General features: G+C 66.4%; 58 protein-coding genes (1 of these 58 running past the window's edge). 34 read left to right on the plus strand and 24 right to left on the minus strand.

From position 1 onward, the window contains the following. Positions 1–75: 75 nt before the first annotated feature. The 4 genes from ABIC94_RS16920 to ABIC94_RS16935 are packed head-to-tail and all read left to right on the plus strand — an operon-like array spanning position 76 to position 3778. Positions 76–381 carry a FeoA family protein gene (locus ABIC94_RS16920; RefSeq protein ID WP_354374156.1) on the plus strand — a complete coding sequence of 102 codons (306 nt, stop codon included), beginning with the start codon at positions 76–78 and terminating at the stop codon, positions 379–381. Continuing rightward, complete coding sequence (feoB, locus tag ABIC94_RS16925; RefSeq protein WP_354374157.1) at positions 374–2269, plus strand: ferrous iron transporter B; 1896 nt, start codon at positions 374–376, stop codon at positions 2267–2269. Before ABIC94_RS16920 ends, feoB begins: the two co-directional genes overlap by 8 nt. A 28-nt stretch (positions 2270–2297) precedes the next feature. Continuing rightward, positions 2298–2588 (plus strand): DUF6587 family protein, encoded by a 291-nt coding sequence (locus ABIC94_RS16930; RefSeq protein WP_354374158.1) that lies wholly within the window; start codon positions 2298–2300, stop codon positions 2586–2588. Between the two features lie 5 nt (positions 2589–2593). Further along, positions 2594–3778, plus strand: a complete 1185-nt coding sequence (locus ABIC94_RS16935) for an FAD-dependent monooxygenase (RefSeq protein ID WP_354374159.1) — start codon at positions 2594–2596, stop codon at positions 3776–3778. 28 nt (positions 3779–3806) lie between these two features. Here the strand turns inward: ABIC94_RS16935 and ABIC94_RS16940 are convergent, their stop codons facing one another. From ABIC94_RS16940 to ABIC94_RS16975, 8 genes are all read right to left on the minus strand, one after another. After that, positions 3807–5057 (minus strand): SMI1/KNR4 family protein, encoded by a 1251-nt coding sequence (locus tag ABIC94_RS16940; RefSeq protein ID WP_354374160.1) that lies wholly within the window; start codon positions 5055–5057, stop codon positions 3807–3809. A gap of 83 nt (positions 5058–5140) precedes the next feature. Continuing rightward, a complete protein-coding gene (gene kynA / locus ABIC94_RS16945; RefSeq protein WP_354374161.1) occupies positions 5141–5977 on the minus strand; it encodes a tryptophan 2,3-dioxygenase in 837 nt (278 codons plus the stop codon). Between the two features lie 16 nt (positions 5978–5993). Beyond that, positions 5994–6479: a hypothetical protein gene (locus tag ABIC94_RS16950; RefSeq protein WP_354374162.1), complete on the minus strand. Its 486-nt coding sequence runs from the start codon at positions 6477–6479 to the stop codon at positions 5994–5996. Positions 6480–6492: 13 nt separating this feature from the next. Next, positions 6493–7779, minus strand: a complete 1287-nt coding sequence (gene kynU / locus ABIC94_RS16955; RefSeq protein ID WP_354374163.1) for a kynureninase — start codon at positions 7777–7779, stop codon at positions 6493–6495. A 10-nt stretch (positions 7780–7789) separates the two neighbouring features. Further along, positions 7790–8446: an arylformamidase gene (gene kynB / locus ABIC94_RS16960; protein WP_354374164.1), complete on the minus strand. Its 657-nt coding sequence runs from the start codon at positions 8444–8446 to the stop codon at positions 7790–7792. Between the two features lie 74 nt (positions 8447–8520). Further along, positions 8521–8829 (minus strand): YkgJ family cysteine cluster protein, encoded by a 309-nt coding sequence (locus tag ABIC94_RS16965; protein WP_354374165.1) that lies wholly within the window; start codon positions 8827–8829, stop codon positions 8521–8523. 21 nt (positions 8830–8850) lie between these two features. Then, positions 8851–9786 carry an ornithine carbamoyltransferase gene (gene argF / locus ABIC94_RS16970; RefSeq protein WP_126749237.1) on the minus strand — a complete coding sequence of 312 codons (936 nt, stop codon included), beginning with the start codon at positions 9784–9786 and terminating at the stop codon, positions 8851–8853. Further along, on the minus strand, positions 9783–10991 hold the full coding sequence (locus ABIC94_RS16975) for an aspartate aminotransferase family protein (RefSeq protein WP_354374166.1): 1209 nt from the start codon (positions 10989–10991) through the stop codon (positions 9783–9785). Before ABIC94_RS16975 ends, argF begins: the two co-directional genes overlap by 4 nt. Before the next feature lie 161 nt (positions 10992–11152). Between ABIC94_RS16975 and ABIC94_RS16980 the strand changes: the two genes are divergently transcribed. Beyond that, a complete protein-coding gene (locus ABIC94_RS16980; RefSeq protein WP_258504825.1) occupies positions 11153–11482 on the plus strand; it encodes a DUF3579 domain-containing protein in 330 nt (109 codons plus the stop codon). A 136-nt stretch (positions 11483–11618) separates the two neighbouring features. Here the strand turns inward: ABIC94_RS16980 and rpsT are convergent, their stop codons facing one another. Continuing rightward, on the minus strand, positions 11619–11933 hold the full coding sequence (gene rpsT / locus ABIC94_RS16985) for a 30S ribosomal protein S20 (RefSeq protein WP_007831346.1): 315 nt from the start codon (positions 11931–11933) through the stop codon (positions 11619–11621). 106 nt (positions 11934–12039) lie between these two features. Here rpsT and murJ point away from each other — a divergent pair, with 106 nt between their 5' ends. The 5 genes from murJ to ABIC94_RS17010 all read left to right on the plus strand — a co-directional run bounded on the left by murJ (position 12040) and on the right by ABIC94_RS17010 (position 15982). Continuing rightward, positions 12040–13593: a murein biosynthesis integral membrane protein MurJ gene (gene murJ, locus ABIC94_RS16990; RefSeq protein ID WP_354374167.1), complete on the plus strand. Its 1554-nt coding sequence runs from the start codon at positions 12040–12042 to the stop codon at positions 13591–13593. Positions 13594–13701: 108 nt separating this feature from the next. Beyond that, the gene (locus tag ABIC94_RS16995; RefSeq protein ID WP_354374168.1) at positions 13702–14553 is read left to right on the plus strand and encodes a SirB1 family protein; all 852 of its coding nucleotides are present in this window, start codon (positions 13702–13704) and stop codon (positions 14551–14553) included. Beyond that, a complete protein-coding gene (locus ABIC94_RS17000) occupies positions 14553–14981 on the plus strand; it encodes a bleomycin resistance protein (RefSeq protein ID WP_354374169.1) in 429 nt (142 codons plus the stop codon). The genes ABIC94_RS16995 and ABIC94_RS17000 overlap by 1 nt, the downstream gene beginning before the upstream one ends. Before the next feature lie 130 nt (positions 14982–15111). After that, positions 15112–15534 (plus strand): YciI family protein, encoded by a 423-nt coding sequence (locus tag ABIC94_RS17005; protein ID WP_354374170.1) that lies wholly within the window; start codon positions 15112–15114, stop codon positions 15532–15534. Positions 15535–15565: 31 nt separating this feature from the next. Next, a complete protein-coding gene (locus ABIC94_RS17010; RefSeq protein ID WP_354374171.1) occupies positions 15566–15982 on the plus strand; it encodes a YciI family protein in 417 nt (138 codons plus the stop codon). An 11-nt stretch (positions 15983–15993) separates the two neighbouring features. On the opposite strand, the gene ABIC94_RS17015 is transcribed toward ABIC94_RS17010, so the two are convergent. Further along, positions 15994–16965, minus strand: coding sequence for a formylglycine-generating enzyme family protein (locus ABIC94_RS17015; RefSeq protein ID WP_436318036.1), 972 nt, complete (start codon positions 16963–16965; stop codon positions 15994–15996). A gap of 44 nt (positions 16966–17009) precedes the next feature. Here ABIC94_RS17015 and ABIC94_RS17020 point away from each other — a divergent pair, with 44 nt between their 5' ends. Continuing rightward, the gene (locus ABIC94_RS17020; RefSeq protein WP_354374172.1) at positions 17010–18305 is read left to right on the plus strand and encodes an RNA polymerase sigma factor; all 1296 of its coding nucleotides are present in this window, start codon (positions 17010–17012) and stop codon (positions 18303–18305) included. Between the two features lie 26 nt (positions 18306–18331). On the opposite strand, the gene ABIC94_RS17025 is transcribed toward ABIC94_RS17020, so the two are convergent. The 5 genes from ABIC94_RS17025 to purM form a co-directional block, all read right to left on the minus strand. Next, positions 18332–19330 (minus strand): GlxA family transcriptional regulator, encoded by a 999-nt coding sequence (locus ABIC94_RS17025; RefSeq protein WP_354374173.1) that lies wholly within the window; start codon positions 19328–19330, stop codon positions 18332–18334. Then, the gene (locus tag ABIC94_RS17030) at positions 19297–19923 is read right to left on the minus strand and encodes a DJ-1/PfpI family protein (protein ID WP_354374174.1); all 627 of its coding nucleotides are present in this window, start codon (positions 19921–19923) and stop codon (positions 19297–19299) included. Before ABIC94_RS17030 ends, ABIC94_RS17025 begins: the two co-directional genes overlap by 34 nt. Beyond that, positions 19920–20510, minus strand: coding sequence for a cysteine hydrolase family protein (locus ABIC94_RS17035; protein ID WP_354374175.1), 591 nt, complete (start codon positions 20508–20510; stop codon positions 19920–19922). The genes ABIC94_RS17030 and ABIC94_RS17035 overlap by 4 nt, the downstream gene beginning before the upstream one ends. 103 nt (positions 20511–20613) lie before the next feature. After that, entirely contained in the window at positions 20614–21678 is a 1065-nt protein-coding gene (locus ABIC94_RS17040; protein WP_354374176.1) for an AI-2E family transporter, read from the minus strand. 40 nt (positions 21679–21718) lie between these two features. Next, on the minus strand, positions 21719–22759 hold the full coding sequence (gene purM, locus ABIC94_RS17045; protein WP_354374177.1) for a phosphoribosylformylglycinamidine cyclo-ligase: 1041 nt from the start codon (positions 22757–22759) through the stop codon (positions 21719–21721). A 132-nt stretch (positions 22760–22891) separates the two neighbouring features. On the opposite strand from purM, the gene hda reads away from it, so the two are divergent. The 5 genes from hda to ABIC94_RS17070 all read left to right on the plus strand — a co-directional run bounded on the left by hda (position 22892) and on the right by ABIC94_RS17070 (position 27674). Then, the gene (gene hda, locus ABIC94_RS17050; RefSeq protein WP_354374178.1) at positions 22892–23578 is read left to right on the plus strand and encodes a DnaA regulatory inactivator Hda; all 687 of its coding nucleotides are present in this window, start codon (positions 22892–22894) and stop codon (positions 23576–23578) included. Positions 23579–23596: 18 nt separating this feature from the next. Beyond that, the gene (gene pcnB / locus ABIC94_RS17055) at positions 23597–25222 is read left to right on the plus strand and encodes a polynucleotide adenylyltransferase PcnB (RefSeq protein WP_354374179.1); all 1626 of its coding nucleotides are present in this window, start codon (positions 23597–23599) and stop codon (positions 25220–25222) included. Beyond that, positions 25219–25878 carry a 2-amino-4-hydroxy-6-hydroxymethyldihydropteridine diphosphokinase gene (gene folK / locus ABIC94_RS17060; RefSeq protein WP_354374180.1) on the plus strand — a complete coding sequence of 220 codons (660 nt, stop codon included), beginning with the start codon at positions 25219–25221 and terminating at the stop codon, positions 25876–25878. Before pcnB ends, folK begins: the two co-directional genes overlap by 4 nt. Before the next feature lie 126 nt (positions 25879–26004). After that, a complete protein-coding gene (locus tag ABIC94_RS17065) occupies positions 26005–26649 on the plus strand; it encodes a DUF47 domain-containing protein (RefSeq protein ID WP_093434743.1) in 645 nt (214 codons plus the stop codon). 14 nt (positions 26650–26663) lie between these two features. Then, positions 26664–27674 (plus strand): inorganic phosphate transporter, encoded by a 1011-nt coding sequence (locus ABIC94_RS17070; protein ID WP_354374181.1) that lies wholly within the window; start codon positions 26664–26666, stop codon positions 27672–27674. A 51-nt stretch (positions 27675–27725) separates the two neighbouring features. Here the strand turns inward: ABIC94_RS17070 and ABIC94_RS17075 are convergent, their stop codons facing one another. The 5 genes from ABIC94_RS17075 to ABIC94_RS17095 form a co-directional block, all read right to left on the minus strand. Further along, positions 27726–29033 (minus strand): glycosyltransferase family 2 protein, encoded by a 1308-nt coding sequence (locus ABIC94_RS17075; protein WP_354374182.1) that lies wholly within the window; start codon positions 29031–29033, stop codon positions 27726–27728. Further along, on the minus strand, positions 29034–29960 hold the full coding sequence (locus tag ABIC94_RS17080) for a Gfo/Idh/MocA family protein (RefSeq protein WP_354374183.1): 927 nt from the start codon (positions 29958–29960) through the stop codon (positions 29034–29036). It abuts the gene before it with no gap. After that, positions 29957–30490 (minus strand): dTDP-4-dehydrorhamnose 3,5-epimerase, encoded by a 534-nt coding sequence (locus tag ABIC94_RS17085; protein WP_354374184.1) that lies wholly within the window; start codon positions 30488–30490, stop codon positions 29957–29959. Before ABIC94_RS17085 ends, ABIC94_RS17080 begins: the two co-directional genes overlap by 4 nt. A gap of 109 nt (positions 30491–30599) precedes the next feature. Next, positions 30600–31046, minus strand: a complete 447-nt coding sequence (locus ABIC94_RS17090) for an NINE protein (protein ID WP_354374185.1) — start codon at positions 31044–31046, stop codon at positions 30600–30602. Next, positions 31043–31567: a GNAT family N-acetyltransferase gene (locus tag ABIC94_RS17095; RefSeq protein WP_354374186.1), complete on the minus strand. Its 525-nt coding sequence runs from the start codon at positions 31565–31567 to the stop codon at positions 31043–31045. Before ABIC94_RS17095 ends, ABIC94_RS17090 begins: the two co-directional genes overlap by 4 nt. 183 nt (positions 31568–31750) lie before the next feature. Here ABIC94_RS17095 and rpsP point away from each other — a divergent pair, with 183 nt between their 5' ends. The 8 genes from rpsP to ABIC94_RS17135 all read left to right on the plus strand — a co-directional run bounded on the left by rpsP (position 31751) and on the right by ABIC94_RS17135 (position 37774). Continuing rightward, on the plus strand, positions 31751–32014 hold the full coding sequence (rpsP, locus tag ABIC94_RS17100; RefSeq protein ID WP_013540078.1) for a 30S ribosomal protein S16: 264 nt from the start codon (positions 31751–31753) through the stop codon (positions 32012–32014). Positions 32015–32030: 16 nt separating this feature from the next. Continuing rightward, positions 32031–32585 (plus strand): ribosome maturation factor RimM, encoded by a 555-nt coding sequence (rimM, locus tag ABIC94_RS17105; protein ID WP_354374187.1) that lies wholly within the window; start codon positions 32031–32033, stop codon positions 32583–32585. 25 nt (positions 32586–32610) lie between these two features. Continuing rightward, a complete protein-coding gene (gene trmD, locus ABIC94_RS17110; RefSeq protein ID WP_354374188.1) occupies positions 32611–33357 on the plus strand; it encodes a tRNA (guanosine(37)-N1)-methyltransferase TrmD in 747 nt (248 codons plus the stop codon). A gap of 109 nt (positions 33358–33466) precedes the next feature. Continuing rightward, positions 33467–33841 (plus strand): 50S ribosomal protein L19, encoded by a 375-nt coding sequence (rplS, locus tag ABIC94_RS17115; RefSeq protein ID WP_093018611.1) that lies wholly within the window; start codon positions 33467–33469, stop codon positions 33839–33841. Between the two features lie 160 nt (positions 33842–34001). Beyond that, positions 34002–34721: a CoA pyrophosphatase gene (locus tag ABIC94_RS17120; protein WP_354374189.1), complete on the plus strand. Its 720-nt coding sequence runs from the start codon at positions 34002–34004 to the stop codon at positions 34719–34721. 59 nt (positions 34722–34780) lie between these two features. Beyond that, positions 34781–35782, plus strand: a complete 1002-nt coding sequence (locus tag ABIC94_RS17125; protein WP_354374190.1) for a CobD/CbiB family protein — start codon at positions 34781–34783, stop codon at positions 35780–35782. 15 nt (positions 35783–35797) lie between these two features. Beyond that, a complete protein-coding gene (hisC, locus tag ABIC94_RS17130; RefSeq protein ID WP_354374191.1) occupies positions 35798–36889 on the plus strand; it encodes a histidinol-phosphate transaminase in 1092 nt (363 codons plus the stop codon). Positions 36890–36928: 39 nt separating this feature from the next. Next, positions 36929–37774 (plus strand): hypothetical protein, encoded by an 846-nt coding sequence (locus ABIC94_RS17135; RefSeq protein ID WP_354374192.1) that lies wholly within the window; start codon positions 36929–36931, stop codon positions 37772–37774. Here the strand turns inward: ABIC94_RS17135 and rsgA are convergent. From rsgA to ABIC94_RS17150, 3 genes are read right to left on the minus strand one after another with little or no spacing between them, the layout of a single operon-like run. Then, entirely contained in the window at positions 37768–38727 is a 960-nt protein-coding gene (rsgA, locus tag ABIC94_RS17140) for a ribosome small subunit-dependent GTPase A (RefSeq protein ID WP_354374193.1), read from the minus strand. The two genes, ABIC94_RS17135 and rsgA, sit on opposite strands and share 7 nt — an antisense overlap. Positions 38728–38742: 15 nt before the next feature. Beyond that, positions 38743–39090 (minus strand): 4a-hydroxytetrahydrobiopterin dehydratase, encoded by a 348-nt coding sequence (locus ABIC94_RS17145; protein ID WP_354374194.1) that lies wholly within the window; start codon positions 39088–39090, stop codon positions 38743–38745. Positions 39091–39127: 37 nt separating this feature from the next. Further along, complete coding sequence (locus ABIC94_RS17150; RefSeq protein WP_354374195.1) at positions 39128–40393, minus strand: M48 family metallopeptidase; 1266 nt, start codon at positions 40391–40393, stop codon at positions 39128–39130. A gap of 59 nt (positions 40394–40452) precedes the next feature. Between ABIC94_RS17150 and orn the strand changes: the two genes are divergently transcribed. The 6 genes from orn (at position 40453) to ABIC94_RS17180 (ending at position 47173) form a co-directional block, all read left to right on the plus strand. Beyond that, positions 40453–41049, plus strand: a complete 597-nt coding sequence (gene orn, locus ABIC94_RS17155) for an oligoribonuclease (protein WP_354374196.1) — start codon at positions 40453–40455, stop codon at positions 41047–41049. Between the two features lie 247 nt (positions 41050–41296). Further along, complete coding sequence (locus ABIC94_RS17160) at positions 41297–43222, plus strand: DEAD/DEAH box helicase (protein ID WP_354374197.1); 1926 nt, start codon at positions 41297–41299, stop codon at positions 43220–43222. Between the two features lie 214 nt (positions 43223–43436). Continuing rightward, entirely contained in the window at positions 43437–44510 is a 1074-nt protein-coding gene (locus ABIC94_RS17165; protein ID WP_354374198.1) for an NAD/NADP octopine/nopaline dehydrogenase family protein, read from the plus strand. Beyond that, positions 44500–45501 (plus strand): 3-hydroxybutyryl-CoA dehydrogenase, encoded by a 1002-nt coding sequence (locus tag ABIC94_RS17170; protein ID WP_354374199.1) that lies wholly within the window; start codon positions 44500–44502, stop codon positions 45499–45501. Before ABIC94_RS17165 ends, ABIC94_RS17170 begins: the two co-directional genes overlap by 11 nt. Further along, positions 45498–46298 (plus strand): alpha/beta fold hydrolase, encoded by an 801-nt coding sequence (locus ABIC94_RS17175; RefSeq protein WP_354374200.1) that lies wholly within the window; start codon positions 45498–45500, stop codon positions 46296–46298. The genes ABIC94_RS17170 and ABIC94_RS17175 overlap by 4 nt, the downstream gene beginning before the upstream one ends. After that, entirely contained in the window at positions 46295–47173 is an 879-nt protein-coding gene (locus ABIC94_RS17180; RefSeq protein ID WP_354374201.1) for a quinone oxidoreductase family protein, read from the plus strand. Before ABIC94_RS17175 ends, ABIC94_RS17180 begins: the two co-directional genes overlap by 4 nt. 10 nt (positions 47174–47183) lie before the next feature. Here ABIC94_RS17180 and ABIC94_RS17185 read toward each other — a convergent pair whose 3' ends face one another. Next, positions 47184–47660, minus strand: a complete 477-nt coding sequence (locus ABIC94_RS17185) for a MarR family winged helix-turn-helix transcriptional regulator (protein WP_354374202.1) — start codon at positions 47658–47660, stop codon at positions 47184–47186. 159 nt (positions 47661–47819) lie between these two features. Between ABIC94_RS17185 and ABIC94_RS17190 the strand changes: the two genes are divergently transcribed. The 4 genes in view from ABIC94_RS17190 to ABIC94_RS17205 are tightly spaced (at most 18 nt apart) and all read left to right on the plus strand, a layout consistent with a single transcriptional unit that may run on beyond the window. Continuing rightward, positions 47820–50012, plus strand: coding sequence for an indolepyruvate ferredoxin oxidoreductase subunit alpha (locus ABIC94_RS17190; RefSeq protein WP_354374203.1), 2193 nt, complete (start codon positions 47820–47822; stop codon positions 50010–50012). A gap of 7 nt (positions 50013–50019) precedes the next feature. Continuing rightward, complete coding sequence (locus tag ABIC94_RS17195; protein WP_354374204.1) at positions 50020–51528, plus strand: indolepyruvate oxidoreductase subunit beta family protein; 1509 nt, start codon at positions 50020–50022, stop codon at positions 51526–51528. Between the two features lie 18 nt (positions 51529–51546). After that, positions 51547–52539 carry a PDR/VanB family oxidoreductase gene (locus ABIC94_RS17200; RefSeq protein WP_354374205.1) on the plus strand — a complete coding sequence of 331 codons (993 nt, stop codon included), beginning with the start codon at positions 51547–51549 and terminating at the stop codon, positions 52537–52539. A gap of 15 nt (positions 52540–52554) precedes the next feature. After that, positions 52555–53810, plus strand: the 5' portion of a protein-coding gene (locus ABIC94_RS17205; RefSeq protein WP_354374206.1) for an aromatic ring-hydroxylating dioxygenase subunit alpha. It continues 58 nt past the right edge of the window; the window shows 1256 of its 1314 coding nt (coding positions 1–1256); its start codon is at positions 52555–52557; the stop codon falls past the right edge of the window.

The following is a 53810-nucleotide window of genomic DNA, read 5'->3' on the forward strand; positions in this document are numbered from 1 at the left end:
TTCAACCAAGACCAGGGACGAGCCCGTTTCAATGATAATAGTTCTCATTGCTGAGATGAACGAGTTCCAACCCGCATGACCATCCCTCTTTCCGTGGCCGCTGCCCCTGTCTCTATCCGCCTGGACGAACTACCCAGCCATCAGTGGGCGACGGTATTGGACGTCGTGCGGTCGGCCGATGCCGAGGGGCAAGAGTTGGCGCTGCGCCTGACCGAAATCGGCTTCGTGCCCGGCGAGGCCGTGCGCATCGTTGCCAGCGGCCTTCCGGGGCGCGAGCCTCTGGCCGTGCGGCTGGGCCACACCACCTTTGCGTTGCGCCGCCACGAGGCCGCGCTGATCCATGTGGCACCGGGCGTGCCGGAGGGCGCAAGCCATGGTTGAGGCCGTCATCCAGGGGCCGGGGCGCCTTGCAGCCACCGCACAGCCCGGGCGCGTCGCACTGCTCGGCAATCCGAACTGCGGCAAGACCGCGCTCTTCAACCTGCTCACCGGCAGCCGCCAGAAGGTGGCCAACTACGCCGGCGTCACAGTCGAGCGCAAGGAGGGCACCCTGCGCACCGCGTCGGGCCGCCGCGTGTTCGTGCTCGACCTGCCGGGCGCCTACAGCCTGAACGCGCTCAGCGCCGACGAGGCCGTGACGCGCGACGTGGTCACGGGCAAGAGCAGCGAGCCGTTGCCCGACCTGCTGGTGTGCGTGACCGACGCCACCAATCTGCGGCTCAACCTGCGGCTCGTGCTCGAGGCCAAGCGCCTCGGCGTACCGATGGTGGTGGCGCTCAACATGACCGACATGGCGAAGAAGCAGGGCATTGCGGTCGACACGGCCGTGCTGTCGCGCGAACTGGGCGTGCCGGTCGTCGAGACTGTCGGCGTGCACTCGGGCGGCGCGCAAGGCCTGCTCGAGGCCCTCGATGCGCCGGTGGCCGCCGCCGCGCCGCAGCCCTGGCAGGCGCCGGGGCTCGACGACGTGCTTGCCACGCAACGCGAGGTGCGCCGCATCCTCGGCCTTGCCGTGCGTGAGCCGGTTGGAAGCCTGGCCACCAGCGACCGCATCGACCGTGTGGTGATGCACCCCGTGTGGGGCATGCTGGTGCTGGCGGTCACCATGTTCCTGATGTTCCAGGCCGTGTTCAGCTGGGCCAATGTGCCGATGGACGCCATCAAGGCGGCAACCGAGGGCCTTGGCGAGCTGCTGAAGACCCGCATGCCCGAGGGCATGCTGCAAAGCCTGCTGGTCGATGGCGTCATTGCCGGCGTGGGCGGCGTGGTCGTTTTCTTGCCGCAGATCCTGATCTTGTTCCTGTTCATCCTGGCGTTGGAAGACTCGGGCTACTTGCCGCGCGCTGCGTTCCTGCTCGACCGCGTGATGGGCACCGTGGGGCTCTCGGGCCGCTCCTTCATTCCGCTGCTTTCGAGCTTTGCCTGCGCCATTCCCGGCGTGATGGCGACGCGCACCATCAGCAACTGGCGCGACCGCATCACCACCATCATGATTGCGCCGCTCATGACCTGCTCGGCACGCCTGCCGGTCTATGCGCTGCTCATTGCGGCGTTCATTCCCGCGCGCACCGTGGGCGGCGTGTTCAACCTGCAGGGCGTGGTGCTGTTCGCGCTGTATGTGTTCGGCATCGTCTCGGCGATGGCGGTGGCCTGGGTGATGAAGCGCTTTCGCGACAACAAGCAGCATTCGCCGCTGATGATGGAACTGCCGGCGTACCGCTGGCCCAACGTGCGCAACCTGGCGCTGGGCCTTTACGAGCGGGCGTGGATCTTCATCCAGCGCGTGGGCACGATCATTCTCACGCTCACCATCCTGCTGTGGTTCCTGTCCACCTTTCCGTCGCCACCGGAGGGCGCCACCGGGCCTGCCATTCAGTACAGCCTGGCCGGCATGATCGGCCGGGGGCTCGAACACATCTTCGCGCCCATCGGCTTCAACTGGCAGATATCCATCGCGCTGGTGCCGGGCATGGCGGCGCGTGAGGTGGCGGTGGGCGCGCTCGGCACGGTGTATGCGCTCTCGGCCACCGGCGACGACGTGGCGAACCAGCTCGAGCCGCTGATCGCGGGCAGCTGGTCGCTCGCCACCGCGCTGTCGCTGCTGGTCTGGTATGTGTTCGCGCCACAGTGCATCTCGACGCTGGCGGCCGTGAAGCGCGAAACCGGGTCGTGGAAATACGTGTGGATCATGGCGGGCTACCTGTTCGCGCTCGCCTATGCGGCATGCTTCATCACCTACCGCGTTGCGGTGGCGCTCGGAGCAGGTTAAAACCTGCAATGAAAGGTTTGAAGAAGAAATGGCACAGCAACTGATCGTCGGATTGATCGTCGCCGCCGCCGCGTTCTACGCGGTCTGGCGCTGGATGCCCGCGGGCTGGCGGCGCAGCGCGGCGCAGAAGCTTGCGGCCGGTACGCACCGTGCCGGGCTGGTCGACCAGGAGCGCGCCAACCAGTTGGCGGCTTCGCTTGCCAAGACTTCGGGCTGCGGCTCTTGCGACAGTTGCGGCAGTTGCGGGCCCAAGGCAACCGACCACAAACCCGGATCCGACAAAGCTGGCCAGGGCCCGCTGTCCTCGCACAGCCGCTGAGGCCGATGCCCGCACACATCCTGGTCGTCGGCGGCGGCATCGGGGGGCTTGCGACCGCGCTGGCGCTGTCCCGCGGCCGCCACCGCGTCGATGTCTTCGAGCAGGCGGCCGCGTTCGCCGAAATCGGCGCCGGTATTCAAATCGGCCCCAACGTCACGCGGCGCCTCCAGCAACTGGGCCTGGCCGAAGGCCTTGCGGCGGTTGCTGCGTGCCCTGACGCATTGGTGGTCCAGAGTGCCGGCAGCGGTGCCGAGCTGGCCCGCCTGCCGCTTGGCGATGCCATGCGCCAGCGGTATGGCGCGCCTTATCTTTGTGTGCATCGCGCCGATCTGCATTCGCTGCTGCTCGACGCCGTGCGCGCACGCGGCACCGGCACCCTGGTGACCGATGCGCACATCGCACAGGTCGAAGCCGGCGACGATCTCGTCTGCGTATCGGGCAGCGGTGCACGCGCCTGGGAGGGCGAGGCGCTGGTCGGCGCCGACGGCCTCTGGAGCGTGGCGCGCCAACGGCTCGAGTCGCCATTGGCGGCCGAACCGCCGCACGTCACCGGCCACACGGCCTGGCGCGGAATCGTTGCACAGGCCGACTTGCCGCAAGCGCTGCGGCGCGATCGCATCGACGTGTGGCTCGGCCCGCGCCTGCATGCGGTGTCGTACCCGGTGCGCGGCGGCGCGTGGCTCAACGTGGTCGTCATTGCCGAGTCCGCGCCGGCCGGCGATGCGCGCGACTGGGACCAGGCCAGCAGCCTTGCCGCGCTGCAGAAGGCCACGGGCCGCAGCACAAGCGGCTTGCAGGCCTTGCTCGAAGCCATGCCCGGCTGGCGCGCGTGGACACTCAGCGACCGACCGCCGCTCGCTTCCGCCGCCGACATGGCCCACGAGCGCGTGGCGCTGGTGGGCGACGCCGCGCACCCGATGGTGCCTTACCTCGCGCAGGGCGCGGGCATGGCCATCGAAGATGCGGTCGCCTTGGCCGAGGCGCTTGGCGATGGCGGGGCGGCTCAAGTGCCGGCCGCATTTGCCCGCTATGCCGAGGCTCGCTGGCAGCGCAATGCCCTCGTGCAGGCAAGGGCGCGGCGCAACGGGCAGATCTTTCACGCCACCGGCGCGATGCGTCTGGGCCGCGACCTGGCCATGCGCACGCTGGGCGCGCGGCTGCTGGACCAGCCCTGGCTCTACGCGGGCTGACGGCAGCAGCTGTACCTGGAGGCTCCTCTCAGAGCCTGAACGTCTGCAAGTGCTCGATGCGCTCGGCCAGACCTTCGGCGCCGAGATAGTGGCCTTGAGAGCCGTCGCGAACCTCGCGCAGCGTGGTCTCGAGTTCGGCCAGCATCGCATCGCGGTCGGCAACGAATGCGGGCGGCACGTCGATGCCCGTCTGCGTGCATGCATCGGCGATCAGGTGCGCGCTTGCAGGCGCACCGCAAGCCGCGCATTTGACGATGGCCGCCACGCTGGGCTCCGCGCCGTTGGCGAGCAACGCGTTCGTGAGCTCGGGCGAAATCTGGCCGTCGATGTTGCGCAGGGCGTCGCGTGCCACCGGCGCGCCCGCGCGCACCAGCGCCATGGCCGCGGCGAAGGCGCCCTTGCCTATGGCAACGTCCGTGGCCAGTGCGCTGCCCTGCTGCGGGCCTTCGAAGCTCACGCCCGCGGCCGCGAGTTCAGCCACCAGGTCCGCATCGTCGGTGGCAATGGCGTGGTGCAGCGCTGCGCGCGCAGTGGTTGGCAACCGGCGCAGCGTTCCATCCGCCAGCGGCGTGCGCCAGTCGACAACCGCGCGGCAATAGAAGGTCACCAGCTTGTCCATCAGGTCGAGATCCAGGCCATGGTCCTGGTGTCTGTCGTCAAGATACTGGAGCAGCGTCTGGCCCGAGAAATAGTCGCCGGTGGGCGCCAGCGGGTCTTCGTCGAGATGCAGGGCCGCAAAAGCGCCGTGCAGATCGGGCGCAATGGTGCTCAGGCCGTCTTCGTGCAGCGCGTGCGTCCAGGCCGGCGGCAGCCCTTGCTTCCACGCGACGATGTGCCCGTGTTCGGGGCCGGGCTCGACCACCGCATAAACCCGATCGAGATACTCGAAGCCGCCGAAGGGCAGGTGCGTGAGCTTGCCGCTCCAGGGGCGGTCTTGTGTCTTGGCGGCCTCTTCAGCCAGCTCCTGCTCGAACTCGATCCAACCTTGCAGATCGCGATAGCCGTCGCTGCCGTCCCAGAATAGCTCCGACCAGCTGACGGATTCCACGTTGCCGTTCATCAGCAGCGACAGGTCGTAGTCGAGACGGCCGCCCGCCGTTTGCCGCCACAGTTCGACCAGCGGCTCGGGAATCGGCCCCGCGCACAGTGCCTGGATGGCGGCGATCTGCTGCGTGGGCATCGGCGGCTGTGCGTCGAAGATCACGCGGTCCGCAAACAGGACCACGCCGTGCTCGCGCAGGGTAGCAAGCTCTTCGAGCGAAAACTGGACATCGTTCATGGCAGTGCCTCCGTTGTTGCCAATGTAGCGCTTTGGGCAAATGGGGCAAGCGCTTGCATGGCGCACGGCGGATGCGGGCTACATCACAGGTCGGTGCGCAGCTTCCAGATTTCGGGGAACAGCACCACGTCGAGCATCTTGCGCAGGTAGCTCACGCCGCCTGTACCGCCCGTGCCGCGCTTGAAGCCGATCACGCGCTCGACCGTGGTCACATGGCGAAAGCGCCAGAGCCGGAATGCGTCTTCGAGGTCGGTGAGCTTTTCGCCGAGCTGGTACAGATCCCAGTGATCGTGCGGGTTGCGATACACCGTGAGCCATGCCGCCTCGACACCGTCGCTGGATTCGTAGGGCTGCGTCCAGTCGCGCTCCAGCCGATCGGCGGGCACAGGCAGGCCGTGGCGCGCAAGCAGTTTCAGTGATTCGTCGTAGAGCGAAGGCGACCGGTAGGCTGCTTCGACCTGCGCCAGCAGATCGGGCCGGTGCGCATGCGGCTTGAGCATGGCGGCGTTCTTGTTGCCGAGCGCGAACTCGATGCAGCGGTACTGCGCGCTTTGAAAGCCGCTCGAGTTGGCCAGGTAGGGGCGCATGGCCGTGTACTCGGGCGGTGTCATGGTCGAGAGAACGGTCCATGCGCTCACGAGCTGTTCCATGATGCGGCTCACGCGTGCCAGCATCTTGAAGGCGTCGGCCAGTTTTTCCTGCGCGATGCAGGTAGTGGCCGCGCGCAGTTCGTGCAGCATGAGCTTCATCCAGAGTTCGCTGGTCTGGTGCTGCACGATGAACAGCATCTCGTCGTGTGCGGGCGAGAGCGGGTGCTGTGCGTTGAGGATTTCGTCGAGGTGCAGGTAGTCGCCGTAGCTCATCGACGCGCTGAAATCCAGCTGCGCCTTTTCTTCGTGAACGATTTTTTCGGTGCTCATGATGCTTGCCGGCGGGTCATCGCCAGACCACGGCGGTGTAGGAGGATAGGCCCATGCCGGCCTCTTTCCTGGGGTAGACGAAACGCACGACTTCGTTCTTGCGCTTGAACTCCTGGTAAGTCTCGCCGCCGGGAATACGGCCCTTTTCAGCCGGCGCGTAGCCCGCGGCGCGCACCTCCTTCACCAGTCGCTCGAAGGCGGCCTTGTCGGTGAGCGAAAGCTGGATGTTGTTCTCGCCGGCGCGGCCTTCCGTGTAGGTGGACTTCATGAAGCGGATCGTGTGGTCGTCGACCACCTTGTCGTATTCGATCATGCTGACCTCGGGGGTCACGGTCTTGTCGGCGTAGGAGAAGCCTTGGGCCTTGACCTGCTGGCGAAAGGCATCGGGCGTGAGGGCGACGAAGGCCTTGAGCTGGTCCAGCGTGAAGCTGGGCTGCTGCGCAAAGGCCGGTGCGGCCAGCATCAGGAGCGAGGAGAAGATGGCGATCAATGGGTGTTTCATGGGTACGTACTGCTCAGGTCACTGCGTTCTTGCGGTTGAATTCTTCGCGCTTCCACTCGCCCGCCTCCAGCACCTGCACCAGGTGCTCGACGGAATTCCACACATCCTCGAAGCCGAGGTACAGCGGCGTGAAGCCGAAGCGCAGGATGTCCGGCATTTGCGAATCGCCGGCGCGGTAGTCGCCGATCACGCCGCGCGCGATCAGCGCCTGCACGATGGCGTAGGCGCCTTCATCGCGGCTCAGGCAGACCTGTGAGCCGCGCTGTGCATGTTCGCGCGGCGTGACGAGCGAAAGGCCTTGGCCCGCGCAGCGCTCTTCGACGAGTTGGATGAAGAGGTCCGTGAGCGCGAGCGATTTGGCGCGCAGGGCGGCCATGCCGCCCTTGCCGCCATCGAATGCCTCGGCCGCGAGCACCGTATCGAGCCCGCATTCGAGCCCCGCCAGCGCGACGATCGGTTGCGTGCCGCAGAGGTAGCGGCCCACGCCCGGCGCGGGCCGGTAGTGCGGCGTGAATTCGAAAGGCGCCGCATGGCCCCACCAACCCGACAGCGGCTGCTCGAACTTGCCCGCGTGCCGGGTATGAACCCAGACGAACGCCGGCGCGCCGGGGCCGCCGTTCAGATACTTGTAGCCGCAGCCGATGGCGTAGTCGGCATTGCTTTCGTTCAGTGCGACCGGCACGGCGCCCGCACTGTGCGCGAGGTCCCACACGGTCAGCGCGCCCGCTGCGTGCGCCGCGGCGGTGATGGCCTTCATGTCGTGCATGGCGCCGGTGCGGTAGTTCACGTGCGTGAGCATCAGCACGGCCACTTCGTCGGTCAGCACCGAACCCGGGCCTTGCAGCTCGCTCGCATCGATCAGCTTGAGCGTGAAGCCGCGTTCGCGGCACAGCGATTCGGCGATGTACAGGTCGGTCGGGAAGTTGCTGCGTTCGCTGACCACCAGCTTGCGGCCGGTGTCCTTTTGCTGCGAGAGTGCCGCGAAGAGCACCTTGTAGAGGTTGACCGAGGTGCTGTCGGTGCACACCACTTCGCCGGGCGCGGCGCCGATCAGCCGGGCCACCTTGTCGCCCAGGCGCTGCGGCAGGTCGAACCAGCTTGCCGTGTTCCACGAGCGGATCAGGCCCTGGCCCCATTCCTGGGCAACGACTTCGGCAATGCGTGCCGGCGCGGCCTTGGGCAGCACGCCGAGCGAGTTGCCGTCGAGGTAGATCACGCCTTCCGGCAGTGTGAATTGGTCGCGCAGCGAGCGCAGCGGGTCTTGCGCGTCGAGCGCGCGGCAGTCTTCAAGGGTCGTCATGGAGCGGGTTTCAGCGTGGAAGTTCGCGCAGCACGGCGCGAACGGGGGAAGCATCGGCGCTGGTCAGCTTGAGCGGCAGCGCAATGAGTTCGTAGTCGCCTTCGGGCACGTCGTCGAGCACGAGGTTCTCGAGCACGCGCAGGTCGAGGCGGCGGATGCGCTGGTGGCTTTCCAGCGTCTTGCTGTCGGCCGGGTCGATGCTGGCGGTGTCGATGCCGATGAGCTTCACGCCCATCGCCGCAAGGCGCTCGACGGTGGCGGGCGCATAGGCCGCGAGCTGCGGGTCCCAGTGGCCGACGGGCATGGCCGCGTAGGTGCGCACCAGCACACGGGGCGGCAGGTCGCCCGTGATCGCATGCGCAATGTGCTCCCACTCGATCAGCGGGCCCTTGGCGATGGCGTGAATCACCCGGCAAGGGCCGAGAAAAGGCGTGAGATCGACGTGGCCGATGGTCTGGCCGTCGGGGTCGTAGTGCAGGGGGGCGTCGGCATGCGCGCCGACGTGGGGCGAGAGCTTGATCTCGCTGACGTTGACCGGACAGTCCGCCGAAATGGTCGCGGCCCAGCGCTGCTGGTAGGGCGTGTCGCCGGGGAACACCGGCGCGCCTTCATGCACGGGAGGCGAGATGTCCCAGAGGCGGGATTCAGTTTGCAGAGAAGAGCGCATGACGCAAAGGTAGCGCCGGGCGAGGGGTCGTGGTGTCGGTTATTTCCAACACACGGCGTGACGAGATGATTGGCTCAGGAGGGCAGGGCTGGTAGCCCGTGCCTTGCGCGCGCCCGCTCGCAGGCATCGCTGCCGGCCTGCAATTCGTGGCAGGGGTTGGGGCGCCACTCGTAGATGCCGCAGGCCACCGACTGGCCGATCTTTCCGGTGAGCGCCGCGCAGCGCATCGGCGTGTGGTCGGTGCCGCGCATGCGGCAAAGGGCGTCGTTCACCTCGACTGCAAGGCCCGAGGGCACCTTGCCGCCGTTGTCGTCGAGCTCGTGCACACTGAAGTCGACGCGGTAGCTGGCGCAGCAGGCGCCGCATTGCTGGCAATGGGACACGCCGCCGCCTTCAGGTTTTCTTCAGAGCCTGCCCAGGAGCAAAAACTCCATCAGCGCCTTCTGGGCGTGCAGCCGGTTCTCGGCCTCGTCCCACACCACGGACTGCGGACCGTCGATCACCTCGGCCTGCACTTCCTCGCCGCGGTGCGCGGGCAGGCAGTGCATGAAGAGGGCGTCGGGCTGGGCGATGCGCATCATGTCTTCATCGACGCACCAGTCGGCAAAGGCCTTGCGGCGGGCCTCGTTCTCCGATTCGTAGCCCATGCTGGTCCAGACGTCGGTGGTGACGAGGTCGGCGCCGCGGCAGGCTTCCATCGGGTCCTTGAAGACCTTGTAGCTGTCGCCCGAGCGGATGCCCGCGATCGACTGGTCGACTTCATAGCCGCTGGGCGTGCTCACGTGCACGGTAAAGCCCAGGATCTCGGCCGCCTGCAGCCAGGTGTTGGCCATGTTGTTGCCGTCGCCCACCCAGGCGATGGTCTTCCCCTGGATCGAGCCGCGATGCTCGATGTAGGTGAAGATGTCCGCAAGGATCTGGCAGGGATGAAACTCGTTGGTCAGGCCGTTGATCACCGGCACGCGCGAATGCGCGGCAAAGGTGTCGATCTTGGTCTGCTCGTAGGTGCGGATCATCACGATGTCGACCATGCGGCTGATGACCTTGGCGCTGTCCTCGATGGGTTCCGCGCGGCCGAGCTGGCTGTCTCCGGTGGTCAGGTGCACCACGCTGCCGCCGAGCTGGTACATGCCCGCCTCGAAGCTCACGCGGGTGCGCGTGCTGGCCTTCTCGAAAATCATCGCCAGCGTGCGGTCGGTCAGCGGCTGGTGCTTTTCGTAGGTCTTGAACTTCTTCTTGATGATCGCCATGCGATCGAAAAGATAGGCGTACTCGTCGGCCGTGAGGTCCGAGAACTGCAGGTAGTGGCGGATGGCGTTCGGCGTGGTGGCGGTCGTCATTGCGCTGCGGGCTCCGACAGAAAGGTTTTCACGAGAGGCGCAAGGATGGCGACGATTTCGTCGGCCTCGGCAATGCTCAGGATGAGCGGCGGCACGAGGCGGATCACCTTGTCGGCCGTCACGCTCAGCAGCAGGCCGGCATCGCAGGCGCGGTTCAGGATGACGCCGCAGGGCCGGTCGAGCTCGATGCCCAGCATCAGGCCCTGGCCGCGGATTTCCTTCACGCCGGCGAGGCCGCCGATTTCGCGCGCCAGCGCGGCTTTCAGGTGTTCGCCGACCGTGGCGGCGTTTTCGAGCAGCTTGTGCTCTTCCATGATGCGGATGGTTTCGATGCCGGCACGCATTGCGAGCGGGTTGCCGCCGAAGGTGGTGCCGTGGTTGCCCGGGCCGAAGATGTTGGCGGCCTTGGGGCCGGCCACCACGGCGCCGATCGGCACGCCCGAGCCCAGGCCCTTGGCCAGCGGCATCACGTCAGGCTTGATGCCGGCCCACTGGTGCGCAAACCACTTGCCGGTGCGGCCCATGCCGCATTGCACTTCGTCGATCATCATGAGCCAGTCGCGCTCGTCGCACAGGGCGCGCACCTGCTTCAGGTATTCCCAGCGCATCGGGTTGATGCCGCCTTCGCCCTGGATGGTTTCGAAGAACACGGCAACCACGTTGGGGTTGCCTTCGGTGGCCTTCTTGAGCGCCTCGATGTCGTTCAGCGGCACGCGGATGAAGCCCTCGACCAGCGGGCCGAAACCGGCCTGCACCTTGGGGTTGCCGGTGGCCGACAGCGTGGCGATGCTGCGGCCGTGGAAAGCGGCCTCGTAAACAACGATTTCGGGCCGTTCGATGCCCTTGTCGTGGCCGAACTTGCGCGCGAGCTTCAGGGCGGCTTCGTTGGCTTCAAGGCCCGTGCAGCAGAAAAAGGCGTTGGTCAGGCCCGAAAGCTCGGTCAGCTTGGTGGCAAGCTGCTCCTGGCCGGGCACATGGTAGTAGTTGGAGCTGTGGATCAGCTTGCTGATCTGGTCCTGCAGCGCGGGCACCAGCTCGGGGTGGTTGTGGCCCAGCGTGTTCACGGCAATGCCGCCGAGGCCGTCGAGATAGGCCTTGCCCGCGGTGTCCCAGACTCGGCAGCCCTGGCCGTGCGACAGCGCGATCGGCAGGCGACCGTAGGTGTTCATGACGTGGGGCGAGGTGGGCTGGGCGGTAGCGCTCATTCGGGTTCTCCAGATAGGGAACCGCGGATTCTAGGCGTCCAGTCGGGCAGCTTCATTGAGGATTCCGCATTACAGCAATGCCCTCGGGCCGAGCGGCAAAGTGGCGCGGATAGAATCTCTTGCTGCACCGCAGCACCTGCCTGCGGGCGCCTCATTCAACGATGATTTCCCCCACTGCCAAAGAAATCTTCATCCAGGGCATCACCCATGATGGCCGGACTTTTCGCCCGAGCGACTGGGCCGAGCGGCTGGCCGGCGTGATGTGCTCTTTTCGTCCTGGGGGCGCCTATCCCGGAAGCCACCTGAGCTATTCGCCCTGGTGCGTTCCCACCACCATCAACGGCGTCAAGTGCGTGGTCGTGAACCGGGCCTTGCGCGATGCCGAGCCCATGGCCTGGGACTTCTGCGTCAATTTTGCGCGGGACAACGACTTGCAGGTGGCCGAGGCCTGCCTGGTTCCCGACGCGCCCGGCGCACCGCCCAAGACCTGAGCCTGCTGCCGACTCCGTTCCACAAAGCGATCGCCCATGAAAAAACCGCCCGAAGGCGGTTTTTTACACTTTGCTGCAGCGCACCCCGATCAAACGGCGGACCGGAGAATTCCGATCCGGGCTTGCCTGACAGGTGTCAGGCGGCTGCCTTTTCAGGCGCGAGGGCGAGGGCCTTGACCTTCGCCGACAGGCGGCTCTTGTCGCGAGCTGCCTTGTTCTTGTGGAAGATGCCCTTGTCGGCGACGGTGTCGACGATGCTCTGGGCCTTCGCGAAGAGTTCGCTTGCCTTGGTCTTGTCGCCGGCCAGAACGGCCTTTTCGACATTCTTCACGGCGGTGCGGTATTTGGAGCGCAGCGAGGTGTTCGCAGCGTTGAGCTTGGTGTCCTGGCGGACGCGCTTACGGCCGGAGGCGAGGCGCGGGTTCTTTTTCTTGGGCTTGGCGGATGCCATGATTTAGTTCCTTAGGTGTCTGAGGATGATGCAGCAAAGCCCTCCATTATAGGCCGGGTTGGGTTTTTCGCCGAATCGGGGGCTTGCCGGGCCCTACACTCGCCCCGTGTCACTGCTCAAATCCGCCTCCACCGTTTCCCTTCTGACGCTCGCATCGCGGATCACGGGCCTCGTGCGCGACGTGCTTTTTGCCTCGGTGTTCGGCGTCAGCGCCCTGACCGACGCCTTCAACGTCGCTTTCCGCATTCCCAACCTGTTCCGGCGGGTTTTCGGCGAAGGCGCCTTCAGCCAGGCCTTTGTGCCGGTGCTGGCCGGGCACAAGACCGAGGCCGGCGAGGAGGGCGCCAAGGCGCTGATCGACCACGTGGCCACGCTGCTCACCTGGGCGCTGGTGGTCGTGTGCGTGGCCGGCGTGGTCGGCGCGCCCTGGCTGGTCTGGGCCATGGCCAGCGGGCTGGCGGGCTTCGACGCGGCCGTGGTCATGACGCGCTGGATGTTCCCCTACATCGGTTTCATGTCGCTCGTGGCGTTGGCGGGCGGGGTCCTGAACACCTGGCGCAAGTTCGCGGTGCCGGCTGCTTCGCCGGTGCTGCTCAATCTTTCGCTGATTCTTGCCATCGTGGTCGGCGCGCCGCTGTTCAGGCGCTACGGCATCGAGCCGATCTATGCGCAGTGCGCCGGCGTGCTGGTCGGCGGTGTGCTGCAACTGGCGCTGCAGGTGCCGGCCCTGCGCGCGCTGGGCCTCATGCCGCGCATCGGTGCAACCTTCGGCGCGCTGCGCGCCGCCTGGGCCGACCCGACCACGCGCAAGGTGCTGAAGCTCATGCTTCCGGCCTTGCTGGGCGTGAGCGTGGCGCAGATTTCATTGCTCATCAATACGCAGATCGCCTCTCATCTCGCCACGGGCAGCGTGACCTGGGTGGTCAATGCCGACCGGCTCATGGAATTTCCCACCGCCATGCTCGGCGTTGCACTCGGCGTGGTGCTGATGCCACAGCTGGCCGGCGCGCGCGCCGCGAAGGACGACGAGCGCTACTCGGCGCTGCTCGACTGGGGGCTCCGGCTGGTGGTGCTGCTTTCGGCGCCATGCGCCATTGCGCTGCTCCTGTTTTCGCAGCCGCTGGTGTCGGTGCTGTTCCACAACGGGGCCTATGGCGACGAAGACGTGAAGCGCACCACGCTGGCGCTGATGGGCTACGGCGTCGGACTGGTCGGCATCGTGGCCATCAAGGTGCTTGCGCCGGGCTATTACGCCAAGCACGACATGCGCACGCCGGTGATCATTGCGGTGTCCGTGCTGGTGCTGATCCAGGTGCTCAACGTCTTTCTGGTGCCGGTGCTGCAGCATGCGGCGCTCACGCTGACCATCGGCATCGGCGCGGTGGTCAACGCGATCTGGCTGCTGGTGGGGCTGGTTCGCCGCGGCAGCTACAAGCCCGAGCCGGGCTGGGGCAAGTTCATTTTGCAGGTGGCGGCGGGCACGCTGGTGCTGGCGGCCTTGCTGGCCTGGGGCTCGTACTATTTCGACTGGATCGGCCTGCGCGCCCAGCGCTTGCACCGCATCGGGTTGCTGGCCGCGCTGATCGCAGGCGCGGGGCTGCTGTATTTCGCCGTGCTGGCGGCCGTGGGCGTCCGGCTGCGCAGTTTCATGCGCCGGTAGGCACGCGCAGACGGGCCCTGTTGCGCCTTTCGCAACAGGGCTGTTCTCGAATTGCGCAAGCTGAAAACACCGCCTTGACGCTCCCCGAATGCTCCTCTACAAAGACACATGACGTTCAGCTTTCAGGTTCCCACGGCCCTGGCGTATTTCGAATCGCTGGTGCAGAGCGACGACCACTTTCCGCTGCTCGAAGCTGCCGCCAGCCTTGCGCAGGACGAATACCCCGATCTCGACGTGCAGCAGGTGCTCGGCGATGTCGACCAGTTGCTGGCCCGCCTCAAGCGCCGCCTGCCCGCCGACGCCGCGCCGCTCGCCCGGCTGCGCGCGCTCAACCAGTTCTTCTTCAATGATCTGAACTTCGGCGGCAACGTCAACGACTACTACGACCCCGACAACAGCTACCTGAACGCCGTCTTGCGCACGCGCCGCGGCATTCCTATTTCGCTGGCGGTGCTGTGGATGGAGTTGGCGCAGGGCCTGGGCCTGCAGGCGCGCGGCATCGGTTTTCCGGGCCATTTCATGCTCAAGGTCACGCTGCCGAAAGGGCAGGTGGTGATCGACCCCTTCACCGGCAAATCGCTCTCGCGGGAAGAACTCGGCGAGCGGCTCGAGCCCTACAAGCGCAACAACGGGCTGGTCGGCGATTTCGACGTGCCGCTGGGCCTTTACCTGCAGCCCGCCAGCTCGCGCGAGATCATCGGGCGCATGCTGCGCAACCTGAAGGAAGTGCACCGCGCCCAGGAAGACTGGCAGCGGGCCATCGCCGTGCAAGACCGCCTCATTGCGTTGCTGCCCACCGCCTGGGGCGAATACCGCGACCGCGGCATTGCGCACGCCGAACAGGGCAACACGGCCGCCGCGATGCGAGACCTGGAAACCTACCTCGAGCATGCGGAAGACGCGCTCGACGTCGACGTCATTGCCGAGCGACTGGCCGCCTTGCGCCGAGCGGCCGACTGATGAACGCCAGGAACGGCGTTGCCGACGCCTCCGATCTCGGCACGCTTCACGAATTTCACGGCGTGCAGCCGGTGCTGCCGGTGTCCGACGTCACGCGCGCGGCGCGCTGGTTTAGGGACATCCTGGGCTTCGAGCTCGATTTCATCGCCGGCGAGCCGCCCAGCTATGCGCGGGTGAAGAAGGGCGACCGCACCTACGGCGACCCGGTCTACCTGCGGCTGTGGCAGTGCAACACACGCGGCGCGCCGCCCTGGCGCGGCGAAATCGTGATCCACGTGGGCAAGGACATCGACGGCCTGCACGCCGCCTATGTGCAGCGCGGCGTCACGGTGATCGAACCGCCCACGTCGCAGCCGTGGGGCCTGCGCGAGTTTGCGATCCGCGAACCCGACGGCCATGTATTGCGCTTCTGCGGCTATTTGCCCTGAGTTTCTGATACATAAATTTACAAATGGATCGGTGCGAGCGTGTCGATCCGGCTTCCGCTCGTCCGACGTGTGAACAGGAGCGCGCAGTTTTCGGCAGCTCCCGATTTCATCAACCTTCAGGAGAAACGACATGCGATTCATGGTTCTGGTCAAGGCCAACAAGGATTCCGAAGCGGGCGTGATGCCCAGCACCGAAGTGCTCACTGCCATGGGCAAGTTCAACGAGGAGCTGGTCAAGGCCGGCGTGCTGTTGGCGGGCGAAGGGCTGCACCCCTCTTCCAAGGGGGCGCGCGTGCGCTGCGAAGGGCTGAAGCGCACCGTCATCGACGGGCCTTTCGCCGAGACGAAGGAGTTGCTCGCGGGCTTCTGGCTGCTCCAGGTCAAGTCGAAGGAAGAAGCCATCGAATGGATCAAGCGCAGCCCGTTCCAGGAGGGCGAGATCGAGATCCGCCAGGTGTTCGAGGCCTCCGATTTCGCCGAGTCGATGACGCCTGAGCTGCTGGCGCAGGAAGACCGCCTGCGCGCCGAAGTGGCCGCCAAGGCCGACCGCTGACCCCCACCCGAAAACTCTAGGAGAAACGATCATGCGATTCATGCTGCTGATGATTCCCCACGGCTACGAAACCGCCGCGCCCGGCACCATTCCCGACGACGTCGAAGCGGTGGCGGCCATGATGGCCTACAACGAGTCGATGCAGAAAGCCGGCATTCTGATCAGTTGCGACGGCCTGCACCCGCCCTCGATGGGCGCGCGCGTGAGCTTTCCGGGCCGCAAGCCCAAGGTGGTCGACGGCCCTTTCGCCGAAGCCAAGGAAGTGCTCGGCGGCTACTGGATCATCGACGTGCCCTCGCGCGCCGACGCCATCGAATGGGCCACACGCTGCCCCGGCAGTGAAAACGAGGTGATCGAGGTGCGCCAGATCCAGGAGATTGCCGACTACCCGCCAGACGTGCAGGCCCTCACAGCCGAGATGGCGTCGATGCAGGCGGTCAAGAGATAACTCTTCACGGCTCAGTCTTCCCGCACCAGCCGGATGCCCACCAGCGTGTAGCGTGTGTCCGGCGCGTTCCAGTTGCGGTAGGCCGCTCGGGCATAGAAGGCCCAGGTGTGCCAGGAGCCGCCGCGGCGCACCCGCACCTCGCCCTCGGCAGGGCCCTGCGGGTCGTCGAGCGGCGACTGCGCGTAGTATTTATCGCCATGCCAGTCGGCTACCCACTCCCACGCATTGCCATGCATGTCGTAAAGGCCCCATGGGTTGGGCGCGAAGCTGCCGACGGGTGCGGTGAAGGCGTAGCCGTCGTCGCCGTCCACCGCCATCAGCTGCCAGCGCGGCCAGTTCTTGGCACTGTTGGCGTCGAACACGTTGGCCGCGCCCAGCAACGAGCGGGGATCGTCGCCCGAGCTGTACCGGCTGCGGGTGCCGGCGCGGCAGGCGTACTCCCATTCGGCTTCGGTCGGAAGGCGATAGCGGCGGCTTTCGGTCTTGCTCAGCCAGGCGGCCAGCGCCTGGGCGTCGTTCCAGGTCACGTTGACGACCGGATGGTCGTCGCCTTGCGTGAAGCCGGGGTTGCGCCACGAGTAGCGTGGGTCGCGGCCCTCGAAGGCATCGCCGCGCTTCGTAGTTGCCGGGTCGTAGTCGGCGCGCCAGCCGTAGCCGCCGGTCCGGTCGGCCACCGATTCAGGTACGTAGCCCGAGGCTTCGATGAAGCGCCGGAACTGGCCGACGGTGACCTCATGCCGGCCCATCCAGAAAGAGCGTGTGATGCGTACCCGGTGAACCGGCCCTTCATCTTCCAGTTGCGCAAATCGCTTCGTCGGCAACTGCGGATAGGCGCGTGCCAGCAATTCGGGCGCTTCGTCGCTGCCCATCAGGAACTCGCCGGCCGCCAACCTGACGAAGGCCATGCCGAGGCTGTTGTGTTCGACTTCGGCAGCGTGGGCGCTGCCAAGGACCATTGCCAGGATCAGGAGGCAGCGCTTCATGTGCGCATGCTATGGCAACCGCTGGACAAAGGGGAAGCGCGCGCATGAACAGTGGCGGCAACCATGAAGCGGTGCATCGCATCATCGCGGCGGTGTGGCGCATCGAATCCGCGAAGATCATCGCCACCGTTGCGCGCATGGTGCGCGACGTGGGCCTGGCGGAGGAACTGGCCCAGGACGCGCTGGTCTCGGCCCTGGAGCAATGGAGCGATTCGGGCGTACCGGACAACCCCGCTGCCTGGCTCACCGCAGTTGCCAAGCGTCGCGCACTCGACCGTTTGCGGCACGGCCAGCTGGCCGAGCGCAAGGCGCCCGAGATTGGCCGCGAACTCGACGCCCAGCATGAAATGGCGCAGGCCGATTTCGCCGAGGCGGTGGATGCGGCCATCGACGACGACATCGGCGATGACCTGCTGCGGCTGGTGTTCACCGCCTGCCACCCGGTGCTTTCGACCGAGGCGCGTGTGGCGCTCACGCTGCGCCTGATGGGCGGCCTCACGACCGATGAAATCGCCCGCGCTTTTCTCGTGCCCGAAGCCACCGTGGCACAGCGCATCGTGCGCGCCAAGCGCACGCTTCTCGAAGCGCGCGTGCCCTTCGAAGTGCCGCGCCGGCACGAACTCGAGGCGCGGCTCGCCTCGGTACTCGAAGTGCTCTATCTGATCTTCAACGAAGGCTACTCGGCCACTGCGGGCGACGACTGGATGCGGCCCGCGCTGTGCGACGAAGCCATGCGACTGGGCCGCATCGTGGCCGAACTGATGCCCGACGCCTCGGAGGTGCACGGCCTCGTGGCGTTGATGGAAATCCAGGCCTCGCGCACGGCCGCGCGCATGGGGCCCTCGGGCGAGCCGGTGCTGCTGCTGGAGCAGAACCGTGCGCGCTGGGACCAGATGCTGATTCGCCGCGGATTGGCTGGACTGGCGCGCGCGGAAGCACTGGGCGGGGCGCTCGGGCCCTATGCGCTGCAGGCTGCCATTGCCGCCTGCCACGCCTGCGCGCGCACCGCGGAAGAAACCGATTGGCCGCGCATCGCCGCGCTGTACGACGCACTGGCCGAGCTGTCGCCGTCGCCCATCGTCGAACTGAACCGCGCCGTTGCGCTCTCGATGGCTTTCGGACCTGCCGCGGGGCTCGAAGTGGCCGATGCGCTCGTGGGCGAGCCGGCATTGCAGGGTTACCACCTGCTGCCGACCGTGCGCGGCGACCTGCTCTTCAAGCTCGGCCGCCGCGACGAGGCGCGCAGGGAATTCGACCGCGCCGCCTCGCTCACGCGCAACACGCGCGAGAAGGCATTGCTGCTCGCGCGTGCCCGGGCCTGCACTCTCCCGGAAAACTGATCTGGAGGCCGTGGCCGTGCAGCCCGCTAGGCTTTCGACAGAGATGAGGAAGCAGATGGCGAACCAGGCAATCCGAACTGGTGCCACGCGCGCCGCAGTTGCGTGTCCGAGCCGAAGCCCGAGATTTCCGCCGCCCGCGTCACACTCGCGCCCGAGGCCAGCGCAAGCTGCGCCGCCGCGAGCCGCAGCCGCCGCAGATAGGCCAGCGGCGCCACGCCCGCGTGCTCCACGAACAACCGCGTGAGGTGTCGCGCGGAGGTATGGGCCACTTCCGCCATCCGGGGCACGCTCCAGTCGGCCTGCGGCTGTTCGCTGACGGCGTCCTGCACCCGGTGCAGCGCAGCATGCAAGTGGTTCCGGTAGGCAAGGAAAGGCGACAGCTCCGGGTCGTGCGGGCCGCGCCGCTGCGCCACCACCATGGTCTGCGCCACCTGGGCAGCGAGCGCTTCGCCGCACACATCCGCAATGCGGTGCAGCATCAGGTCGATGCCGGTCGTGACGCCCGCGCTGCTGTAAACGGGCGGATCGATCACGAACACCCGGTTGGCGACCACGTCGCAGCGCGGCTCCACCGCGCGCAACTCGTCGAGGTGGTGATGATGCGTGGTGGCGCGACAGCCCGAGAGCGCGCCCGCATGCGCTGCCAGCAGGGCGCCGGCGCAGACGGTAACCAGCTCGAGCCGGCCGCGTTCGAAGCGCTGGCCGCGCAGCCAGTGCAGCAGGTCTTGCGTCTCTGCGTTGTCGATTGCGATGAAGTCGCCCGGCAGGCCGACCAGCACGACCCAGGCGGGGCCGTTCCATTGCGTCGGCAGCGGCGCAAGGCCGGCGAGTACCACGCCCACCGAGCCGATGGATGTGGGACGCGGACTCGCGAATTCGATCTCGAAGCGCTCGGGCTGGCCCGCCGCGCGCAGCCGCTGGTTCGCGATGCGCAGCGCCTCGGCGGGGCCGGCCCAGTCGAGCACCAGGCTGCCCGGCAGCAGCACGAACACTACGCGGATGGGCTGCTGTTGCTGGAGATCCATGCGTAGTCCATCTGGCGCGCGGTGCGTTCTGCCAGCGCGCGGCCGGCCAGCCGTTCGACCAGGTACAGGCTCATGTCGATGCCCGCGCTGATGCCCGCGGAACTGACGACGCGGCCGCTGTCGATCCAGCGCTCGCCTTCGCGCACGTCGAGCGACGGGAATTGCTCGCGCAAGTCCGCAATGTCTTCCCAATGGGTGGTGACGGCTTCTTGCGTGACCACGCCGCTTTTCGCGAGCAGGAACACGCCGGTGCAGACCGAGGCGACCAGCTGTGCGCCGGCCGCGCATTCGGCGATCCAGCGCAGGGTGGCGGGGCTCGCCATTGCGGCATCGACCACGCCGCCGGGCACGATCAGCACGTCGGCCTTCGGGTTCGCGGCCAGCTCGTGGTCCGCCAGCAGGCGCAGGCCGGCGCGTGCCTGCACGGGTTGGCTGGCGCTTGCGAGTGCCACCGACGCAACCTCGAACGGAGCTTGCGCGCCGGGATTCAAACGCTGGCTGACGCGGCTCGCCGTGGTGAACACCTCGAACGGCCCCGCGAAGTCGAGCGCTTCGACACCGTCGTAGGCGAGGATCCGTACGCGCAACGTCATGCGGCCACCCTTTCGGTGGATTGGGCGTGGACGCCCGTGCGCTCGAGCGCCTCTGCAACACTGCAGACCGTGGCGAAGCGGCCGTCCAGCACGGTGGCCGTGCGTGCCTTGATATCGGCCGCGACGAGTGGGCGGCCGTCGGGCTGCACCATGTCGAAAGTAAGCGTGGCGTCGGTCACGTAATCGACCTCCCAGCCCAGGTCGGATGCATGGCGCGTGGTGGTTTCACAGCATTGCTCGGTGCGGATGCCGCTCACGATCAGCCGGCCGATGCCCTGCTGCGTGAGCCAGACGTCGAGCCCGCTGTTGACCAGCGCGCTGTGGCGGTGCTTGGTGAAAGTGGCCGCTGCCTCGAAAGCCGCCAGGCCTTCGATGGGACGTACGAAGCCCGACTCGACCGCGAAGGGATGGCTTGCGAGTGCGGGACCATCGACGTGGAAGACGCGAACGATTGGAAGACCGACCGCCAGGCAGCCTTCGATCAGCGCGTTCTGCGCGGCGAAATAGGGCTGTGCAACATCTTCAGACCAGTAGGCGCGCTGGCGGAACGACTCTTGGGCGTCGATCACTATCAGACAGGATTCCATGGGTTTCGGCTCGAAGGGCGGAGTGAATGATGCCGCCTATTCTTCTGCGTCGCCAGCCCATGGGTCCGTGCCGAAGCGGACCAGAACCGATCAAATCAGGACATTACACAAGCTCGGCGGCCTGCAGCTCTTTCTTGAGATACGCGTAGAAAAGTGGCGCTGCCACCAGGCCGGCCGGCCCGAACACCGCTTCGGCCACGAACATGACGGCCAGCAGTTCCCACACCCGCATCTGCGTGCGGCTGCCGACCACCTTGGCGTTGATCACGTACTCGGCCTTGTGAATGACGATGAGAAATACCAGGCATGCCAGCGCGGTGACCGGCGACACCGAGAGCGCCACCAGCGTGATGACCGAATTGCAGACCAGGTTGCCCACGATGGGCACCAGGCCCGCCACGAAGGTCAGCGTGATCAGTGCCGGCGTGTAGGGCAGGTGGGGGCCCCAGAGCGGCATCAGGAACAGCAGGAAGATGGCGGTCAGCAGGGTGTTGAACGCCGCGATCCAGAACTGCGCGGCAACGATCTGGCCGAAGGCCTCGCCGAAGATCGTAATGCGCCGATACAGCTGCGCAGCCAGCGGCCGGTGCCGCAACGGCGGCGGCGCAATGGCGGCCAGCCCGCCCACGATGAGCCCGACATAGGCGAACAGCAGTCCGCCCAGCCATGCCCGTCCGGCCAGGGCCAGCGAGCCGGCCTGCGCGCGCAGGTAGTTGGCCACCACACGCTGCACTTCGGCCGCGCCTTCGGGCAGGTAGACAGCGATTTCAGGGGGGAGCTTGAGCCGCAGCTCCAGCACCGTGCGGGCCGTGTAGTCGAGCAGTTCGCGATACTGGTCGGGCGCGTCGAGGATGTATTCGCGCGCCTGCGACAACCCCAGCGAAATGAGGGCGATGGGCGCCAGCAGCACCAGCGTGACCGACAGGATTCGGGCCAGCACCCCGGCACGGCCGGGTGGCAGCCTCAGCCGCGCCATGCCGTTGCCGATCAGGCGTGAGAACCAGCGCGTGGCCAGAAAGCCGATGCACACGCACAGCAGGCCGGGCAGCAGGTGCTGCCACATCACCAGCAGCAGGGCGGCCGGCATCAGCAGATAGCTGGCCAGCACCACGTTGCGCGAGGCGGGCTGGGGTTTTGTGTCGATGTTGACGACGAGCGGTTTGGCCATCAGGGTCCGGGGGCTGCGGTTGCGAACCTCGCAAGGAGGATCAACCGACCACCACGGCGGCACCCGCGCCGCGCTCGGCGATGGTGCCGATTTCATACACCGACTCGCCGGCCGTGCGCAGCGTGGCGGCGCAGGCGGCGGCTTCGGCCGCGTCGACCACCACCACCATGCCGATGCCGTTGTTGAAGGTGCGGTTCATCTCGATGTCGTCGATGCCGGCCACCTTCTGCAGCCAGGCAAAGAGTTCGGTCTGCGGCCAGCTGCCCTTCTTGAGATGGGCGGCCGTGCCTTCGGGCAGCACGCGCGGAATGTTCTCGAGCAGGCCGCCGCCGGTGATGTGGGCCAGCGCCTTGATCGGGTGCTTGGCCAGCGCCTCGAGCACCGGCTTCACATAGAGGTGGGTGGGCTCCATCACGGCTTCGCGGAAGGGCTTGCCGTCGAGCGTGGCGGGCAAATCGGCACCCGCGCGTTCGATCACCTTGCGCACCAGGCTGAAGCCGTTGGAATGCACGCCGGCCGAGGCCAGGCCCAGCACCACGTCGCCGGGCTTGACGTTCTGGCCCGTGAGAATTTTGGATTTTTCGACGGCACCGACCGCAAAGCCCGCCAAGTCGTACTCGCCGGCCGGGTACATGCCGGGCATTTCGGCGGTTTCGCCGCCGATCAGCGCGCAGCCGGAGATCTCGCAGCCGCGGGCGATGCCGCCGATCACAGCCGCGGCCGTGTCCACGTCGAGCTTGCCGCAGGCGAAATAGTCGAGGAAGAAGAGGGGCTCGGCGCCCTGCACCAGCACGTCGTTGACGCTCATTGCCACGAGGTCGATGCCGACCGTGTCGTGCATGTTCCATTCGAAGGCCAGTTTGAGCTTGGTGCCCACGCCGTCGGTGCCGCTTACCAGCACGGGCTCCTTGTAGCGCTTGGGCACCTCGAACAGCGCGCCGAAGCCGCCGATGCCAGCCAACACTCCTTCGCGCAGGGTCTTCTTGGCGAGCGGCTTGATGCGGTCGACCAGGGCGTCGCCGGCATCGATATCGACACCGGCATCCTTGTAGCTGAGCGGGGTGGGCGTAGGGGAAGTCATGGTCGGACGGTGTCGAGAAAGGGACGGGAAGGAGGCGAAGAGGTGGGGGCGCCGGCAACCGAAGCGGCCGGGCCGATAGAATTCCTCACGATTTTAAGGGCCCCAGCGGCCCCTTCCATGAACCTTCCCGGGATGAAACAGCTCGCGCTCGATATCGGCATTGCGACGGGCCCCAGCTTCGACGCTTTTTTTGCCGGCCCGAACGAGGCGGCGCTGCGGCACCTGCAACTGTGGGTGGGCGGCGCCGGCAATTCGGTGCCTCACTCTCCTGTGCCCACCTATCTGTGGGGCGAAAGCGGCAGCGGCAAGAGCCATCTGCTCGAATCGGTGCGTGTCGCACTGCGCGAGCAGGGCGCGAGCGTGGGCTGGCTGCACGCCGGCCTGCTGGAGCCGCCCGAGTTCGACGAGCGCTGGGGCGCCGTGCTGCTCGACGACGTGCATTTGTATACCGCCGTGCAGCAGCACGCGGCCTTCAACTGGTTCGTCAACGCGCAGACCCTGCAACGCGGCGTGGTGGCCGCCGGCGCACTGCCGCCGGCCGACCTGTCGCTGCGCGAAGACCTTCGCACCCGGCTGGGCTGGGGCCACGTGTTCCACCTGCAGGTGCTGAGCGAAAGCGAACGCCGCGCAGTACTGCGCCAGGCGGCCGATGCGCGCGGTGTCATGCTGTCGGACGACGTGCTCGACTACATGCTGCACCGCTTCAGCCGCGACCTGGGCAGCCTGATGGAGCTGCTCACGCAGCTCGACGGCTATGCCCTGCAGACACAGCGCGCGATCACGATCCCGCTCATCCGATCCATGCTCGAAAACGAATAAGAAGAGCTTCAACCAACAATGATCAAGAAATTCATCGACAAGCTGCTCGGCAAATCCGCCGGCGGCGCACAGGGCAAGAGCCGCTTCGGCAAGCGCCAGGAGGTGCCTGCGGAGGTTCACAAGATCGATCCGGCCCTGGTCGACGAACGCGCGAAAAACGTGGTCACCACGCTCCAGCAGGCGGGTTACGAGGCTTATGTGGTGGGCGGCGCGGTGCGCGACCTGCTGCTGGGCCTGCGTCCCAAGGACTTCGACGTGGCCACCAATGCCACGCCCGAGCAGGTCAAGTCGCTTTTCCGCCGGGCTTTCATCATCGGCCGGCGCTTTCGCATCGTGCACGTGGTGTACGGCCGCGGCCGCGAGCACGAGGTGATCGAGGTCTCGACCTTCCGCGCCTACATGGACAACGCCGCCGCCGAGCAGGTGGCCGGCAACGAGCGCACCAGCAAGGGCGAGCTTGCGAGCATGAAGCACGCGGTGGACGCCAGCGGCCGCGTGCTGCGCGACAACGTGTGGGGCCCGCAGGAAGAAGACGCGGCGCGCCGCGACTTCACCGTGAACGCCATGTACTACGACCCGGCCAACCAGATCGTGGTCGACTATCACAACGGAATCAAGGACGCGCAGAAGCTCACGCTGCGCATGATCGGCGACCCCGCCACGCGCTACCGCGAAGACCCGGTGCGCATCATTCGCGCCATCCGCTTCTCGGCCAAGCTCGCGGCACTCGGTTTCAAGATGGAAACCAAGACCGCCGCGCCGCTGGTCGAGTCGAGCAAGCTGCTGGCCGACGTGCCGCAGAGCCGCCTGTTCGACGAAATGCTCAAGCTGCTGCAAACCGGCCATGCCATTGCCACGGTCGAGCAATTGCGCAAGCTGGGTCTGGTCACGGGCATTTACCCGCTGCTCGACGTGGTGGTGGAGCGCGCCGATACGCCGTTCGTGAAGGCGGCCTTGCAGGACACCGACCGCCGCGTTGGCGAAGGCAAGCCCGTGGCGCCGAGCTTCCTGCTGGCCTGCGTGCTGTGGGCCGACGTGCGCGACGGCTGGGCCCAGCGCATCGAGGGCCGGCACGGCCAGCGCGCGCAGCCGCCGTTCCCGGCGCTGCAAGACGCCATCGACGACGTGTTCAACGCCCGCATCGGCGACGTGTCGGGCCGCGGCAAGCTCGCCGCCGACATGCGCGAGATCTGGATGATGCAGCCGCGCTTCGACAAGCGCACCGGCTCCACGCCCTACAGCCTGGTCGACCAGGCGCGCTTCCGCGCTGCCTTCGACTTCATGCGCCTGCGCGCCGACGTGGGCGAGGTCAGCGAGGCCATCGCCGAATGGTGGCAAGAGTTCAGCACCGCCGACGACGTGCGCCAGCAAGACCTGCTGGAACAGGTGCGCGACGAGCAAAAGACCCGCCAGCGGGTGCGCACGCGCGATCCGGTGGCGCCGAAGCCCCGCAACGAGCCAGTCGGGCGCCAGCAAAGCCAGGGCGACACCGACTCGCAGCAGGACGACGAGGTCGAAACCGAAGGCGCTGCCGTGCCGCCCGACGGCGAGGCCGCAGCGCCGCGCAAGCGCCGTCGCCGCCGCAAGCCGCGCACGGGTGGCGGCGGTGGCGGTGAGGGCGGCGGCAGCGCCGAAGGCGCATGAGCACGTCCGACCTGCCGAAGGACGGCAAGAAAAGTTCCAAGACCAGTGACAAGGCCAAGGCCGCTGCGCCGCGTGCGGGCGGTGCCAGGCCCCCGCTGGCCGGCGCCAGGAAGGGCTCGCCCGGCACCCCGCCTGCACGCCGTGCGCCTGCCCGCGCCCCCACGAGTCGCCCGCGCGGCCCGCGCGAGGACTACCCCACCGTGCAGGCCTTCGTCGCCATCGGCGCCAACCTGGGCGATGCCGAGGCGGCCGTGAAGGCCGCCATGGCTGCGATCGGCGCGCTGCAGCGGACCCAGGTGACGGCCCGTTCGTCGCTCTATCGCAGTGAGCCGGTGGATGCCGAAGGCCCCGATTTCATCAACGCCGTGGTGGCCGTGCGCACCGGCCTGGACGCCGAGCAGTTCCTCGTGGCGTTGCAGCGCCTCGAGACGCAGGCCGGCCGCGAAAGGCCATTCCCCAATGCGCCGCGCACGCTCGATCTCGACCTGCTGATGCACGGCAATTCGGTAATCGACACGCCGACGCTGACCCTGCCGCACCCCCGCATGCGCGAGCGCGCCTTCGTGCTGAAGCCGCTCGCTGAAATCGCCCCCGACAAGGTACCGCGCGCTGCGCTGGCACGCGTTACAGGCCAGGTGGTCAAGCGCATCGTCTGAAGAAGGCGGCCGTTCCGGCGGCCTCGAAAAGCGGTGCGGCCGGGCCGGACCGGCGCGCCCGTTAAACTTCGTCGGTTTTTCATGAAGGCGTCATGAAATTGTGATTGACGCGCCCCAGGAGTTCCAATGTTCGGCAAGCTGCTGCCCCGCGAGGGGAATTTTTTCGAGATGTTCAACCAGCACGCCGAGCGCATCGTCGAAGCGGCGCGGGCGTTCGAGCAACTCGTGGCCAACTACAACGACGTGCATCTGCGCGAGCAGTACAACCGCGATGTCGACAACGCCGAGCGTGCGGCCGACCGCGTGACGCACGACGTCAACCGGCTGATCCACAAGACCTTCATCACGCCCATCGACCGCGAGCAGATCCACAAGCTCATCAACACGATGGACGACGTGGCCGACCTGATCCAGGATTCGGCAGAAACCATGGCGCTGTACGACGTGCGCCACATGACCGACGAGATCGTGCGCCTCACGGCCCTGAGCGTGAAGTGCTGCGACCGCCTCAAGGACGCCGTCAAGTTCCTCGGCAAGATTGCCGATCCGGCGGTGGCCGAGGCCGTGCTCAAGACCTGCGAGGAAATCGACCGCCTCGAATCGGACGCCGACCGCGTGATGCGCAGCGCCATGAGCAAGCTGTTCCGCGAGGAGCCCGATGTGCGCGAAGTGATCAAGCTCAAGGCGATTTACGAATTGCTCGAGACGATCACCGACAAATGCGAAGACGTGGCCAATGTGATCGAGGGCATCGTCCTCGAGAACTCCTGAGCGGGTAGCGATCGATGGCAACGGTTCAGGTCGCCCTTTGGGTGGTGATATTGCTGGTCGCGCTCGCGATCGCCTTCGACTTCATGAACGGCTTCCACGATGCGGCGAACTCGATCGCCACCGTGGTGTCGACCGGCGTGCTCAAACCGGGGCACGCGGTGCTGTTCGCGGCCTTCTTCAACCTGATCGCGATCTTCATCTTTCACCTGAGCGTGGCGGCCACGGTGGGCAAGGGCATTGCCCAGCCCGGGGTGGTCGACGTACACGTGGTCTTCGGCGCGCTCATCGGCGCCATCAGCTGGAACCTGGTGACCTGGTACTACGGCATTCCGAGCAGCTCGTCGCACGCGCTGATCGGCGGCATCGTCGGCGCCGTGATCGCGAAGACCGGTGCCAGCGGCCTCGTGGCCACCGGCATCTGGAAGACCGTGGCGTTCATCTTCGTGTCGCCGTTCCTCGGATTCGTGCTGGGCTCGATGATGATGGTGGTGGTGGCCTGGGGTTTCCGTCGCGCCACGCCGTCGCGTGTCGACCGCTGGTTCCGGCGGCTGCAGCTGGTTTCGGCCGGGGCCTACAGCCTGGGCCACGGCGGCAACGACGCGCAGAAGACCATTGGCATCATCTGGATGCTGCTGATTGCCACCGGCTACGCCACGGCCGGCGACACGGCGCCTCCAAACTGGGTCATCGTGAGCTGCTATGCCGCCATCGCGCTCGGCACCATGTTCGGCGGCTGGCGCATCGTAAAGACCATGGGCCAGAAGATCACCAAGCTGAAACCTGTAGGCGGCTTCTGCGCCGAGACCGGCGGCGCGCTCACGCTGTTCCTGGCCACTGCACTGGGCATTCCCGTGTCGACCACCCACACCATCACCGGCGCCATCGTCGGCGTGGGCTCCGCGCAGCGCGCGAGCGCCGTGCGCTGGGGCGTGGCGGGCAATATCGTCTGGGCCTGGATCTTCACCATTCCGGCATCGGCCTTCGTGGCCGCCATTGCCTACTGGCTCAGCCTGCAGATTTTCTGAAGCGGATCAGGCGGGTCCGCGCTTGGGTCCCGTTCGTGCGTTCTTCAGTGATCAGGTTGACGCCGAGTCATCATTGATCGACAGGCTCATCAGCCCGATCCCCAGCGCTCGCGTGTCGGTGTTCAACCCCAACTCTTGCGGGCTGGCGGGCATCAGCGGCACGAATTCGAGCACCATGACCTGGAGGTTGGCGCACAGTACCGCAGGTAGGTCGATCGCGTAGTCGGCGTGGGGCCTGCTCTCGTGAACATGAAGCAAGGTCTGTCCGTTGATCCTTATTTCAAAGGCGCTCGCGGATCTGGCCGGCGAGTGGATCAGCAAGATCACCTCCAGGCGCAGCACCGCTCGTCCAGTGATCGGGGCAGCCAGCGGCAGCACTATTTGCGCCGGTGTCGCGCCGGTCCAGCGGCCCCAGGGCTCGGGGTCCAGAAAACCGACATGAGCATAGCGAAGCGTCCTCGCGGTCAAGCCGAACCGGATTTCTTCCCCCGTCCTATAGGGATGCAGCACGGGCGAATTGTCCGTGGAGGAGGAACGACCCAGTTGCTGTTTCAAGTCATTGATTGCGGTGGCCAAGGCCGCAATGCTTGCCGGTGGAGAGTGCGCCAATCTTTCTACCAGAGGCGTCATGCTTCGACGCATCAGGGCGGCCCGCTGTTGCGCCGTCTGCACGTTGCCCCACCAGCGCGCGATCTCGTCGATTCGCTGGCGTGTGTTGAACGCGCGCCGGCTGACGGATGACAGATGCAGCGCGTCCGGCCATTTTTCCGAGGTGTACCTGCACCAGGGCTGATTGAGGAACTGAAGCCAGAAGTGCAGGTCACTTGCCATGTGCGGCGGCGCCGGCATCCAGCCGTGGGGAAGCTTGCGGTAGGCGTCCAGCCTGTGGCCGCCGGTGCACAGCCCGAATCCGGCTTCCTTGCGCTCCATCTTCTGGATCGCGAGCGAGTCGGTGGCGGCGTCGAACACCGATGTGAACACCGATTCGTCCGGTGCCACTTCGATATGCATGGTGTGCGCCAGGTCGTGATGCTCGAGTAACGCGGCCATCGTTTCCAGATGCTCGGGCATCCATAAGTCATCGTCGCTCTGGTAGCACACGAATCTGCCAGCGGCGTGGCGCAGCGCTTCATGGCGGGCACGTTCGCCATTGCGCTGTCCCTTGGGGCGGTCGAAGAAGCGGATCCGGTTGTCGTGGGCAATCAGTTCGGCCACCACTTCGCGGGTGCGGTCGGCCACGCCGTCGCCGACGATGAACAGCTCAAAATCCTGGCGAGTCTGCCATTGCACGCTCGCGACCGAGTAGCGCAGCGTGTCCTCGTGGTTGTGGGTCGGGATCAGGACCGTGAAGTCGGGCATTCAGTCAAATTCCTCAAGTCCGGCCAGCGCCCGGATCCGAGCGACAGTTTCCACGATGCGTAGGCCTTCGTGCGCGCTGCTCTTCGGCGCCGGTCCGGTACCCGCGACATACGCCACGAAGCAGGCCAACTCGTCCAGCAGCGGCATGGTCGCCGCGAAGGGGCGCCGCTCCCATTCGGGCGCCGGCTGGCCGGCCGTGCGCCCACCTGTTCGCAACACCGCCACGTACTCGTCGTAGGCATCGCCGAGTACTGCCACGCCGTCGCGGCATCGCAGTTCGATCACCCGGCGATGCTGAGGCGATCGCACCCCGACTTCGCAATGCATCCAGGCCGGGCCGTCCAGCCAGGCGCTCAGCGTTGTAAGACCTTGCGCGTCGGATTCGGCATGGGCCAGCGTCGGCACGGGCAAGTCGCCGAGAATCTCCAGGGCGATGCTCAGGTCGTGGGGCATGAGGATCCAGACCGGATCCACGTCCGCGTGCGGGCAGCCCCACTGCACCCGTGTGGCATGAATGCCCTGCACCGGGCCCAGTTCCTGATTCCTGGCGATGTCGCGCAGCAGGTGCACGCCGGGGTGGTAGCGCCACTTGTCCATGACGAATACCAGATCGCCAGCAACTTCCACGATGCGCCGCGCACTGGTGACATCCGCCGTCAGGGGCTTTTCGCAAAAAATCGGACGGCCTCGCGTCGCCAGTTCGAGTACCACCTCGCCATGCAAGACGGTCGGCACTGCCACCACGTACGCATCGCATTCGGGCAGTTCGCGGATGTGGCCCACTGCGCGGTCCGCGCCGGCGGCCAGCGCCGCGCGTTGGCCCTCCTCGCTGGGTACCGCGACGACTACCTCGCAGTTCAGAGTGCGCAGGTCGCGCAGGATCAAGCGACCCCAGCGGCCGCAGCCCGCGAGTCCGATGCGGATCATTGCGCCGCCTCGGCAGTTGCCATGTGCTGCAACAGCGTTTCCAGGCTGCTTGCATCGTGGTCGCGGGGTGACAGCAGGGGAGCCGTGCAGCTCGCGGGCCAGGGAATGTTCAGCCCGGGGTCGTCCCAGCGGCAGCCCAGCTCATCGGTCGCTGGAGCCCAGTAGTGAGACATGCCGTAGACCGCGAGGCAGGGCGCGTCGAAGTAGAAGCCGTGCGCCACTCCGGGGGGAATGACCACCATCGTCGGCTCGTCGCCGCGCAATGCGATCAACGAGCCCCGGCGGAAATCCGGCGAGCCTGCGCGCAAGTCGCACAGAGCCAGGTGCATCGTGCCCTCCAGCACGACGAGATTGTCGAAGTGGGTCAGGTGCACATGCACGCCGCGCAAGACGTTGCCGGTTGAGCGAAGAAAATTCCATTGAACGGGAGCCGGCTCCTCGGGCGGGCACCAGGATTGACGAAACAATTCCGTGACGGAGCCTCGTTCGTCTCCGTGAGGGCGAAGTGGGATGCGGCGTATTTGTATCATTTTTGTTATTTGAGTATGTAATTACTCAAGCCGATCATCCCTAAGGCGAAGGATCTTCACAAGGTGCATCGCGCGAGTGAGCGTAGCCGGCGAGCGCGCACCAGCATAACTACTGCGAAATCTTCCGGCCTTCCTCGACCTGGTGTTCGAAGTAGCGCTGGAAGCTGAACACGATGCTGGACATCAGCACCGTGGCGCCGAAGAAGAGCGCAAGCACCACGGCTCCGATGGTGGCCCAGTTCGTCCGGCCCGGCTCGGCATCCAGTGGCGCGCCGGCATTGAACCGGGCATTCCACTTCTCGGGCGTCATGAGGCCATAGATGATGGCCATCAACGCGCATCCCGCGATGGTGAAGCCGAGCAGCGGAATCAGCACCCAACTCCAGCCGTCGTCCACGCCGTACATGCGCACGCGTTCCATGCCGTAGAGGCCGAGCGCCGTCGGGATGGGCAGCAGCCAGCCGAGCCAGTCGCCCATGCCGCGCAGGTAAAAGCGGTGCAGGCCGAGCGGGCCGCCGAGGAAAGAGAGCCAGGCGGCAATTGTTTTGTTTTTCATTCGGGTTTGGTGGTGCTGCCTTCGCCGAGCACCTTTTCCATCAGGACCACGTCGCGCCATTCGCCGAACTTCCAGCCGCAGTCCTTGAGCACGCCCACCTGCGTGAAGCCGTGGCGGCGGTGCACGCCGATCGAGCCGGCGTTGGCCGAATCGCCGATGACCGCGATCAGCTTGCGAACGCCCACCGCCTCGGCGGCCTGCGAGAGGGTCGCCAGCAGCTGGCCACCAAGACCTCTGCCGCGCGCGGCTTCGGATATGTAGATCGAGTCTTCCGCCGAAAACCGGTAGGCCGGGCGCGGCTTGAACCAGTTGCAGTAGGCAAAACCCAACACTTCACCATTTTCTTCGGCAACGAGGTAGGGCAGGTTTTTGCCGAGCACGTCGGCGCGCCGAGCAGCCATGTCGGCGGCGGGCGGAGGCTCGGTTTCGAAGGTGCCGGTGCCGTTCAGCACGTGGTGGGCATAGATGGCCGTGATGGCCGCGATGTCTTCATCGCGGCTGGGGCGGATGGTGAGGGTCATGCAGGTCGCAAGCAAGCGGCGCAAAGGCCGGAGTTCGGAGAAAACGCGGGTCGGGCTATAATCGCAGGCTTTTCAGCGTGTCGCTGGCCGGGTGGCCATGTCGCGTGTCTCGACGTTGAAAGAACACTGTGAGCGGGCCTCCTGTCTAGACAACGGGCTTGCTGCACCACCCAAGGATAAATCATGGTCGTCATTCGACTCTCCCGCGGCGGCTCCAAAGGCCGTCCGTTCTTCAACATCGTCGTGTCGGACAAGCGCGTTCGCCGCGATGGCCGTTTCATCGAGCGCCTGGGTTTCTACAACCCGACCGCCAAGGAAAACGAAGAAAGCATCCGTATTGCCCAGGACCGCCTGACCTACTGGAAGAGCGTTGGCGCACAAGCTTCGCCCACGGTCCTGCGCCTGATCAAGCAAGCCGCTGCTGCGGCCCCCAAGGCGGCGGCCTAAGCCGCCCGGCACGGCGATGTTGCCCGCACTCGAAGCCGCCGAATTGCCGGCGGATGCGATCGAGGTAGGACGCATCGCCGATGCATGGGGCATCAAGGGCTGGTTCAAGGTCCTGCCCCACAGCGCCCAGCCTGAGGCGCTTTTTTCTTCCAAGCGCTGGTTTCTGCAGGCTCCCGGAGCCTCTGCAACCGCAGCTTTCCGGCTCGCAATCCGCGAAGCCAAAGAACATTCCGACTGCATCGTCGCCTCGTCCGAAGATGTGCCTGACCGCAATGCGGCCGAGGCGCTGCGCGGCGCGCGCGTGTTCGTGCCGCGCTCGAGCTTTCCAACGGCCGGCGACGACGAGTACTACTGGGTCGACCTGATCGGCCTTTCGGTGGTCAACCGCGAAGGCGTGACGCTCGGCACGGTGCGCGAGCTGCTCGCCACCGGCCCGCAGACCACGCTCGTGCTCACGACCGAGGAAGACGGCAAGACCGTCGAACGCATGGTGCCTTTCGTCTCGGTCTTCGTGGACAAGGTCGATCTGGCCGGCCGTCTCATCACGGTCGACTGGCAGCCCGATTTCTGATTCTGCCGATACGGGCCTTGCGCGCATGCGCTTCGACGTTCTCACGCTCTTTCCCGAACTGTTCGCGCCCTTCATGGCCAGCGGCGTGACGCGCCGCGCCTACGAGTCGAAGCAGGTCGAGGTCGTGCTCTGGAATCCGCGCGATTTCGCGCAGGGCAACTACAAGCGGGTGGACGACCGCCCTTTCGGCGGCGGTCCGGGCATGGTGATGATGGCGGAGCCGCTCTCGGCCTGTCTCGATGCGGCGTTGGCCGCACGCGGGGCGGAAGCACCGGTCGTGTTGTTTTCTCCCATCGGCGAGGCGCTGCGCCACGAAGCGGTCGAGCGCTGGTCTGCCGGCGAAGGCGCAGTGCTGGTCTGCGGGCGCTACGAAGGCATCGACCAGCGCTTCATCGATGCGCGTGTCACTCATCAGATCAGCCTCGGCGATTTCATTCTCTCCGGCGGCGAGATTGCGGCCATGGCGCTGCTCGATGCCGTGGCCCGGCTGCAGCCCGGCGTGCTGGGCGACGAAGCCAGCCATGTGCAGGACAGCTTCAATCCCGCGCTCGACGGCCTGCTCGATTGCCCGCACTACACGCGGCCCGAGCAATGGAACGGGCAGGGCGTTCCGGCGCCGCTGCTCTCCGGCCACCATGTGCAGATCGAGCGCTGGCGGCGCGACCAGCGGTTGTCCATTACGGCCGCCCGGCGCCCCGACCTGATTGCCGCCGCGCGCGCCGCGGGCCGCTTGAGCCAGGCCGATGAGACGGCCCTGAAAAAAAAGCTATAATCCGCGGTTCCCCGATCCTCTGCCCGGCCGCGCCTGGCTTGTTGCTCACGGCAACGAAAACCAAAGGCGCCTTTTGTGTAGCGCGAGCACGATCGAATATCAGGAAATCATGAACCTCATCGAAACCCTCGAGCAGGAAGAAATCGCCCGCCTCGGCAAGAAGATCCCCGATTTCATGCCCGGTGACACGGTCATCGTCAGCGTGAGCGTCGTCGAAGGCACCCGCAAGCGCGTGCAGGCCTACGAAGGCGTCGTGATCGCCAAGCGCAATCGCGGCCTCAACAGCGGCTTCACGGTGCGCAAGATCTCCAGCGGCGAAGGCGTGGAGCGTACGTTCCAGACCTACAGCCCGCTGATCGCCGGCATCGAAATCAAGCGCCGCGGCGATGTCCGCCGCGCCAAGCTGTACTACCTGCGCGAGCGCAGCGGTCGTTCGGCACGCATCAAGGAAAAGCTGCCGGGCAAGTCGCAGGCTGCCAAGTAAGCTGTCATCCTGCCATGCAAAAAAGCCGCCGCTCTGGCGGCTTTTTGCATTGGTGCTCCGTGCATGCTTCTTGCAAACTGTCCTTCGAAAGACAGCGCCGCTTTTTTGCGCTCTACTCCTTCACTGAAAACTCTCTCACTTGACCGATTCCGCCGCACCCATGCAATTTGCTCCTGTCGAACCCGTCAATGCCGTGGTACCTCCCACGCTGCTGCCGATCGACCCGCGCAAGGCGCCTGTGGTCGGTGGTCCTGACGGTCTGCCTGCCGTTGCACCCGCACATTTGGCACCCGACGCCCTGCGCAGGCGCTTTGCCACCCCGCCGGAGTGGACGCCCGAGCTCCGGCGCGAACCTCGTCTGACCGATCGCGCTCCTGCGCAGGCCGCCGTGCTGGTGCCCATCGTGCAGCGTCCGCAAGGCGCGACCGTGCTGCTGACCGAGCGCACCGCGCACCTGTCGAACCATTCGGGCCAGGTCGCGTTTCCGGGCGGCCGCGTTGACCCCGAAGACGCCAACATCGCGGCGGCGGCGCTGCGCGAGGCTTGGGAGGAGGTGGGCCTGTCCGCCCAGTTCATCGAGGTGCTCGGAAGCCTTCCGACCTACACCACCATCACCTCGTTCATCGTGACGCCCGTGGTCGCGCTGGTGAGGCCCGACTTCGAGCTCACCATCAACCCCTACGAGGTGGCGCTGGCCTTCGAGGTGCCGCTGGCCTGGCTCATGGACCCGGCCAATCACCGCCGCCACACCGTGCCCGCGCCGGACGGCACGCGGCGCGAGTGGTACTCGATGCCCTATCAGGACGGCACCGAAGAGCGCTTCGTGTGGGGTGCCACCGCCGGCATGCTGCGCAACCTCTATCGTTTTCTCAGCGCCTGACGCCGGCCCGAACCGAACGCCCGAACTGAACCCTCGGGCTCTCTCGCTATCATCGAAGGATGAGCTTCTTTGCCATCCTGTGTGCGTTGCTGATCGAGCAGGTGCGGCCGCTCGCCTCTCACAACCCGGTGTACGGCGGCGTGTTGGCGTGGATGCGCTGGACCAGCCGCAACTTCGATGCCGGCAAGCCGCATCATGGATGGGTCGCCTGGGGGCTCGCGGTGCTGGTGCCCACGCTGATGACGCTGGGCATTCACTTGCTGCTGGTCTACACGCTGGGGCTGCCGTTCGCAGTGCTCTGGAGCATTGCGGTGCTGTACGTCACGCTCGGGTTCCGGCAGTTCAGCCATCACTTCACGGACATTCGCGATGCGCTCGACGAGGGCGACGAGCCACTCGCGCGCTCGCTGCTCGCGCATTGGCAAGGCGTGGATGCGGCCGAGCTGCCGCGCAGCGAAATCGTGCGCCACGTGATCGAGCATTCGGTGATTGCGGCGCACCGCCATGTGTTCGGCGTGCTGGCCTGGTTCTCGGTGCTCGCCGCCCTGGGCCTCGGGCCGGCCGGCGCGGTGTTCTATCGCATGAGCGAATTCGTGTCGCGCTACTGGATACACAAGGACGGCGCGGCGGTGCAGCCCTCGAGCGTTGCGGTGCAGCGCGCCGGGGAGCGCGCCTGGCACGCGATCGACTGGCTGCCCGCGCGAATCACCGCACTGGGCTTCGCCGTTGTCGGCAGTTTTGAAGAAGCGATCGATTGCTGGCGCAACGACGCACGGCGTTTTCGCAGCGAGAACGACGGAGTGATTCTTGCGGCGACGTCGGGCGCCGTGAATGTGCGCCTGGGCGGCGGCGCGTTGAGCCCGATTCCGGTGACCGACCCTTTGCCGCGTGCGCAAGCCGGCGATTCGATGGCCGATGGCCGCCGGCCCGACAGCGGCAGCACGCCGGGCCGCGAGCCCGAGCCAGGCCATCTGCGCAGCGTGGTCGGCCTGGTCTGGCGCTCGGTCGTGATGTGGATGGTGCTGCTGGCCTTGCTCACCCTGGCTCGCCTGCTCGGCTGAGCGGCCGGAAACGCCATGACCATTGCAGTGCCGGCCTTCTGGAGCCCGCGCATCGGCGCGCTCGAACCCTATGTGCCCGGCGAGCAGCCGCGCATCGAAAACCTCGTCAAGCTCAACACCAACGAGAACCCGTACCCTCCGTCGCCGCTCGCCGTTGAAGCGATACAGCAGGCGGCGGCGAACGGCCTGGAGCGCTATCCCGATCCCACCTCCCTTGCGTTGCGCGAAGCAGTTGCGCGGCGGCACGGCCTGCAGGCCGATCAGGTCTTTGCGGGCAACGGTTCGGACGAAGTACTGGCGCACGCTTTCTTCGCTTTCTTTCAGCAAGCCGAGCCGCTGCTGATGCCTGATGTGAGCTACAGCTTCTATCGGGTCTACGCGCAGCTTTACGGCATCGATTGCGAATTGCTGCCGGTCGACGAAGGCCTGCGCATCGATGTCGATGCCATGGCAGCCAGAGCCCGCCGCGGCTGCGCAGGCCTGGTCATCGCCAATCCCAATGCGCCCACCGGCATCGGGCTGCCGCTCGCGCGCATCGAGCAGTTGCTCGATGCGTGCCCGGAGCGCGTGGTGCTGGTAGACGAGGCATATGTCGATTTCGGCGGCGAGAGCGCGTTGCCGCTCGTCGGCAAATATCCGAACCTGCTGGTGGTGCAGACCTTGTCCAAGTCGCGCTCGCTGGCCGGCTTGCGCGTCGGCTTTGCCTGCGGGCAGGCGCACCTGATCGACGCGCTCGTGCGCGTGAAGGACAGCTTCAATTCCTATCCGCTCGACCGGCTGGCCGTGGCGGGCGGCGTAGCGGCGTTGGAGGACGAGACCTGGTTCAACACCGCGCGCGACAAGATCGTCGACACGCGCGAAGGCCTCAGCCTGCAGCTCGAAGACCTGGGCTTCGAAGTCTTGCCCTCGCAGACCAATTTCGTGTTCGCGCGCCATCCGCAGCGCGATGCGGCCGAGCTGGCGACGCTGCTGCGCGAGCGCGCAGTGCTGGTGCGGCATTTCAAACAGCCGCGCATTGCGCAATACCTGCGCATCAGCATCGGATCGCGGGAGCAATGCAGCGTGCTGGTGCAGCGCCTGCAGGAAATCCTGCTCGAGAACACTTGAAGGAAAGCACCTTGTCGATGTTGACCATCCCGCGGAGCCGTGCTGACGGCGCATGGCTCCAAGGACGACTTCGAGGACCTGATGGCGCTGGCAGGAAGTGCCCCTGCCTTGCCGCAGGTCGAGGTGGAAGCATTCCGGCAGCGTGCCGGCGAGGGCTTCAGCATGCGGATGAACGACTTCGAGCTGGCCAGCTCCGACGTCCTGGTGAAGCATGAGCCCTACCGAGGCCTGGTCGCGCTGGAGATCGGCTTCGCCAAGCCGATTCCCATGGACATGCAGGACCATGCGCGCCACATGAGCTTCATCATGCTCGACCATATTCTGGGTGAGTACGATTTCGCAGTGAAGATCGGGCCGGTCGACTTTGTCGACGGCGACGATCAGGCTTCGTTCGACGGCGTGCCGCTCGACGAATTCGTGCCCGTGTTCGATGCCTGCTGGCGCGACGAGCTTGGCCGCACCGGCGTGTTTCCCGCCGGCGAGCACACCTGGTCCAGCATCACCGCCACGCGCGAGGCCGAAGACGGCAGCGAGATCAAGGCAGTCGTGACTCGTAACGATGCCGCCAATGCACTCGTGGCCCGTGCGGACCTGTCGCACCGCTTCTCCGCAGCCGTTGCGGTCGATTTGAACAAGGAGCTCGAGCAGGCGCAAAGCTACGAAGAGCGGCTGACGATGCTGCTGCAAAAGCACGAGGAAGGCTGCTGCACGCACGTGGTGCTGGAGCAGGGCGTCCGCACCGTCAGCTACCAGGTTGCCGATCCGGTTGCGGCAATGGCGCACGCCCGGTCGCTCGAAGCGGATGCGGGCTTGCCGGTTACCCTGGATGCCGTGTTCGACCCTGCATGGGACGCCTACAGGGAATGGCTCGATGAGCCTCAGTAGCGCGACTGGCTGAGTTCGGCAAAGAGCTCGCCGTAGATCCTGTAGCGCGTTGCGCTGATCGGCCCCGGCTTGGCGGGTGAGTCCACATTCGCGATCACGCCGCAGCCCGGCTCGTGCAGATGGGTGCAGTTGTAGAACTTGCAGTCGTTCGCATGCTCGGCGATGTCGGGCATCAAGCTCGCGAGCTGCATCGGCGCGATGTGATTCAGGCCGAATTCCTGAAAGCCCGGCGAGTCGATCAGGCTGGTGGTGCGTGCCTCGTCGATCCAGTACCAGGTGGTGCTGGTGGTCGTGTGCTTGCCTGAGTTGAGCGCCTGCGAAATCTCTTGCGTCAGCACGGTCGCGCCCGGCACCAGCAGGTTGGTCAGGGTGCTCTTGCCCGAGCCGGAGGGCCCGAGCACGAGGGTCGATTTGCCGGCGAGCAGCTTCATCAGCGATGCGTAGTCGGCTTCTCCCGACGCCTTGAGCGAGAGCGGCAGCACGCCATGGTGCATGCGGCGGTAGGGCGCGAGCTTGTTCCACGCGCGCTCGAAAGGCTCGGCCAGATCGCTCTTGTTGAGCGCGATGATCGGCGTGATGCGTTCGGCCTGGGCGGCAATGAGCGCGCGCGCCAGCTGATGTTCCGAAAACTCCGGCTCGGCCGCAATCAGGATCAGCACATGGTCGAGATTGGCCGCGAACGACTTGGTGCGGATTTCGTCCTGCCGATAGAAGAGGTTGCGGCGCGGCACGACCTCTTCGATCGTGCCTTCGTCTTCGCTCGCTTGCCAGCGCACCCGGTCGCCGACGACGGCTTGGCTCTTCTTGCCGCGCGGATGGCAGATCAGGCGGTCGCCCGCGGGTGTTTCGACCAGGCAATGCCGCCCGTGGCTTGCAATGACCAGCCCGTCATGCAGAACGCGCGCGGAGGATGTGCCGCCTCCCTTCGGGAGCGTGCGGGCCGGCTTAGCCAATGGCGGATTCCCTCATCACGGCGCCGGGCTGGCCACAAGGGCATCGGCCTGGCGTGCGCAATCGAAGTCCGTGACCGAGAGCCCGCCGACGTCGTGCGTGTTGAACCGCACCACGCACCGGTTGTAGTGCACCGACAGGTCCGGATGATGGTCTTGCGTATGGGCGATGAAGGCCAGCGCGTTCACGAAGGCGATGGTCTCGAAATAGTTGGCGAAGGTAAACGTCTTCTCGATGGCGACGTTGGCGCCGTCGCCGCTGAGCTTCCAGCTGTCGAGCTTGGCCAGGCCGGACACGATCTCGGTGGCGCTCAGCGCGTGGCGTGGAATGGCTTTCCAGTCGTTGGGCTTGAACATGCTGCTCATGGTCTCGGCTTCCGGAGAAATGTCGTTGTGTTGTTGTTCAGGCCGCCGTCATGCGCGCGAGGCGCTCGGAGGCCGGAGGGTGGGAATAGTAGAACTTGACGAACACCGGGTCGGGCGTGAGCGTCGACGCGTTGTCCTGGTAGAGCTTGAGCAGTGCGGCCGACAGGTCGGCGCTGCTGGTCTGCGCCACGGCATAGGCGTCGGCCTCGAACTCGTGCTTGCGCGAGAGCCGTGCGGGCAGCGGGGCGACGAAGAAGCCGAATACCGGCGCCGCGAGCATGAACAGCAGCAGCGCCAGTGCATTGTTCGGCGCCGCGGGCGCCATGTTCGGTTGCACGCCGAGGCCGGTGTAGAACCACACCTGGGTCGACACCCAGCCCAGCAGCGCGAAGCCTGCGAGGCTCAGCGCGAACATCGCCGCAAGCCGCTTCACGATGTGGCGGTGCTTGAAATGGCCGAGCTCGTGCGCGAGTACCGCCTCCATTTCGGCTGCGTTCAACTGACGCAGCAGCGTGTCGTAGAACACCACCCGCTTGCTCGCACCAAAGCCCGTGAAGTAGGCGTTGGCATGTGCGCTGCGCCGGCTGCCATCCATGACGAACAGGCCCTTGGCGCGGAAGCCGCAGCGCGTCATCAGCGCAGTGACGCGTTCCTTGACGGTGGGATCGTCGAGCGGCTTGAACTTGTTGTAGAGCGGTGCGATGAACATCGGGTAGACGACCATCAGCAGCAGGTTGAAGCCCATCCAAGCCACCCAGGCCCAGAGCCACCACAGGGTGCCGGCCGCGCCCATGATCCACAGGATCAGCGCCGCAATCGGCAGCCCGATGGCCGCGCCGATCAACGTGGAGACGACGGTGTCGCGCAGCCAGAGGCCAAACGTCATCTTGTTGAAGCCGAAGCGCTCTTCGAGCCTGAAGGTCTGCCAGAGCGTGAAAGGCAGCTCGAGCAAGCCGCCGATGGCCGCGAAGGCAGCCAGCAGGGCCAGTTGCTGCACCATGCCGCCGCCAAGCAAGCCCAGCAGCAGCTTGTTGAGCACATCGAGGCCGCCCAGCAGCGTCCAGCCCAGCAGCAGTGCCGTGCCCCACGCCATCTCGACCATGCCGAAGCGGGCCTTGGCAATGGTGTAGTCGGCAGCCTTCTGGTGGGCGGCGAGCGTGATCTTGTGTTCGAAAGCGGCCGGCACGGCGCCGCGATGCTGTGCGACATGGCGCACTTGTCGCGAAGCGAGCCAGAACTTCACGAGCAGGCCGGCGACCAGAGCAACCGCGAAGGCAGTGGTGAAGATGAGCGAATAGGACATGGAGCGTCGAGTTTAGCCCTCGGGTCCGGCCGGCGCAGACCTTCGACGACAATCCTGCAATGCCCGAATCCCTTGACCCTACGATCGTCACGACCACGCCGGTTCTGAAGAAAAGCGACCAGAACCTGGTCTGGCTCGACTGCGAAATGAGCGGCCTCGACCCCGAAAAAGAGCGTTTGCTCGAGATCGCCGTGGTCGTCACCGGCCCCGACCTCACGCCCCGCATCGACGGCCCCGTCCTGGTCATTCACCAGAGCGACGAGGTGCTCGACGCCATGGACGCCTGGAACAAGGGCACGCACGGCCGCAGCGGCCTCATCGACAAGGTGAAGGCCTCCACGCTCGACGAGGCCGCGGCCGAGCAGCAACTGCTCGAATTCATCGCCAAGTACATCCCGCGCAGCGGCTCGCCGATGTGCGGCAACACCATCGGGCAGGACCGTCGGTTCCTGGTCAAGTTCATGCCCAAGCTCGAGGCGTACTTTCACTACCGCAACCTCGACGTCAGCACCCTGAAAGAGCTGGCCAAGCGCTGGAAGCCCGCCGCCTACAGCGCCTTCAAGAAACAGCAGGCGCACACTGCGCTGGCTGACGTGCACGAATCCATCGAGGAGCTTGCGCACTACCGGGAAACCTTTCTACGATTAACGGATTAGGTAAAAACCCCGAGCCGTGCCATAATCGTGGGCTTCGCTGATTCGGGTTCCGGTATTTCGGGTTTTCTCTGGTCAGCGTCTCTTGCATCTCCCTATCTTGCACACCGCGCCCGATCGCATTCGCTGATCAAAAAGGGCCGCAGCCTCCGGCGTAAGCCAGAAGTTGAATGTCGTTGGATGGTTGATGTTTTTAACCACCAACGGGGCGCCGCCTACGGCAGCGCTCGCGTTTGAGATTGATATTTACATGACCGACGCTTTTGAAGCGCAGGGCGAGTTCGCGCCTGTGCAATCCACCAACAACAACGAATTTGTCGCTGCCGCGGACACCATGTCCGAAGCGCCGATTCTCGAGGCGCTCGACGCCGCAACGCCTGAAGCGGCCGTGGCCGAAGAAGCCCGCGTTCCCAACGGCTTCATCAAGCTAGGCCTCGCGCCGGAACTGATCGCCGCCGTGGCGGACCTGGGCTTTACCCAGCCCACCACCGTGCAAGACAAGGTGATTCCGCTCGCCATGGGCGGCGAAGCCGGCCAGGACGGCAAGGCTCGCTTCGTCGACCTGATGGTCTCGAGCCAGACCGGTTCGGGCAAGACCGCCGCCTTCCTGCTGCCCGTGCTGCACACGCTGCTCAAGCGCCAGGCCGAAGCCGAAGCCGAAGCCAAGGCCGAATTCCAGCGCCAGGCCGCCGAAGCCGCTGCCCGCGGCGAAGCCGTGCCCAAGAAGCCGAAGCGCAAGGACCCGACCAACGCACGCCATTTCAAGGCCGCCACCCCCGGCGCCCTCATCCTGTGCCCGACGCGCGAACTCGCGCAGCAAGTTGCGCACGACGCCATCGAACTGGTTCGCCATTGCCGCGGCCTGCGCGTTGCCAACGTGGTGGGCGGCATGCCTTACCAGTTGCAGATCGCCAAGCTGCAGAACGCCGACCTCGTGGTGGCCACGCCCGGCCGCCTGCTCGACCTGCAGCGCTCGTCGCAGCTCAAGCTCGACCAGGTCAAGTTCCTGGTGGTCGACGAAGCCGACCGCATGCTCGACCTCGGCTTCTCCGACGACCTGGCTGAAGTGAACCAGCTCACCATCGAGCGCCAGCAGACCATGATGTTCAGCGCCACCTTCGCGCCGCGCATCCAGCAGCTGGCCCAGCGCGTCATGCGCGAGCCGCAGCGCATCACCATCGACAGCCCGCAAGAGAAGCACGCCAACATCAAGCAATCGCTGTACTGGGCCGACAACAGCCAGCACAAGCGCAAGCTGCTCGACCACTGGCTGCGCGACACCAGCATCAACCAGGCCATCGTGTTCGCCAGCACGCAAGTCGAGTGCGACGGCCTCGCCAGCGACCTGCAGCAAGAAGGCTTCAGTGCCGTCGCGCTGCACGGCGCCCTGAGCCAGGGCCTGCGCAACCGCCGCCTCATGGCGCTGCGCCAGGGCCAGGTCCAGATCCTGGTGGCCACCGACGTTGCCGCCCGCGGCATCGACGTGCCGACCATCACCCACGTCTTCAACTTCGGCCTGCCGATGAAGGCCGAGGACTACACCCACCGCATCGGCCGCACCGGCCGTGCAGGCCGCGACGGCCTGGCCATCACGTTTGCCGAGTTCCGCGATCGCCGCAAGATCATGGACATCGAGCAATACAGCCGCCAGCAGTTCAAGGCTGAAGTGGTTGCAGGCCTCGAGCCGCAACAGCGCATGCCGCAATCGCGTCCGCCCATGGGCGAGTACCGCGGCGGCCGTGGTGACAACCAATCGCGTGACCGCAAGTTCGGCAACGGCGGTGCAGGCGGCGGCGGTGGTTACCGCGGCGGCAACGGCGGCGGCTACGCCGGTGCCAGCGGCTTCAACGACCGCAATGCACGCGGTCCGGCCCCGAGCCAGGGCCAAGGCCCGCGCGGCTTCCAGGGCGGCAACAACGCCGGTTTCGGCGGCGGCCGTGACGAAGGCGGCGGTGGCTACGGTCGCAAGCCGGGCTGGGGCGACAACAGCGCTCCGCGCGGCGGCCATGGCCACCACGGTGGTGGTCGCGGCGAAGGCGGCGGTTTCGCGCCCCGTGAAGGCTTTGCACCGCGCGAAGGCTTTGCACCGCGCGGCAATGGCGCAGGCCACGGCGGCCCGGGCAAGGTGTTCGTGCCCCGCGACGCACAAAAGCGTGCGTTCAAGCCTACGCGCTGATCCATTCCAGAGCGGCCGACCGGCCGTCTCGCCCCAAAAGAAAGCCCGCGCTTCGCAAGAAGCGCGGGCTTTTTCATTGCGGGTTTCCGAGAGGCTCTTTACAGCGAAATTTGATTGACATATGAATTCATGAAAAGTAATGTAATGGCGCATTGCTTCTCCGGCCCGCGCCGCGGCTGCCGGTTCATCGAATCTGTTTTTTCAAAGTTCGAACATGAAAATTGCGATTCTTGGTGGTGGCCACGGTGCTTACGCCGCTGCTGCGGACCTGTCCGAAGCCGGTCATGAGGTGCGCTTGTGGCGTCGCGATGCGGCCGCGCTCGAACCGGTCGTGCAGGCCGGTGCAATCACGCTGAAAGATGCCGATGGCACGCGGGAGGTGCCGCTTGCGCTCGCCACCGCCGACATTGCCGCGGCACTGAAGGGCGCCGAACTCATCGTCGTTCCCACGCCCGCCATCGCCCAGCACGACATCGCGCTGGCAATGGCGCCGCACCTGGTCGACGGCCAGGTCGTCTTCCTGCCCCCGGGCACCTTCGGCAGCTACGTGATGGCGCGGACAGTAAAGCAGGCGGGCAACCACGCCGACGTGGCCTGGGCCGAGACCGGCACCTTGCCCTACCTCGCACGCAAGCACGGTGAGCGCGAAGTCAACGTCACGATCCGCGCCATCCGCCTGCCGACGGGTGTCTACCCGGCCCGCAAGGAGGCGGAGGCGATAGAGGTGATCCGCAAAGCCTACCCCGCCGTGCATGCCTGCGGCGACGCGCTCTCCGGCGCACTCATGAATGCAGGCCCAGTCATCCATCCGCCGCTGATGGTGATGAACGCAGCGCCGCTGCAGCACTTCGAGCGCTGGGACATCCACAACGAAGGCACCCAGCGCGCGGTGCGCGACGTGACCGACCGGCTCGACCGCGAGCGCATGGCGGTGCGCGAGGCCTTCGGACAGGGCGCGCCGCACTATCCGCTGGCCGACCACTACAACAACGACCAGTGGATGTATGGCGACGCCCACAAGCAGCTCGTCAAGTCGGGCGACTGGCGCGAGAACATCGACCTGCACACGCACCGCTACATCACTGAAGACACCGAGCTCGGGCTCGCCTTTCTGGCTTCGGCCGCACGCCATGCCGGTGTGGATGCGCCCATTGCGCATGGTTTGCTCGCCATCGTCGGCGGCTTTCTCGGGCGCGACCTGCGCCACGGCCCGCGCACTTTCGAAAGCCTGGGCCTCGCCGGCTTGAGCGCAGCGCAACTCAAGCAGAGGCTGCACGATGGCGACTGAGCCGCGGCCCCGCTTTGCCGCCGTCGGCGCCGGCCGCATGGGGCGCGGCATCGCGATTGCCTTCGCCTATGCGGGCCACAGGATCTCGCTCGTCGATCTGCGCCAGCGCAGCGACGACGCCTGGCAACACTTGCAGGGCGAAGCCAAGGCGGAAATCGAAGCAAGCCTTGCAGGCTTGGCGCAGCTCGGCGTGATCGATGCACGGCAGATCCGGCCCATCGCCGACCGGGTGAGCTTCGTGAACGCCGCCGCTGCGCCACAAGCGTTGGCCGCCGCCGAGCTGGTGTTCGAAGGCGTGCCCGAAACCATGGAAGCCAAGCGCGAGGCCTTCGAGCAGCTCAACCGCCATTGCCGCGATGACGCCATATTGACCTCGACCACCAGCAGCATCCTCGTGACGCAACTCGCGGCGCTGGTGCGCCTGCCCGGGCGCTTTCTCAACATGCACTGGCTCAACCCGGCCTACGTGATTCCGGTGGTGGAACTCAGCTGCCACCCGGGCACCGATGCCTGCGTGCTCGCGCGCACCAAGTCGCTGATGGAAGCCATCGGCAAGCTGCCCGTGGTCTGCGGCGCATCGCCGGGCTATATCGTGCCGCGGCTCCAGGCGCTGGTCATGAACGAGGCCGCGCGGATGATCGAGGAGGGCGCCGCCACCGCCGAGGAAATCGACAAGGCCACGCGCTACGGCCTCGGCCTGCGCTTCGCCGCACTCGGCGTGGTCGAGTTCATCGACTTCGGCGGCTGCGACATCCTGCACCACGCGAGCCGCGAAATGTCGGCCTCGATCGACAAGGGGCGCTATACCGCGCCGGCGATCGTCGATCGCATGGTCGAGGAAGGGCGGCTCGGTCTCAAGAGCGGCAGCGGCTTCTACGACTACGAAGGCCGCGATATCGCCGCCTACCGACGCGACGTGCTGTCGCGCACGCTGGGTGAGCTCAAGCACGCCGGGCTGTGGCGCGCACCCGCCGACGTGACGCGCTCATGACCATCCGCCGCGCCTTTGCCGACCTGTCGGTGGGGCAGGTGCACTACGCAGCGTGCGGCGATGCGCATGCACCGCCCGTGCTGCTGCTGCATCAGTCGCCGCGCAGCTGGGCCGAGTACCGCGAGGTGCTTCCGCTGATCGGTGCACGGTACCGCGCCATTGCAATGGACACGGCGGGCTTCGGCGATTCCTCGGACGGCGGCGTGCCGGCGAGCATCGCGCAGTGGGCGCGCGTGGCCTGCGAGTTGCTCGACGCGCTGGGCGTCCGGCGGGCCGATGTCGTGGGCCATCACACGGGCGGCGTGGTGGCGATCGAACTGGCGGCGGCGTTTCCTGATCGTGTGCGCAGCCTGGTGCTGTCGTCTACGCCGTATACCGACGAGGCTTTTCGCCGTGCACGCGCGCAGCGGCCGCCCATCGACGAAGTCACGCCGAGTGAGGACGGAAGCCACCTTGCCGCACTCTGGCAAAAGCGCCAGGGCTTCTACCCGGCGGGACGACCCGATCTGCTCGAGGCCTTCGTGCTCGATGCGTTGAAGGTCGGGCCTCGTGTGGAGGAGGGCCATCGCGCTGTCGCGTCCTATCGCATGGAAGAGCGCATCGGCCGCGTGACGCAACCCACGCTCATCATCCGCGCAACCGACGATCCGTTTGCCGCACCGCATGCTACGGAACTGCGACACCATCTGCCGGGTGCGCGCATCGTCGACATCGAAGGCGGCATGGTGCCTTTGCCGGACCAGATGCCCGAAGCCTTCGCGCAGGCGGTGCTCGGCTTTCTCTCGACGTTGCCATGAAAGCCATCCGCATCCACGGCTTCGACGCGGTGCCTCTGCTGGAAGAAGTACCCGACCCGGTGCAACGACCCGGCCGCACCATCGTTCGCATGCAGGCCGCCACTGTCGGCCACATCGACCGCACGGTGTGGCGCGGCAGTTTCCTGCGGCATCCGCCGCTGCCTTACACGCCGGGCGTCGAAGCCGCGGGCATCGTCGTTGCCAGCGAATGCTACGGCGTCGGACAGCGCGTGTGGCTGCGCGGCAGCGGCCTGGGCACGCTGTTCGACGGCACCTGGTGCGAGCTGATCGATGCGCCCGACGAAGCGCTCGGCGTCTTGCCCGACGCATTGCCCATGACCCTCGGCGCCGCGTTCTTCTCGCCCACCACGTCGGCATGGGTGGCGCTGCATGAAGTCGCCAGGCTGCAGGCCGGCGAACAAGTTCTGGTGACAGGCGCGAGCGGTGCCGTGGGCTCGCTCGCCGTGCAGCTGGCGCGCGAAGCCGGCTGTACCGTGATGGCGGTCGATCCGGATGGCGAACCTCCGCCACCCGCGAGTGCAGACCTGCTGATCGATACGGTAGGCGGAAGCGTCCTCTCTGCGGCGTTGCCCGCCGTTCGCCCCGGCGGTCGTGCCGTGCTCGTCGGCTATACGGCGGGCCCGACGCTGCAGCTCGACATTGCGCACTTTCTGCAGCGCGACGTCGCGCTGTTGCCGCTCAACATGTTCAGGCGCGAGGCCGCCGGTCGTGCCGCGGCGCCCGGGTTGCTTGCGCGATTGGCCGATGGCCGCCTGCACCTCGACGTGCGGAGCTTTGCGCTGGCCGATGCCGCCACGGCACTCGAATGGATCGCGCAGCGCGGCCATCGCGGCCGCGCGGTGCTGGTGCCCTGACGGGGCCGCTTCAGTCTTCTTCCGGCTCCTCCACCGGCATATGCACGTGCAGATCGATCATCTGCCGCAGTGTCTGCTTCAGTTCTTCGGCGCGCCGCAGGCCGAAGGGTTCGAGCACGCGCCGCTCGTGGTCGCGTGCGAGTTCCATCAGGTGCTCCACCGCCTTCAGCCCCTTGCGCGTGATGCGCACCAGCGTGATGCGGCGATCACTCTCATGGGGCAGCCGCTCGACCTGTCCGCGTGCTTCCATGCGGTCGAGCAGGCGCGTTACCGTGGGCTGCTTGGTCACCGTCACCTGCGCGAGCTGGCCGATGCTGATCGGCTCGCTGCCTGCGAGCGACGCCATCACGCGCCACTCCGACACGGAGAAACCTTGCTGCCGCGCTACCTCGTGGAACTCCGAGGAAATCAGCTGGCTGGCCTGCGCCAGCAATGCCGGCAGGTAGTCGTCGACGAAGCGATGCGTTTCGGGAGATGGATCAGCCATGAAGGCACCTCATCGCCAAGCGCCTCATACCGGCCGCGGGCACGCTGCTTGCATGTCTAGGGTAATTCATGATTGTGGATACATTCATTTGTCAACATTATAGAAAGCGTGATGTGGCAGCTGAAGCGCATCCTCCCACGAGAAAGAAGAAGGGCCCACATGGCTGAGCGTTCATTCGTCGAAGAAGTCAAGAAGTTGCGGCTTTCCGGTGGAGAAGTGTTCCGCGGTGAGGGCATTCTGGCTGTCACCAAGGCCTTGCTCGAATCGGGAGTTTCCTATGTGGCCGGCTACCAGGGCGCCCCCATCTCGCACCTGATGGACGTGCTGGCCGATGCGCAAGACATCCTTGCCGAGCAGGGCATCCGATTCGAGAACAGCGCCAGCGAAGCCACTGCCGCAGCCACGCTGGCCGCCTCCGTCAACTATCCGCTGCGCGGCGCGGTCACCTTCAAGGCGACCGTGGGCACCAACGTGGCGTCCGACGCGCTGGCCAACCTGGCATCGGGCGGCGTGACCGGCGGCGCGCTCATCATCGTGGGCGAAGACTACGGTGAAGGCTCGTCGATCATGCAGGAGCGCAGCCACGCGTTCGCGATGAAGTCGCAGATCTGGCTGCTCGACCCGCGGCCCAACCTGCCCAGCATCGTCGACGCGGTGAAAACAGGTTTCGATCTCTCCGAGGCCAGCAACACGCCGGTGATGCTGCAGCTGCGCATCCGCGCTTGCCACGTGCACGGCCACTTCATTGCCGGCGACAACAAGCGTGCCAAGTTCACGCTGCAGGAGGCGCTCGAAAACCCGCAGCGCGACGTCAGCCGCATCGTGCTGCCGCCCGCGAGCTTCGTGCACGAGCAGGAGAAGGTGAAGGACCGCTGGCCCGCCGCCGTGCGCTTCATCGAGGAGCGCAAGCTCAACGAGTTTTTCTCCGAAGGCGCCGACGACATCGGCATCATCGTGCAAGGTGGCAGCTACAACACGCTGCTGCGCGCGCTGGAGCGCCTGGGCCTGGCCGACGTCTACGGCAACACGCAGGTGCCGCTCTACGTGATGAACGTGGCCTACCCGGTCATCGAGAGCGAGGTGATCCGCTTCTGCGAAGGCAAGCGCGCGGTGCTGATCGTGGAGGAAGGCCAGCCCAACTTCGTCGAGCAGAACCTCGCGACCATCCTGCGCCAGGCGGGCTCCACCACCGCACTGCACGGCAAGGACATGCTGCCGGTGGCGGGCGAATACACGGCGTCCGAACTGCTGAAGGGGGCACGCGCCTTCTGCGAGCGCTACGAACGGCTGACACCGCTGCCGGTGCCCACGCCCGTGCGCAAGGTGATTCCGCTGAAGGAAGTCGCCGCCATTGGCGTCGACGCCGCGCCGGAGCCGGTGCAGCCGTCCACGTCGCTCGGCGAAGTGGTGCATGCGCGTCCCCCGGGCTTTTGCACCGGCTGCCCCGAGCGCCCGATCTTCAGCGCGATGAAGCTGGTCGAGCGCGAACTCGGCGCGCACCACGTGAGCGCCGACATCGGCTGCCACCTGTTCTCGATCCTGCCGCCCTTCAACATCGGCAACACCACCATGGGCTACGGCCTCGGCGGCGCGGGCGCCTCGGCGCTCAATGCACCCGCCGGCAAGCGCGCGATCTCGATGATGGGCGACGGCGGCTTCTGGCACAACGGCCTGACCAGCGGCGTGGCGAACTCGGTCTTCAACAAGAGCGACAACCTCACCATCGTCGTCGACAACAACTACACCTCGGCCACCGGCGGGCAGGACATCCTCTCGTCGAACGCCGTCAACAAGACGCGCAGCACTGGCCACGAGATAGAGCGCGCCGTGCGCGGCGTGGGCGTGGAGTGGGTCAAGACGCTGCGCCGCACCTACGACGTCGCCGGCATGCGCGATGCGCTGAAAGAAGCACTCACCACCACGAAGAAGGGTCCGAAAGTCCTGATCGCCCAGTCGGAGTGCATGCTCAACAAGCAGCGCCGCGAGAAGCCGCTGGTGCGCAAGGCGATTGCCGATGGCAAGCGCATGGTGCGCGAGAAGTTCGGCGTCGATTCGGACACCTGCACCGGCGACCATTCATGCATCCGCCTGTCGGGCTGTCCGTCGCTCTCCATCAAGCCCAACCCCGATCCGCTGCGCACCGACCCGGTCGCGACCGTGCTCGACAGCTGCGTGGGCTGCGGCGTGTGCGGCGAGGTGTCGCATGCCGCCGTGCTGTGCCCCTCGTTCTACAAGGCGCAGATCGTGAGCAACCCCAGCCGCTGGGACATGTTGCGCGAGCGCGTGCGCGGCGCCGTTATCGGCTGGATGCAGCGCGGCGAAGCGCGCCGGCGCGAAGCCTATGCGTTCTGAAGAAGCAATGACGAACACCGCGCAACCGATCAAGATCGCGATCCTCGCCATGGGCGGGGAGGGTGGGGGCGTGCTGGCCGACTGGATCGTCGACATGGGCGAGGCCAACGGCTACGTCGCCCAGACCACCTCGGTGCCGGGCGTGGCCCAGCGCACGGGCGCCACCATCTACTACGTCGAGCTGTATCCAGTCGCGCAAGCCGAATCGGACGGCGGCCGGCCCGTGCTGGCATTGATGCCTCTGCCGGGCGATGTCGACGTGGTGCTCGCATCGGAACTCATGGAGGCCGGCCGCGCCGTGCAGCGCGGGCTCGTCACCAACGACCGCACCACGCTCATTGCGTCCACGCACCGCGTGTTCTCCATCGCAGAGAAAAGCGCCCTGGGTGACGGCCGTGTCGACAGCGCGCAGTTGCTCGCACACACCGGCAGGGCCGCCAAGCGCTTCATCCGCTTCGACATGGCGCAGGCGGCAGAGGCCTCGGGCAGCGTGATCAGCGCCGTGCTCTTCGGCGCGCTGGCGGGCTCGGGCGTGCTGCCGTTCAGCCGCGCGCAGTTCGAGGCGACCATTGAGCGCGGCGGCGTGGGCGTGAAGCCCAGCCTGAAGGCCTTCGGCGCGGCATTCACGCGCGCTCAGGGCGGCGACGATGGCGAGATTCCACCGGAAGCCGCCATGGCCACGCCCGCGCCGCAACCTCGCCACCCGGCCGTGCGCGCCCTGGTCGAACGCGCGCAGCGCGACTTCCCGCCTGCCGCGCAAGACTTCCTGCTCGAAGGCGTGCGCCGCCTCATCGACTACCAGGACCCGGCCTATGCCGGGCTCTACCTCGACCGCATGGCCGCCATCGCGGCCCTCCCGGGCGACGATGCCCATCGCCTGCTGCGCGAAACTGCGCGGCATCTTGCGCTCTGGATGTCCTATGAAGATACGGCCCGCGTCGCCGCCCTCAAGACCCGCGCCACCCGCTTCGAGCGCGTGCGCGGCGAGGCCCGCGTGCAGCCCGGCCAGGTGCTCGCCATCAACGAATACATGCACCCGCGCCTGCAGGAAATCTGCGAGACGCTGCCGGGCGGCATCGGCCGCTGGCTCATGGGCTCCACGCTGCCCAAGAAGATCGTCGAGCGTTTCACGCAGCACGGCCGCGTGATCCAGACCAGCTCGCTGCGCGGCTACCTGATGCTGCGCACCGTGGCCGCCATGAAGCGCTGGCGCCGCTCGACGATGCGCTACGCCGAGGAAAACCGCCGCATCGAGGAATGGCTGCAGCGCATCGCCGCCACCGCGCAGCGCAACCCCGAACTGGCCGTCGAACTCGCGCAGTGCCAGCGCCTCGTCAAAGGCTACAGCGATACCCATGAGCGCGGCATCCGCAACTACGACACCGTGATGCGCGCAGTCGAGCGCGCCGGCGCGGGGCTTGCGCCCGCCACCTTGCGCGAACTGCGTGACGCGGCGCTCGCCGACGAACACGGCCACAAGCTGCAGGCTGCACTGGCGCAGCACGCACTGGCCTGAAGAGACAACGGAAGCACGATGACCGCACCTACCGCCACGCTCCAGCTTCGCGTCGCCGAAGCGCGCCAACTCAATCCGCTGATCCGCATGCTGCGCCTGCGTGCGGAAGATGGCCGCCCGTTGCCCGGTTTTGCGGCCGGAGCCCACATCCGCGTGCAGGTGTCGCTGCCGGGCGGCAAGACCGACTGGCGCCACTACTCGCTGATCAACTTTGCGACCGCGCGCAACGCCACCAACGCACCGACCGAATACGTGATCGCCGTACGCAAGGAAGCCGAAGGCCGTGGCGGCTCCCGTTTCATGCACGAGCAATTGCACGAGGGCGACACGCTCTCCATCGAGGCGCCGAAAAACGACTTTCCGCTGCACACCGGCCCCGGCGGCTCGGTGCTGGTGGCTGGCGGCATCGGCGTGACGCCGCTTGCCACCATGGCCGCGCGCCGCCGCGCCGAAGAGGCCCCCGTGCGCATGCACTACGCCGGCCGCAGCCGCGACCTGATGGCCTTCCTCCCGGAGCTGCAGGCGCTGCTCGGCGACGACCTGCGCGTGCACGCCGACGCCGAGGTCGGCGCGCCGTTCGACATCGATGCGCTGCTCGATAACGTCCTCGCCGGTGACCGCCTCTACGTCTGCGGCCCCAAGGTCATGCTCGACGCCGTGCTCGTCCGCACCCAGGCACGCGGTTGGGAACACGACCGCGTGCACTTCGAACTCTTCACCGAGCCGGTCGCGGAAGAAGGCGACCAGCCGTTCGAGGTGGAGCTTGCGCAATCGGGCCGGCGCTTCACCGTCGCGGCCGACCAGAGCATCCTCGACTGCCTGATCGACAACGGTTGCGATCCGATGTTCGACTGCAAGCGCGGCGAGTGCGGCGTGTGCGCCGTGCCCGTGATCGAAGGCGAGATCGACCACCGCGACTACGTGCTCACCGCCCGCGAGAAGGCCGAGGGCAACGTCATGCAGATCTGCATCTCGCGCGCCAAGGGTGCGCGCTTGGTGCTCGACCTCTGAAGGAGCCACGAGACCATGACCTCGTACCGAGACAACCCCGATGCCGTTCGCGCGCTGGTGCAGAACGACCGCGTGCACCGCGATCTGTACACCAGCCAGGAGCTGTTCGAGCTGGAGCAGGAACACTTCTTCGCCAACACCTGGAACTACGTCGGCCACGAAAGCCAACTGCCGAAGCCGGGCGACTGGATCAGCAACGAGATCGCGGGTCGGCCGCTGATCGTCGTGCGCCACACCGACGGCAGCGTGCGCGCCATGATGAACCGCTGCGCCCACAAGGGTTCTCGCCTGGTGAGCGCGTCTTGCGGCAACACAGGCAAGTTCTTCCGCTGCCCGTACCACGCGTGGACCTTCAAGACCGACGGCTCGCTGCTGGCGATTCCGCTGAAGACCGGCTACGAGAACACCGCGCTGCACGAGTGCGAGTCGGCCAAGGGCCTGACGACGCTCAAGCACGTGCGCAGCCACCGCGGCTTCATCTTCGTGAAGATCAACGACGCCGGCCCCGGCTTCGACGAATACTTCGGCGACTCGCTGAGCTCCATCGACAACATGGCCGACCGCTCGCCCGAGGGCGAACTAGAAATTGCAGGCGGGTGCCTGCGCTTCATGCACCAGTGCAACTGGAAGATGTTCGTCGAGAACCTCAACGACACCATGCACCCGATGGTGGCGCACGAGTCTTCGGCCGGTACCGCCAAGCGCATGTGGGCGGACAAGCCGGCCGACGAGCCCAAGCCCATGGCCGTCGAGCAGTTCGTGCCCTTCATGTCCGACTACAAGTTCTTCGAGGACATGGGCATTCGCACCTATGACCACGGCCACAGCTTCACGGGCGTGCACTTCAGCATCCACAGCAAGTACAAGGCAATTCCCGAGTACGACGACGCGATGAAGGCGCGCTACGGCGAAGAAAAAACCGCGCAGATCCTGGGCATGGCGCGGCACAACACCGTGTACTACCCGAACCTCACGATCAAGGGCGCGATCCAGGCGATTCGCGTGGTGAAGCCGATCTCTGCCGACAAGACGCTGATCGAGAGCTGGACCTTCCGCCTGAAGGGCGCGCCGCCCGAGCTGCTGCAGCGCACCACCATGTACAACCGGCTCATCAACTCGCCGTTCTCGGTGGTCGGGCACGACGACCTGCAGGCCTATCGCGGCATGCAGGCCGGGCTTCACGCGAGCGGCAACGAGTGGGTGAGCCTGCACCGCGACTACCACGAGTCGGAGCTGAAGGGTGGCGAGATCACCACCGGCGGTACCAACGA

The sequence above is a fragment of the Variovorax paradoxus genome, assembly GCF_040544635.1.
GTDB lineage: Bacteria > Pseudomonadota > Gammaproteobacteria > Burkholderiales > Burkholderiaceae_C > Variovorax > Variovorax paradoxus_R.

Excerpts from the sequence above, each read along its gene's own strand:
- ABIC94_RS16920 (WP_354374156.1), top strand. The coding sequence starts at position 76 with ATGACCATCCCTCTTTCCGTGGCCGCTGCCCCTGTCTCTATCCGCCTG.
- ABIC94_RS17000 (WP_354374169.1), top strand. The coding sequence starts at position 14,553 with ATGAACGCCAGGAACGGCGTTGCCGACGCCTCCGATCTCGGCACGCTT.
- ABIC94_RS17090 (WP_354374185.1), bottom strand. The coding sequence starts at position 31,046 with ATGAAAAACAAAACAATTGCCGCCTGGCTCTCTTTCCTCGGCGGCCCG.
- ABIC94_RS16980 (WP_258504825.1), top strand. The coding sequence starts at position 11,153 with ATGATTTCCCCCACTGCCAAAGAAATCTTCATCCAGGGCATCACCCAT.
- hda (WP_354374178.1), top strand. The coding sequence starts at position 22,892 with ATGAAACAGCTCGCGCTCGATATCGGCATTGCGACGGGCCCCAGCTTC.
- folK (WP_354374180.1), top strand. The coding sequence starts at position 25,219 with ATGAGCACGTCCGACCTGCCGAAGGACGGCAAGAAAAGTTCCAAGACC.
- ABIC94_RS17185 (WP_354374202.1), bottom strand. The coding sequence starts at position 47,660 with ATGGCTGATCCATCTCCCGAAACGCATCGCTTCGTCGACGACTACCTG.
- ABIC94_RS17015 (WP_436318036.1), bottom strand. The coding sequence starts at position 16,965 with ATGAAGCGCTGCCTCCTGATCCTGGCAATGGTCCTTGGCAGCGCCCAC.
- purM (WP_354374177.1), bottom strand. The coding sequence starts at position 22,759 with ATGACTTCCCCTACGCCCACCCCGCTCAGCTACAAGGATGCCGGTGTC.
- ABIC94_RS17065 (WP_093434743.1), top strand. The coding sequence starts at position 26,005 with ATGTTCGGCAAGCTGCTGCCCCGCGAGGGGAATTTTTTCGAGATGTTC.
- ABIC94_RS17180 (WP_354374201.1), top strand. The coding sequence starts at position 46,295 with ATGAAAGCCATCCGCATCCACGGCTTCGACGCGGTGCCTCTGCTGGAA.
- ABIC94_RS17080 (WP_354374183.1), bottom strand. The coding sequence starts at position 29,960 with ATGATCCGCATCGGACTCGCGGGCTGCGGCCGCTGGGGTCGCTTGATC.
- kynU (WP_354374163.1), bottom strand. The coding sequence starts at position 7,779 with ATGACGACCCTTGAAGACTGCCGCGCGCTCGACGCGCAAGACCCGCTG.
- ABIC94_RS17200 (WP_354374205.1), top strand. The coding sequence starts at position 51,547 with ATGACCGCACCTACCGCCACGCTCCAGCTTCGCGTCGCCGAAGCGCGC.
- ABIC94_RS17150 (WP_354374195.1), bottom strand. The coding sequence starts at position 40,393 with ATGTCCTATTCGCTCATCTTCACCACTGCCTTCGCGGTTGCTCTGGTC.
- ABIC94_RS16935 (WP_354374159.1), top strand. The coding sequence starts at position 2,594 with ATGCCCGCACACATCCTGGTCGTCGGCGGCGGCATCGGGGGGCTTGCG.
- argF (WP_126749237.1), bottom strand. The coding sequence starts at position 9,786 with ATGACGACCGCCACCACGCCGAACGCCATCCGCCACTACCTGCAGTTC.
- feoB (WP_354374157.1), top strand. The coding sequence starts at position 374 with ATGGTTGAGGCCGTCATCCAGGGGCCGGGGCGCCTTGCAGCCACCGCA.
- ABIC94_RS17025 (WP_354374173.1), bottom strand. The coding sequence starts at position 19,330 with ATGGATCTCCAGCAACAGCAGCCCATCCGCGTAGTGTTCGTGCTGCTG.
- ABIC94_RS17120 (WP_354374189.1), top strand. The coding sequence starts at position 34,002 with ATGCAATTTGCTCCTGTCGAACCCGTCAATGCCGTGGTACCTCCCACG.
- pcnB (WP_354374179.1), top strand. The coding sequence starts at position 23,597 with ATGATCAAGAAATTCATCGACAAGCTGCTCGGCAAATCCGCCGGCGGC.
- hisC (WP_354374191.1), top strand. The coding sequence starts at position 35,798 with ATGACCATTGCAGTGCCGGCCTTCTGGAGCCCGCGCATCGGCGCGCTC.
- ABIC94_RS17125 (WP_354374190.1), top strand. The coding sequence starts at position 34,781 with ATGAGCTTCTTTGCCATCCTGTGTGCGTTGCTGATCGAGCAGGTGCGG.
- ABIC94_RS17190 (WP_354374203.1), top strand. The coding sequence starts at position 47,820 with ATGGCTGAGCGTTCATTCGTCGAAGAAGTCAAGAAGTTGCGGCTTTCC.
- ABIC94_RS17005 (WP_354374170.1), top strand. The coding sequence starts at position 15,112 with ATGCGATTCATGGTTCTGGTCAAGGCCAACAAGGATTCCGAAGCGGGC.
- kynB (WP_354374164.1), bottom strand. The coding sequence starts at position 8,446 with ATGCGCTCTTCTCTGCAAACTGAATCCCGCCTCTGGGACATCTCGCCT.
- ABIC94_RS17040 (WP_354374176.1), bottom strand. The coding sequence starts at position 21,678 with ATGGCCAAACCGCTCGTCGTCAACATCGACACAAAACCCCAGCCCGCC.
- ABIC94_RS17175 (WP_354374200.1), top strand. The coding sequence starts at position 45,498 with ATGACCATCCGCCGCGCCTTTGCCGACCTGTCGGTGGGGCAGGTGCAC.
- ABIC94_RS17035 (WP_354374175.1), bottom strand. The coding sequence starts at position 20,510 with ATGGAATCCTGTCTGATAGTGATCGACGCCCAAGAGTCGTTCCGCCAG.
- ABIC94_RS17085 (WP_354374184.1), bottom strand. The coding sequence starts at position 30,490 with ATGATACAAATACGCCGCATCCCACTTCGCCCTCACGGAGACGAACGA.
- ABIC94_RS16950 (WP_354374162.1), bottom strand. The coding sequence starts at position 6,479 with ATGAAACACCCATTGATCGCCATCTTCTCCTCGCTCCTGATGCTGGCC.
- ABIC94_RS17070 (WP_354374181.1), top strand. The coding sequence starts at position 26,664 with ATGGCAACGGTTCAGGTCGCCCTTTGGGTGGTGATATTGCTGGTCGCG.
- ABIC94_RS17145 (WP_354374194.1), bottom strand. The coding sequence starts at position 39,090 with ATGAGCAGCATGTTCAAGCCCAACGACTGGAAAGCCATTCCACGCCAC.
- ABIC94_RS17170 (WP_354374199.1), top strand. The coding sequence starts at position 44,500 with ATGGCGACTGAGCCGCGGCCCCGCTTTGCCGCCGTCGGCGCCGGCCGC.
- ABIC94_RS17010 (WP_354374171.1), top strand. The coding sequence starts at position 15,566 with ATGCGATTCATGCTGCTGATGATTCCCCACGGCTACGAAACCGCCGCG.
- rimM (WP_354374187.1), top strand. The coding sequence starts at position 32,031 with ATGTTGCCCGCACTCGAAGCCGCCGAATTGCCGGCGGATGCGATCGAG.
- ABIC94_RS17165 (WP_354374198.1), top strand. The coding sequence starts at position 43,437 with ATGAAAATTGCGATTCTTGGTGGTGGCCACGGTGCTTACGCCGCTGCT.
- ABIC94_RS16975 (WP_354374166.1), bottom strand. The coding sequence starts at position 10,991 with ATGAGCGCTACCGCCCAGCCCACCTCGCCCCACGTCATGAACACCTAC.
- ABIC94_RS16995 (WP_354374168.1), top strand. The coding sequence starts at position 13,702 with ATGACGTTCAGCTTTCAGGTTCCCACGGCCCTGGCGTATTTCGAATCG.
- ABIC94_RS17160 (WP_354374197.1), top strand. The coding sequence starts at position 41,297 with ATGACCGACGCTTTTGAAGCGCAGGGCGAGTTCGCGCCTGTGCAATCC.
- ABIC94_RS17195 (WP_354374204.1), top strand. The coding sequence starts at position 50,020 with ATGACGAACACCGCGCAACCGATCAAGATCGCGATCCTCGCCATGGGC.
- rpsT (WP_007831346.1), bottom strand. The coding sequence starts at position 11,933 with ATGGCATCCGCCAAGCCCAAGAAAAAGAACCCGCGCCTCGCCTCCGGC.
- ABIC94_RS16940 (WP_354374160.1), bottom strand. The coding sequence starts at position 5,057 with ATGAACGATGTCCAGTTTTCGCTCGAAGAGCTTGCTACCCTGCGCGAG.
- ABIC94_RS16930 (WP_354374158.1), top strand. The coding sequence starts at position 2,298 with ATGGCACAGCAACTGATCGTCGGATTGATCGTCGCCGCCGCCGCGTTC.
- ABIC94_RS17095 (WP_354374186.1), bottom strand. The coding sequence starts at position 31,567 with ATGACCCTCACCATCCGCCCCAGCCGCGATGAAGACATCGCGGCCATC.
- ABIC94_RS17020 (WP_354374172.1), top strand. The coding sequence starts at position 17,010 with ATGAACAGTGGCGGCAACCATGAAGCGGTGCATCGCATCATCGCGGCG.
- ABIC94_RS17030 (WP_354374174.1), bottom strand. The coding sequence starts at position 19,923 with ATGACGTTGCGCGTACGGATCCTCGCCTACGACGGTGTCGAAGCGCTC.
- ABIC94_RS17075 (WP_354374182.1), bottom strand. The coding sequence starts at position 29,033 with ATGCCCGACTTCACGGTCCTGATCCCGACCCACAACCACGAGGACACG.
- rpsP (WP_013540078.1), top strand. The coding sequence starts at position 31,751 with ATGGTCGTCATTCGACTCTCCCGCGGCGGCTCCAAAGGCCGTCCGTTC.
- orn (WP_354374196.1), top strand. The coding sequence starts at position 40,453 with ATGCCCGAATCCCTTGACCCTACGATCGTCACGACCACGCCGGTTCTG.
- trmD (WP_354374188.1), top strand. The coding sequence starts at position 32,611 with ATGCGCTTCGACGTTCTCACGCTCTTTCCCGAACTGTTCGCGCCCTTC.
- rplS (WP_093018611.1), top strand. The coding sequence starts at position 33,467 with ATGAACCTCATCGAAACCCTCGAGCAGGAAGAAATCGCCCGCCTCGGC.
- kynA (WP_354374161.1), bottom strand. The coding sequence starts at position 5,977 with ATGAGCACCGAAAAAATCGTTCACGAAGAAAAGGCGCAGCTGGATTTC.